Consider the following 57,671-nt stretch of genomic DNA (forward strand, 5'->3'; position numbering starts at 1 on the left):
CACCGCGGTGTTGCCCCCGCCGCCTCCGGTCGCCGGATCCACTACAGCCGTTGCCACGGTCGTCTCCCTCGTTAGGTGTTCCTCGTCGTGTGGTGTGCACGGTGGCGGGTCTTCGCCACCCTCCGAGCCTAGGCGCTGCGCGCCCGCCGCTCGTCGTGCCGCAGGACGACCCGGGTGTCAGCGCGAAGTCGCACGATCCCCTAGGGGGTGCACTCCCGGAGGATGAGACCGCGCTGCGCCCGGGGAAGGCCGGCGGCCCGGCCGTGACCGCACCGCCCATGCCCGCGCGAGAGACTAGGCGGTAATCTGCTGGACGGGCGTGCGGGGAGGCCACCCCGTGTCGCCCCCCTGCAAGACACCCCACCGACCGGGACCGCAGAGTCCCGCTGAAGGGACTCAAGGGATGGGAAGCGCCACGCCTCGCGTCGTCGTGCTCGCTGACTCGGACAGCCGCTGGAAGTGGGCTGCCCTGGTCGCGAGGAAGCTGACCCCCGACCACGCGATCGACGCGCGTTTCCTCTACACGTCCACCACCCCCACCGAGCGGCAGATCGCCGAGGTCGGCGTCGAGCCCGACACCAGCCGCATCGTGACCTACGGCGAGCTGGTCGACGACCCGGCCGTGCACGAGGCCGACGTCGTGATCTTCGGGACGATCGGCGGCACCGTCCTCGCGCTCCTCCACAGCCTGGGGCTGGCCTGGGAAGGCAGCGCGCACCGTCCCGTCACGGTCTCCGGCTACGTCGGCGTCGTCTACGAGAACCTGGTCGACGGCCTGCTGCTGCGCGTCGGCTCCGACATGGTGCTGGCGAACTGCGCGCACGACGCCGAGCAGTTCCGCGAGATCTACGAGAGCGTGGGCGCCGACCCCGAGTGCGTCGTCGAGTCCGGCCTGCCGTTCCTCGGCGGCGAGCCCTACGACCCGACGGCCGCCGGGCGGAAGCGGCCGTTCACCGTCTGCTTCGCGGTGCAGCCCACCGTGCCGAGTTCGCGTGCCGCCCGCATGGGCATGCTGGAGAAGCTCCAGCGCCACGCCCGGCTCCACCCGGACCGCGAAGTGCTGATCAAGCTCCGGAACCAGCCGGGGGAGGCGGTCACGCACCTGGAGCGCCACTCCTACCAGACGCTCTACGACGAGCTGCCCGACCCGCCGCCGAACCTGAAGATCATCTACGGCGACATGGGCGAGGCCCTGGACCGCACCGACCTGCTGGTGACGGTCAGCTCCACGGCGGCGATGGAGGCCATCCACCGGGGTATACCGACGGCCATCCTCACCGACTACGGCGTGCGCGAGGCGCACGGCAACCACTACTTCATCCACTCGGGCTGCCTGGCCTCCTGGTCGCAGCTGGACGAGGGCCTGATCCCGAAGGCCAACCCGGCCTGGGCGGCCAGCCGCGGCATCGGCCAGCGGGACCCGTTCATGACCGCGCGGGCGCGGCTGCGGATGCTGCGCGCCCGCGGCAGCCTGCCGCTGGTGCGCCCGTACTACACCCCGCTCAACGCCTCCGACTACCTGGAGTCCCTGCTGGTCCGGCGCGGGCTGGGGCTGAGCGGCCGGCCGCTGCCGTCGGCCGGCTCGCGGGAGCCGACGGCGGTGCGCCGCCTGATCCGGCGCGGGGCCGGCGGGCTGTACCGCGTGGGGCGCCAGAAGGTGGCGCCGGTCATCCGGCGCCTGGCCAACGGCTGAGGGTCACGCTTAAGATCAGTTCGCTCACCGAGAACTGCGAAGCGGGAGAGGCACCGTGAAGCGCCAGCGCCGTCGCACGATCGTCATGTCCGTCTCGGCCGCCGCCCTGCTCGCGGGCGGGCCGCTGCTGACCGGCTGCTCCACCGGCTCGCACCCGGGCGCCGCCGCGGTGGTCGGCGGGGAGCGCATCACCGTGGCCGAGGTGCAGTCGCACGTCGAGGCCGTGCGCGAGGCACAGCGCGCCCAGCCGAACGCCGACGAGCTGATCGCGGTCACCAGCGGGCTGACGCGCCAGACCGTGAACTTCCTGGTCTACCTGGAGGTCATCGACCGCGCCGCCGCCGACCACGGCATCGAGGTGACGCGGCGCCAGGTGCAGGAGGAGCGCGACCGGGCGGAGGAGTTCGCGGGCGGCCGGGAGCGCCTGGAGATGACGGCGCTCATCCCGCAGCAGCCGGGCGTGGTGCCGCTGACCTCCGACCAGATCGACGAGGTGCTCCGCAGCAACGTCCAGTACCGGCAGCTGGCCGAGCAGGTCGGCGAGCAGCGCGTCGGCGAGGTGCTGGCGGAGACCGCTGAGGAGATCGGCGTGGACGTCAACCCCCGGTACGGGCAGTGGGACCCGCAGGCCGTGGCGCTGACCGACGCGGAGATGCCGTGGCTGCGGGCTCCGGAGGAGGACGCCGGGGCGGGCGCCCGGGCCTGACGGGGGCGGGCCCGCGCGGTACGGGTTCCTCGCCCGCGGGCTCCGGCGGGGCCCGCCGTAGGCTCGAGGCGTGAGCGACGACGATTTCCCCGAGTTTTCCCCCGAGTTTTCCCCCGAGGTGTCCCCCGGCAGCGCACCCGCCGGCCCGCCCGCACCGGCCTCCCGGCTCGTCCTGCTGACCACCTCGCACCGGGTGGCGCCCGGCATGCTGACCTGGCCCGCCTGGCAGGCGCTGCGCGGCGCCGACCGGGTGGTGACGCGGCTGCCGGACCACCCGCAGCTGCCCTACCTCAAGGAGGCGGGGGTGGAGGTCGAGCACGGGCTGCCCCCGGCCGCCGAGCTGGTCGCGGCGTGCGCGGGCGGCCGCACCGTGGTGGTGCTGGCCGCGGATGACGGCGAGCCGGAGCTGACGCGGGAGCTGGCCGCCCTGGCCGCCTCCGGGCGGGCCTGCGGCATGCCGGAGCTGGAGCTGCTGCCCGGCTCCTACGACCTGCCCGGCGCCAGGCTGCTCGACCTGGTGCAGGTCATGGACCGGATCCGGGCCGAGTGCCCGTGGGCGTCGGTCTGCACCAGCGCCGACCTGGCCAAGTACGGGGTGGAGGAGACCTACGAGCTGCTCGAGGCCATCGAGGCCGGGGACCGCGCCGGGCTGCGCGAGGAGTTGGGGGACGTGCTGCTCCAGGTCGTCTTCCACGCGCGGATCGCCGAGGACGACCCGCAGGAGCCGTTCTCCATCGACGACGTGGCGGGCACCCTGATCGAGAAGCTGATCCGGCGCCACCCGCACGTGTTCGGCGACGAGCGGGCCGAGACGCCGGAGGACGTGCGGCGGCTGTGGCTGCGGGTCAAGGCGCAGGAGAAGGAGCGCACGTCGGTGACGGACGGGGTGCCGCTGTCGCAGCCAGGGCTGGCGCTGGCCGCCAAGCTGGCGGGGCGGGCGCGGCGGGCCGGCCTGGACGTGCCGCTGCCGTCGTCCGGCAAGGAGGGCGGCGAGGAGGGCGGCGAGACCGGGTTCGGCGAGCGGCTGCTGGCGCTCGCCGCCGAGGCGGAGGCCGCCGGGGTGGACCCCGAAACGGCCCTGCGCACGGCGGCGCGGGAGTACCGCGACGCCATCCGCGCCGCCGAGGGCTGACCCCGGCCGGACAGCCACCGGCGGGCGGGACGTCACAGGGAGAACGCGCGGGCGACCTCGGCGGCGTTGGCCCGCGTCACGCGCAGCAGCTCCTCCTGCCGCTCGTGCACGTCCGCCACGGCCGCCTCGTGGTCGTCCAGCATCCCGGCCGCCCGCTCCGTGAGCACGGCGCCGAGGTCGGCGTCGTGCACCGACACGCCCCACTCCGGCCGCGCCACGTCGGCCAGGAAGTACGCCAGCTTCGGGTGCGAGATCAGGCTCAGCGCGGGTGTCCCGCACCCGAACGGGATCATCGTGGCGTGGCCCCGCATGCCGATCACGAGCCGCACCCGCCGGTAAACGGCCAGCAGGTCCTCGTTCGACAGGTCGTACAGCGGCTCCACCGGGAGCGTGATCCCGTGCTCACGGCGCAGGTCGTGCACGAACCGCTCGTCCGACGGCGCGTGCGGCGCGTACCGGACCTCGCCGTACCTGCCCAGGCGGCGCACGGCGGCGGCCAGCTCGGCGAGGAAGTGCCCGTAGTCGTGGCCGAACCGCAGCCCGGCCCGGTCGTAGGCGCAGTTGAGCAGGATCACGTCCTCGCGTTCCGCGGGCGCAGGGTCGCGCCAGCCGGGGATCAGGTGGCGCAGCACCGTGGTGGGGCACGGCTGGTAGCGCACCCGGTCGGCCAGGTCCGGCGGCAGCAGCTCGCGGACCCGCTCGACCGAACCGTGGTTGCGCAGACCGAAGAACACGGACTTGGCCACGACGGCGCGCAGGCTCTCGGCGAGGCGGGAGGCGCCGAAGTGCTGCCCGTCGAAGACGTTGAACCCGACGGCGAAGACCGCCAGCGGCGCGGTGAGCCGCTCCAGCATGGGGCCGGGCACGTTCCACTGCCAGCCGCTGTTGCCGTTGGGCCAGGTGTCGGGCAGAAACAGCCCGCCGCCGCCGACGATCACGCCGCGCCGGGCGTTGAGTTCGGCGAGCACGCGCTCGGTGACCAGCCGGTGCACGGGCACCGCGTGCCAGCGCGAGGCGCCGGTGTCCGGGCCGAAGCAGCGGCGGACCGCCTCGGGCAGCACCTTGTCCCCCGCGTTGTCCTTGCCGTCGGCGAACAGCGCGACATGCGCGGTCTGTTCGGCTGCGGGGCCGGGCGTCTCGCCGCGGCCGCCGGCGGGGAGCGTGCCGGGGCTGGTGCGGCGGTGCAGGGTCCGCAGCGCCGCGTCGGTGGGATCGGCGTCCAGCCCGCGCAGCGCGTAGGCGTGGGCCTCCTCGTCCTCGCCCAGCAGCCAGGCCAGCCGGGCCAGCTGCGTGTAGGCGCGGGGCGCGACGGCGGGGTCGGCGGCGGCGAGCAGCAGGTGGGTGCGCGCCTCGTCGTACCGCGACACCGCCATCAGGGCGCTGCCGAGCGCCTCCTGGTTGCGCGCCAGCCCGGGGTCGCCGCCGGTGGGCGCCAGCACCCGGACGGCCTCGTCGTAACGGCCCTGCTGGTACAGGGTGGTGCCGACCCGGCGCACCAGCTCCGGGTCCGGCTGGTCCGCCTCCAGCAGCGGCAGGGCGCAGTGCAGGAACAGCTCGGGCGCCTTGGCGCCGCGCAGTGCGCAGTAGGCGGCGTAGAACTCGTGGTCGCTGGGCTCGCGTGCGTCCGCCGCGCCGCCCACGGGGCCGTCACCGCCGTCGCCGCCGTCGCCGCCGTCGTCATCGGCTGGCTGGAACGGCACCACGCGTTCGCGCCGACGCAGCAGCGGCGCGATGTTCCGCCGGATGACGGTGCCGGGTTCGAGGGCCACGACGGTGTCGTATCCGGGGCCGTCCTCGGGCCCGAGGGCATCAAGGGCGTCGAGGGTTTCGAGGGCGTCGAGGGTGGAGCCGGCGGGCGCCGTCCGGCGGGGCACGATCCGGGGGTGCAGCCGCCGCGCCGCGTCGAACGCCGCGTCCGGCAGGCCCGGGTGCAGCACCAGGAAGTCCTCGCAGACGGCGGGGCTGGACAGCGCCAGGTCGCGCAGCAGCGCCAGGAGAGCGGGCAGCCGCGGCTCGTCGGCGTAGGAGGCGAACGCGATCCGGCGCTTGCCGGTCAGCGTGGATGCGTGCCGCATGGCGACTCCTCTCAGGCCCCCGCCCCGTCACTCCCGCCCACGGTAGCGGGGTCAGGCGGCGCGCAATTGCGCGGGGGCGGCGCCGGTGAGCAGGGTGGCGAGGCCGGAGCGGACGTCGGGGCCGAGGTACCAGTCCCCGGTGTGATCGATGGCATAGACCCTCCCCTCGGCGTCGATGGCGAGCAGCGCGGTGCCGCCGCCCTCCTCCCCCAGCGGGCAGAGCTGGGTACCGAGCGCGTCGGCGAGGTCCGCCAGCGTGCGCGCCCAGTGCAGGCCGCGCAGCGGGTCGATCACCACCGGGCTGGGCGCGAAGGCCAGGCCGGGACCGGTCGGTTCGAGCCACAGCTCGCCGCACTCCGCCCACGCCTCGAAGGCGGCGGGAAAGAGCGTGTGGGGGCGCACGAGCGGCGAGTCGTGCCCGCTGAGTGCGTCGGCCCAGCGCTCGGCCAGGGCGACGTGGCGCCTGCCCGGCTGCCAGCCGGCGCGCGCCAGGGCCTCGTCGACCGTGCCCGTGGTCCACGGCGATCCGGTCGCCGGGCCTTCGGCCAGCGCTGCCGCGGCGCCGGGTGCCGCGGCGGCGCTGGCGCTGCTGACCCCGAGGCGGGCGAGCAGCACGGTGCACGAGCGGCAGTGCGGCGCGTGCTGGCCGTGCTGCGGGTCGCCGTCCTCGCGGACGTGGCGGGTGACGATGCCCGCCCCGGCCAGGGCGCGGCGGGCGTCGTCGAGCGTGACGGCGCCGCTCTCGGTGAGCCAGCGCGACAGCAGCGCCACCTCGGGGCAGCGGCCGATGTGGCGTTCGCGCTGGCCGGTGCCGAGGCCGTCGAGTATGGCGGCGACCACGGGGTGCAGGGAGGGAGCGCCCGCGGAGCGCGGGGTGGCCGTGCCGGTGAGAGGCTGCTCACGGCTGGGCAGCGACAGGGCCGCAGCGGTGGTGGGCAGGATGCCGGGACGGCGGTGTCTGAGCAGGGGAACGGCGGACAGCTCCTGGTCGGGCTGGTTGCCCGGCGGCTGACCGTGGGAATCCGACGTTACGTGCACGATCGCGCTTTCTCCCGGGGAGACCCCTCTTCCGCGCGGTGTCCGCGCATGCCGGTCTCCTCGCGGAGCACAGCTTCCCACATCCGCCCGCCGTTGCCGTGGCGTCGCGGCCCCGTTGCCCGCATGGCTGCCCTGCCGTCTCCCTCCATCCGGTGACAGGACGGGCCGGCCGCCGCCCGGCGGGGACGGTGCCACGGGTCGGCTGACCCCATAGGCTGTGCGGCGACAGGTGAGTACCAGCAGGGGGCGTAACGCCATGACGACAGGGAGGCTCGGGCAGCAGGCCGCGCCGCCGAACAGGGCATACGCAGGGCAGGTGGTGCAGTTCCCTGACCCGGTGCGCGCGGCACGCTTCCCGCAGGGGGTGCGGGTGGACGCGGACGGCTTCCCCGACTTCTCCCCCTACGCCACAGCCGCCGCCGAAATCGCCGAGCCGCCGGACGGCTTCGGCATCGATGAACTGCGGCTGACGGACTACGTATCGGCCAACGCCGCGATGCACGCGGCGGGGCATCACCTCTGGGCGGACCTGCCGCCGGTGGCGACACCGCACGGCTGGTCCTGGCACCACGTCGCGCGCACGCGGCGCCTGGAGCTGATCCCCGCCGAGGTGAAGGCGCTGCTGCGGCACCACGGCGGGCTGGCCACCACCGAGGTCGACCAGACGAAACGGGGCACGCGGCCGCTGAACGAGACCCGGCCCGCGCACTTCTCCGTGCCGCACTCGCTGGCCGTGGAGGAGAGCCGGGTACGCGCGGCCGAGGAGAAGCTGGGCTACCGGCTGCCGGAGGCGTACCGGTCGTTCCTGAAGGCGGCGGGCGGCTGCGCCCCGGAGGGCGTGGCGCTCGACGCGGAGCTGGGGCTGCTGGTCGACCAGCCGTTCTTCACGCTCCGGGAGGAGGCGGCCGTCAACGACCTGGTGTACGTCAACAAGTGTCTGCGGGACCACCTCACCAAGGACTACCTGGGGGTGGCCTTCGTGCAGGGCGGCATCATCGCCGTGAAGGTCAAGGGCGAGAACACCGGCTCGGTGTGGCTGTGCCCCTACGACGACGCCAGGGACCGTGACGGCCTGACCGTGGAGCAGCGGGTGGCGGAGCTGCTGCTGCCCTGCGGGGACGATTTCGACGATTTTCTGCTGCGGCTGGTGGGCAACCCGCCGGAGCTGGAGACCGTGGCCAGTCTGATGGTGGACGGCGGGTTCGCCTACGCCGTCCCGGTGGAGGAGTGAGGCCAGTGGTCACGTTCGCACAGGCACAGGAACGCGCCGAACGGTGGGTGAACGGCCCGGGCGCCGGGGAGCCGCGCCGCGAGGTGCGGGTGCGCGAGTTCGACCTGGGCTTCGTCGCCTGGGCCGAGGAGAGCGGCGGCGGACAGGCACCGGGCGGCAAGCTCGTCATCGCCCGGGACAGCGGGGACACCACGCTGTGGCCCGCGCTGCCGGTCAGCGAGGTGATACGGCGCTACGAGGAGGTCTACGGCACGGCGCCGGCGGCGGTGCCCGCCGCCGTGGACGCCGCCAAGAGCGCGGACCTCAACCAGACGTCGTTCCTGCTGACGCCGCCGCAGTGGCTCCAGGAGGCCGCCGACCGCACCTACGGCGGCGGGATTCCCGCCCAGGCCGCCGCGGGGGAGGCGGGACCGGGCGGCGAGGGCGCGCAGCGGCCCGGCGCGGACTCCGCCCCCGCCGGCCAGCCGGCGTCCTCGGACGACGCTGCTCCGCCCGCCGCGCAGCAGCCCGGTGCGGAGCCCGCCCCCGCCGGCCAGCCGGCGCCCTCCGGTGAGACCCCCAAGCCCGCCGCCCCTCCGGCCGCGCCGCCGTCGGCGCCCTCGCCGGGGCCGGGCGGCACGGTGTGGCCGAGCGCCGGCGGCGGCTCGCCGTGGGACGCGACCGACACCTCCGGCAGCGGTTCCGAGGACGCGTCCGTGGCGCCCCCCGCGACGGTGTTCGCGCCGTCGCTCTCGGAGGACGACGGGGAGAAGCCGCCCGCCGTGTCCTCCGAAGCGAGGACGGCCGTGATGCCGCAGGGCAGCGCGCTGCCGAAGACGGCCGTGCACCCGTCGATGCAGAAGGAGCAGCAGAAGGACCAGGGCAGCCAGGGGGGCCAGGACAAGGCAGCGAGCCCGCCCAGCCCGCCGCCGGCACCGCCCGGCCCGCCCCGCGGCGACGCCGCTGCCATCGACTTCGCCAACGCGGCCACCGAGAAGGCGCCCGGCTCGTCCTCGTCGCGCCCCGCGGTCGGCGGCTCGGTGCCGCCGCCGCCCAGCCCGCCCAGCCCGCCGGGGGCCCGCGGCCCGGCCAAGGACGCCGGGTACGTGCCCACGCGGGCCGTCTCGGCGATGGACTTCAGCAAGCCGTCGCCGCCCGGCACGCCCGCGCCGCCCTCCGGCACCCCCGCGCCGCCTTCCGGCACGCCGGCGCCGCCTTCCGGCCCGCCGGCGCCGCCCTCGGCCACGCCGGCGCCGCCCTCCGGCCCGCCGGGGCCGCCCGGCCGGCCCGGGCCGCAGGGGCCTGCCGACCCGCACGGCGTGGCGACGATGCTCGCGCAGCCCGGCGGCCCCAGCACCCCCGCGCCGCCCGGCCCGGCTCCCGGCACACCGCCCCCGCCGCCCGGCCCGGCTCCCGGCACGCCGCCCCCGCCGCCGGGCACCCCCGCGCCGCCCGGCGCTCCGGCGGGCCAGGCCGGTCCGGCCAGCGGCTACGGCTATCCGGCGCCGGGCCAGCCCACCGTCGGCTCCGGCTACATGGCCGTGCTCCGCTACCGCTCCCACGACGGGTCGGAGCAGCAGATCATCCGCCGTTCGGCGCCCGGCATGCCGCACCCCGAGTGGCAGATCCTGCATGAGCTGCGGTCGATGAACGTCCCGCCGCAGTCCGTGCTCGAACTCCACACGGAGCTCCAGTCCTGCGAGCTGCCCGGCGGCTACTGCGCCCGGATGATCAGGGAGACCTGGCCGCAGGTGCGGATCACGCACACCGCCGCCTACGGGCAGGACCTGGCGACCCGCCAGGCCGGCGTGCGCCACCTGATCGAGCACCAGGACGAGCTGAAGCAGTTCGCCGACGGCCCGCCCCGTTCGGCGCCGGTGCGGGTGCCGCTGCCGCAGAAGGAGCCCGCGCCCGCTATCGGCCTGGACGTGATCGGGCAGGAGCTGGCCCAGGCGTTCGGGCCGCAGGGCGTGTTCCGGTACGAGCCGCAGGCCGCGTCGCGGCAGGGCGTGCCGGACATCGTCGTGCAGACGCTGACCTGGTCCGGTCTGCCGCTGGAGATCAGCCCGTTCTTCTGGGCGCTGGCCCAGCCGGGCCGCCCGGTGCCGACGCTGGCGGAGGTGGCGGCCGAGCGGGGCATCCAGCCGGCGCCGGACGCCGGCTCCTACCTGGTCATCGGCAGCGACTACGGGCGCCAGCTGTGCGTGCAGTACGGCACCGCCTACATCGTGGCCGTGCCGCTGGAGCCCGGCCCCGGCGGGCAGCCAGTGGCGCCGCGGTTCGTCAACGCCTCGCTGCCGCAGTTCGTGCGCTCCATGGCGCTGCTGGGGCGGATGTGGCGGCTGCGGTACGGGCTCAGCCCGGAGCAGGCGGGCCGGTGGACCACCGACTTCCAGGAGGAGCTGGCGTCCCTCGATCCCCAGGCGGTGGCCGACCCGGAGAGCTGGTGGTCGGTGCTGCTGGAGCAGATGTGGGACGGTCTGCTGTAACGATGGTGTCGCCGCCCGTCGCGGCGGCGACACCGCGTACGTAGGAACCTGACGAAGGAACGGACATCCCCGTGAGCACCGCGAACCCCGCCACCCCGGCAGCAGTGATCGTCCTCGCAGCGGGCGAGGGGACCCGCATGCGGTCAGCGGTCCCCAAGGTGCTCCATGAGATCTGCGGCAGAACGCTGCTGGGCCACGTGGTGGCGGCCTGCCAGGAGCTGGTCCCGGGGCACCCGGAGAACGTCGTCGTCGTCACCGGGCACGCCCGGGAACGCGTCACCGCGCACCTGGCCGAGGCGGCCCCCGGCGTGACCACGGCCGTGCAGCACGAGCTGCGCGGCACGGCGGACGCGGTGCGGGTCGCGCTGCGCGCCCTGGCCGAGCGCGACGGCTCCTCGCCCGACGGCACGGTCCTGGTGACCTGCGGCGACACCCCGATGCAGACGGGCGAGACGCTGGCGGCGCTGGCCGCGACGCACGAGGCGGAGGGCAACGCCGTCACCGTGCTGACGATGGAGGTGCCGGACCCGACCGGCTACGGCCGCGTGGTGCGGGCCGCGGACGGCACGGTCACGGAGATCGTCGAGCACCGCGACGCCTCGCCGGAGCAGCGCGAGATCCGCGAGGTCAGCTCGGGCATCCTGGCGTTCGACGGCAAGCTGCTGGCCGAGGCGCTGGGCCGGGTGCGGGCGGACAACAGCCAGAACGAGGAGTACCTGCCGGACGTGGTGCGCATCCTGGGGGCCGACGGCCACCGGGTGGGCGCGCGGCTGGCGGCCGACTACCGGGAGCTGGCCGGCGTCAACGACCGGGTGCAGCTCGCGCGGGCGCGCCGGATGCTGAATGACCGGCTGCTGCAACGGGCGATGCTGCGCGACGGGGTGACGGTCGTCGATCCGGCCACGACGTGGGTGGACGCGGACGTGACGTTCGAGCGCGACGCGGTGATCCACCCCGGGACGCAGCTGCTGGGCGCCACGCACGTCGGTGCGGGCGCCGAGGTCGGCCCGTCGAGCCGGCTGACAGACACGGTGGTGGGCGCGGGCGCCGAGGTGAGCTTCACCGTGGCGGTCGGCGCGCGCGTCGGCGAGGGCGCGCGGGTCGGGCCGTACGCCTACCTGCGTCCCGGCACGGTGCTGGGGGCCTCGGCGAAGGCGGGCACGTTCGTGGAGATGAAGAACGCCGACATCGGCGAGGGCACGAAGGTGCCGCACCTGTCGTACGTGGGCGACGCCACGATCGGCGAGCACACCAACATCGGGGCCGCGACGGTCTTCGTGAACTACGACGGCGAGTCCAAGCACCACACCACGGTGGGCTCGTACTGCAAGACCGGCTCGGACAACATGTTCGTGGCGCCGGTCACCATCGGGGACGGGGCCTACACGGCGGCCGGCTCGGTGATCACCCGGGACGTGCCGCCGGGCGCGCTCGGCGTCGCGCGCGGCCAGCAGCGGAACATCGAGGGCTGGGTCGCGCGGCGGCGGCCGGGGACGGCGGCGGCCCGCGCGGCCGAGGCGGCGCAGGCCGCCCGGGACACGGACCAAGCGAGAGAAGAGTCTCAGCGAGAAATCGAGAACAGCTGAGGTACGGCTCCTGGCGTACCGTTTAAGGTGCCTGAGGCGGGCGGATGGCCCGAAATCGCCCTTAGCGTATTCCAAGGAGACGTACTGTGACCGGGATCAAGACGACCGGCGAGAAGAAACTGATGCTCTTCTCCGGCCGCGCCCACCCCGAGCTCGCCAAGGAGGTAGCCGCCGAACTGGGGGTGGGCCTGGTCCCGACCACGGCCCGTGACTTCGCCAACGGCGAGATCTACGTGCGTTTCGAGGAGTCGGTGCGCGGTGCGGACTGCTTCCTGATGCAGAGCCACACCGCCCCGATCAACACGTGGATCATGGAACAGCTCATCATGATCGACGCGCTGAAGCGGGCCTCCGCGCGCAGCATTTCCGTGATCATCCCGTTCTACGGATATGCCCGGCAGGACAAGAAGCACCGCGGACGCGAGCCGATCTCCGCGCGGCTGATGGCGGACATGCTGAAGGTCGCGGGCGCGGACCGCATCATCACGATGGACCTCCACGCCGACCAGGTGCAGGGGTACTTCGACGGGCCCGTGGACCACCTGTTCGCGCTGCCGGTGCTCAGCGACTACATCGCCGGCCGGACCGACCGGGAGCGGCTGACCGTGGTCTCGCCGGATGCCGGGCGGGTGCGCGTGGCCGACCGCTGGGCGGACCGGCTCGGCGCCCCGCTGGCGATCGTGCACAAGCGGCGCGACCCCAACGTCGCCAACCAGGTCACGGTGCACGAGGTCGTCGGCAACGTGCGCGACCGGGTGTGCGTGCTGGTCGACGACATGATCGACACGGCGGGCACGATCTGCGCGGCGGCGGAGGCGCTGTTCGCCAACGGCGCGGCGGAGGTCATCGCGGCGGCGACGCACGGCGTGCTGTCCGGCCCGGCGCCGGACCGGCTGAAGAACTCCCGGGTGAGCGAGTTCATCTTCACCAACTCCCTGCCGACCCCGAGCGAGATCGCGCTGGACAAGGTGACGGTGCTGTCGATGGCGCCGACCATCGCCCGCGCCGTGCGTGAGGTCTTCGAGGACGGCTCGGTCACCAGCCTGTTCGAAGGCGACGCGTAGCGTGCCGCGGTCCGCCGTGCGCGGACAGGTGCGTGTGGCACGCACCTGTGGCATGGCGCGCCGCGCGCGGCGGATACACTCGTGGCGTTGCTCGGCGAGGGAGGCCCCCGACGGGGCTGTCCGTTATCGACGCGCACGTGCTGCGGCCTGGAAAGCGCCGCCTCTCGTCGGGCACCGCATCCGCGACCGACGTGAGGAGTGGCCACCATGGCTGACGTGAAGATCAAGGCCGAGGTCCGCAAGGAGTTCGGCAAGGGCGCCGCACGGCGCCTGCGGCGCGCGGACAAGGTTCCCGCCGTCATCTACGGGCACGGCACCGAGCCGGTCCACGTGGCGCTGCCCGGCCACGACACCATGCTGGCCCTGAAGACGCCGAATGTCCTGATCACGCTGGACATCGAGGGCCGCGAGGAGCTGGTGATCCCCAAGGCCGTGCAGCGCGAGGCGATCCGCGGCTTCCTGGTCCACCTCGACCTGCTCGTCGTGCGGCGCGGCGAGACCGTCACCGTCGAGGTGCCCATCCACACCGAGGGCGACCTGGCCCCGGGCGGCGGCCTGCTGGAGCACGTGCTGGACGCCCTGCCGGTCGAGGCCGAGGCGACGCACATCCCCGAGTCGGTCACCGTCTCCATCGAAGGGCTGGCCCCGGGCGACTCGGTGCTGGCCAAGGACGTGTCGCTGCCGGAGGGCGTGTCGCTGGCGATCGACGGCGAGGACACCGTGATCCAGGTGCTTCAGCCGCAGGGCGAGGAGCCTTCGGGCGAGCAGGCGGGCGAGGGCGAAGAGGCCGGCGCCTGAGCCCCGCGCCTTCCGTCTTCCGGGCGGCCGCCGCGCTGCGGCGGCCGCCCGTGCGCGTGAGGGACCGGCCGGGCCCGGCCGCGGCCGTCCGGCGGCGGATGGGAGGATGGACCGCATGAGTGAGGAGCCGTGGCTGGTCGTGGGGCTGGGGAACCCCGGCCCGCGCTACGCCGGTAACCGGCACAACGTGGGGTTCATGGTGGCCGACCTGCTCGCCGAGCGGATGGGCGCGCCGTTCCGCTCGCACAAGGCGCGGGCCATGGTCGCCGAGGGGCGCCTCGGCGGGCCCTCCGCGGTGCCGGGCGCGGCGCCGCGCGCGGTCGTGGCCAAGCCGCTGTCCTTCATGAACCTCTCGGGCGGCCCGGCGTCGGGGCTGTCGTCGTTCTACAAGATCCCGCTCGAGCGGATCGTGGTGATCCACGACGAGCTGGACCTCGGCTACGGGGTGCTGCGGCTGAAGCGCGGCGGCGGCGACAACGGGCACAACGGGCTGAAGTCCCTGACGTCCGCCCTGGGCCGCGACTACTACCGGGTGCGGTTCGGCGTCGGCCGCCCGCCCGGCCGGATGGACGTCGCCGACTACGTGCTGCGCGACTTCTCCGCGGCCGAGCGCAAGGAACTGGGCTACTTCGTCGACCGGACCGCCGACGCCGTCGAGACGCTGGTCAGGGAGGGTCTGGAGCGGGCGCAGAGCGCGTACAACGGGTGAGCCGCCCGGCAGCCGGACGGCGGGCACACCGCGTCCAGGCTTGACCCGGCGCATAACCGTGGCCAAGGATCAGCTCCGTGCCGTCCGGGTCCTCTCCCACGTCCGCGCCCACCGCGGCGCCCGAGCCGCCGCCTGCGCCGTCGCAGCCTCCGCCGGCCCCGACCCCGGCGGGCCGGCGCCACGGCCGGGCCCGCCGCGCGGGGCAGCGCGCGTTCGGCGTGCTGCTGCTGGCGCGGTTCGCGCTCACGGCCGTCTTTACCGTGGTGCTCGTCGTTTCCGGCGTCTGGGCCGCCTGGGACGACGCGAGCCGCGCGCTGGCGCCCGGCGACGACGAGCGCGGCACCATCACGCTGCACGCCTGCGACGACGAGGCGTGCACCGGCACGTTCGCGCCACGCGGCGCGCCCCCGGGCGAGGACCGGCGCGAGGTCACGATGCCGCAGCCGCTCGGCCGCGAGCCGGGCGAACGGCTGTCCGTCGCGCTGCGGCCCGGCACCGCGGAGGTGGTGCGCACCGGGGCGGCCGGGGCGCTGTACGCCGCGCTGCCGCTGACCGGCGCGCTGCTGCTGGCGTCCGTCATCGTGGCGGGCGGCCTGCGGCTGTACCGCGTGGCCGCGGTGACGGCGGGGGTCGCCGTCACCGCGCTCCTCGCGACGTTCGTGCTGTGGTGACGCCGCCGGTGACGCCGCAGGCCGGGCGCCGGCGGGGCGTCAGCCGGTGTTGCGCAGGCCCGCGGCCACGCCGTTGACCGTCAGCAGCAGGGCCCGCGACAGCAGCGGGTCGGGCTCCTCGCCCCGCTCGGCGGCCTGCCGCTGCCGGTTGAGCAGCGCGACCTGGAGGTAGGAGATCGGGTCCAGGTAGGCGTCCCGGATCCGCAGCGTGCGCTGGAGGTCCGGGTTGGAGTCCAGCAGCTCGTTCTCGCCGGTGATGCGGAGCACCTCGGCGACGGTCAGCGCGTGCTCCTCCTTGATCACATCGAAGATCCGCCGCAGGTGCTCGGGGACGAGGGTGTCCACGTAGTGCTGGGCGATCCGCAAATCCGTCTTGGCGAGCGTCATCTCGACGTTCGACAGGAAGTTGCGGAAGAAGTGCCACTGGTCGAACGCCTCGGCCAGCACCTCATCGAGCCCCGCCTCGCGGGCGGCCCGCAGCCCGGAGCCGACGCCGAACCAGCCCGGCACGATCTGCCGCGACTGCGTCCAGCCGAACACCCACGGGATGGCCCGCAGCCCGTCGAGCCCGGCGCCGGTGTCGGGGCGGCGCGAGGGACGCGAGCCCAGGTGCAGCTCGGCGAGCTGGTCCACCGGCGTGGAGGCGAAGAAGTACGCGGGCAGGTCCGGGTCCTCCACCAGCCGCCGGTACGCGGCGTGCGCCGCCTCCGAGACGGTGTCCATCGCCGCGTCCCAGCGCGCCAGCGCCTCGACCGACTGCCGGGGCGCGGTGTGCAGGGCGGACGCCTGGAGCGTGGCGGCGACGGTCAGCTCCAGGTTCTCCCGGGCCAGGGAGGGGATCAGGTACTTGTCGGAGATCACCTCGCCCTGCTCGGTGACCTTGATCTCGCCCTCCAGCGTGCCCCATGGCTGGGCGAGGATCGCGTCGTGCGTGGGGCCGCCGCCGCGGCCGACCGTGCCGCCGCGGCCGTGGAACAGCCGCAGCCGCACGCCGTGGCGGTGGGCGACGTCACGCAGCCGGCGCTGCGCGCGGTGGATCTCCCACTGGGAGGTGGTGATGCCGCCGAACTTCGACGAGTCGCTGTACCCGAGCATGACCTCCTGGGTGTCGCCCCGCAGCGCCACCAGGCGCCGGTAGGACGGGTCGGAGAGCATCGCGTCGAGCAGCTCGTCGGCGATCCGCAGCTCGTCGGTGGTCTCCAGCAGCGGCACGATGCCGATCTTGGCCCACCCGGCGTGCAGGTCGATCAGCCCGGCCTCGCGCGCCAGCACGGCGGCGGCGAACACGTCGTCCGGGCCCTGGCACATGGAGATGATGTACGACTCGATGACCTCGGGCCCGAAGGTGTCCAGCGCCTTGCGGATCGTGGTGAACACGCCGAGGGTCTTGGCGCCCGCCTCGTCCAGCGGCGGCGGGGTCGGGGCCAGCGGGCGGCGCGACCGCAGCTCCCGGGCCAGCAGCTTGGTGCGGTAGTCGCGCGGCATGTCCTCGTACCGCCACGACTCCTCGCCGAGGCGGTCGAAAAGCTGGCCGAGCGCGTGGTGGTGGGCGTCGGCGTGCTCGCGGACGTCCATCGTGGCGAGCTGGAGGCCGAACGCCGCCAGGGTGCGGATGACGCGCTCCAGGCGGCCGTCGGCGACGAGCCCGCCGCGGTGCTCGCGCAGCGAGGACTGCACGATCTCCAGGTCGGCGAGCAGCTCGCCGGTGCCCAGGTAGTCGCGGCCGGGGGCGTGCGGCGTGCCCTCGGCGAGGCGGGCGCGGGTGTTGAGCAGCTTCTGCCGGATGCAGGTCACCTTCAGCCGGTACGGCTCCTCGGCGTTGAGCCGCTTGTACCGGGGGGTGATCTCCGGCAGCAGCTCCAGGTCGCGCTGGAGGGAGTCCAGCAGCTCCTGGCTGGCGCCGGAGTTCCGGATGGAGTTGGACAGGGCGTTGCGCAGCTCGTCGATGTGGGCCAGCGCGCTCTGGATGCCGTGCTCGTGCTGGAGCAGCAGCACGTCCCAGGTGACCTGCGGGGTGACGTTCGGGTTGCCGTCGCGGTCGCCGCCGATCCAGGTGCCGAACGTCAGGGGGCGCGAGCCGGGCGGCAGCGGCGCCCCGGCGCGCTCCAGCTCGGCCGCCAGGTCCTCCAGCACGTCGCCGACCGCGCCCGCGTGCAGCTCGTCCAGGTAGTAGACGGCGTTGCGCGCCTCGTCGGCGGGCTCGGGGCGGGTGACGCGCAGCTCGTCGGTCTGCCAGATCAGGTCGATGTTCTCGGCCAGGCGCAGGTCGGTGCGGCGGCGGTCGCCGCCGCCGGTGACGGCCTCGGGGTGGTCGAGCAGCTCGGCGATCTTGCGCAGCTTGGTGAGGACCGAGCGGCGGGCCGCCTCGGTGGGGTGCGCCGTGAAGACGGGGCGTACGCCGAGGTTGGCCACGGTCTGCCGCAGGTGGGCGGGATCGGCGTCCTTGAGCATGTCGGCCGTGCGCGACAGCGCGCCGCCGCCCTCGGCGGCGCGGCGCTTGCGCATCTCGCGGCCGCGGTGCACCTGCTCGGTGACGTTCGCCAGGTGGAAGTAGATGGAGAAGGCCCGGACCAGCTTGGCGGCGGTCGCCAGGTCCGTCTCGCTGAGCAGCGCCGCCGCGGCCTCGCCGTCGCTGCGCGTGAGGTGGCGGACCCGCTCGACGAGTTCGAGGAGTTCGGGCCCGTCCTGCCGCACGAGCGTCTCGCCTAGGAGGTCACCCAGACGACGGATATCGGCGCGCAGCGCGCTGCCGTCGTCGGGGGTCTGCTGCGTCTCCGGAGTGCTGTCGGGACTGCTCACGGGTGCGGGCTCCTCGTGGCTTGCTGCGGGTCAGACGGGTCATTCGTGCGGGCTGTTGGGGTTTGTGAGACGGGTCACGGACCGCGCTGTCCGGCCTTCCCATCGTAATCGTGAACGGTGTACCCGAGCCGAGGGCCTTGTGAGCAGCCAGCGAACTGGGATACTTACGACTCCGTAGGTTACGGTCCCGTAGGTGGGCTGTGCCGTCCGCTCGATGCCTTGCGTGAGGAAGCCTCATGACGACAAGCCCAGATATCAGCCGGGACCAGAACGTCCCGCCAGGAGAGAACGAACGGGCCGCCGCGGCGCGGCCCGACGTGCCGAGCGCCACCCTGGGAGGGGAGCAGCGGCGGTCCGTGGAACAGATCACGCTGCTGCTGTTCATCGTGGTGCCCTTCATCGCACTGATCGCGGCGGTGCCGCTGGCGTGGGGCTGGGGGGTGAGCTGGCTCGACCTGGCGCTGCTGGCGGTCTTCTACTTCGTCGGCTGCCACGGCATCACCGTCGGCTTCCACCGGCACTTCACGCACGGCTCGTTCAAGGCCAAGCGGCCGCTGCGGATCGCGCTGGCCATCGCCGGGTCGCTGGCGGTCGAGGGCCCGATCGTGCGCTGGGTGGCCGACCACCGCAAGCACCACAAGCACTCCGACGCGGAGGGCGACCCGCACTCGCCGTGGCGCTACGGCGAGACGGTGCCCGCGCTGATCAAGGGCCTGTTCTGGGCGCACATGGGCTGGATGTTCGACCGCGAGCAGACGCCGCAGCACAAGTACGCGCCCGATCTGATCAAGGACCCGGACATCCGGCGGATCTCGCGGCAGTTCGTGCTGTGGACGATCGTCTCGCTGGCCGCGCCGGCCGTGATCGGCGGCCTGGTGACCATGTCCTGGCAGGGCGCGGCCAGCGCGTTCTTCTGGGGCTCCCTGGTGCGCGTCGCGCTGCTGCACCACGTGACCTGGTCGATCAACTCCATCTGCCACGCCACGGGCAAGCAGCCATTCAAGTCGCGTGACCGCTCGGGCAACGTCTGGTGGCTCGCGGTGCTGTCCTGCGGCGAGTCGTGGCACAACCTCCACCACGCCGACCCGACCTGCGCCCGCCACGGCGTGGACCGCTGGCAGCTCGACTCCAGCGCCCGGCTGATCAGCTGGTTCGAGAAGGCCGGCTGGGCCTACGACGTGCGCTGGCCGAAGCAGTCGCGGCTCGACTCCAAGCGGGTCGGCGACGGCGAGCGCAGGCGCCGGAGGCGGAAGCCGGAGGAAGCGGCGGCGGCCCGCACGGCATGATGGGCGGGTGGCCACCGACAGCAGCAGCAGCAGCGAGCCCGCCTTCGAGCGGGGCAGGGGCAGGAGCCGGGGCGGCGGCGGCCGCGACGAGTCGTCCGACAAGCCGGCGCGGGCCCGCTCCGCGAAATCCCCGAAGCCTCCCAAGGGTGTGAAGGCGGCGCGCCAGCCGCGCACCACCCGGCGGGCCCGGCGCCGGATGACAGGGACGGAGCGCCGCGAGCAGCTCCTCGACATCGGCCGGACCCTGTTCGCCGAGCGCGGGTTCGACGGCACGTCGGTGGAGGAGATCGCGGCCAAGGCCGGGGTCTCCAAGCCGGTGGTGTACGAGCACTTCGGCGGCAAGGAGGGCCTGTACGCCGTCGTCGTGGACCGCGAGATGGCGCGCCTGATGGACATGGTCACGGGCGCGCTGACGGCCGGGCACCCCCGGGAGCGGCTGGAGCAGGCCGCGATGGCGCTGCTGGACTACGTGGAGCAGCACGCCAGCGGCTTCCACATCCTGGTGCGGGACTCGCCGGTGGCGCAGTCCACCGGGACGTTCGCCTCGCTCATCGGGGACATCGCCACACAGGTCGAGGACATCCTGGGCCTGGAGTTCAAGGCCCGGGGCTACGACCCGAAGCTGGCGCCGATGTACGCGCAGGCGCTGGTGGGGATGGTGGCGCTGACCGGCCAGTGGTGGCTGAACGTACGCAAGCCGAAGAAGTCGGAGGTGGCCGCGCACCTGGTGAACCTGGCGTGGCACGGCCTCCAGGGCCTGGAGCAGCAGCCCCGGCTGATGAGCCGCAACCGGGCCTAGGCCCAGCGGCTGCCGGGCATCCCGGCACGTGAGGAGACCCCCTCTTCCCCGCCACGGCGGCGGGAAGAGGGGGTCTTTGATCGCGGAGCACCGGTCAGAAGGCCGAAGAACCCGGAGTCCGCTGGCCTCAAGGAGCCAGGCGAGAGAGCGCGGCGTCAGTGCCTGGACACGCCGTTCTCGGACAGGATCGGGATGTCCGAGAGGATGTGCGACAGCGGGTCGTCGCCGTCGGTCTGCGTGGAGTTCTCGGCGCAGATCTGCTGCGGCTCGCTGTTGAGGATGTCCGACAGGCCCACGTTGACGAGGCCGACGACGTTCTGGACGCTCTCGGCGACGTCCGGCAGCGCGATGCAGGGCTTGTTGAGCGAGCCGTTGATCAGCGAGATGTTCGGGCTCATGTAGCCACCGGTGGTGGTGTTGCCGTAGACCTGCTTGGCGCCGTTGCCGTTGATGGTCTCGCTGCCGATGTCGTCACCGCCGACGGCCAGCGCCGGGCTGGCCATGCCCGCGACGCCCGTGACCGAGGCCGCGATCGCGACCGTGGCAAGGGTCTTCTTGATCACTAGCTTGTCCTTCCGAGTTCTGTCAGTGCCCTGTTCAGTGGAGCGACCTGCACAACGCGCCTCGGAGGATTCGGTTGCCGCCCTTCACCCGTTTTGCGTAGCTGTTGTCGCCGCACTGGCGGCGGGCGGCCCGGCCGTGTGACGGGCGGGGACGCCCGGTGACGCCCGGGCCCGGTCCGCCCCCCGCCGCCGGTCAGCGCTGGCGGGCCACGACGAAGATCCGGCGGAACGGGAACACCGTGCCGCTGGGCCCCGGCGGGTAGGCCGCGCGCAGCGCCTCGCCGTACTCCGCGAGGAACGCCTCGCGCGCCGCCGGGTCGTCCTCGAGCGCGGCGAGCACCGGACGCAGGCCGGTCCCCTTGACCCACTCGAGCACGGGATCGGCCCCGGGCAGCAGGTGCAGGTAGGTGGTCTCCCAGACGTCGAGGTCGCAGCCGAGCGGGGCGAGCGCCGCCACGTACCCGGCCGGTTCCAGGACGGCCCGCTCGTGGCGGAGCACGCCGCCGAGCCGGTCACGCCAGCGCGGGGACGCGCACAGCTCGCGCAGCAGCCGGTGGCTCGGGGCGCCGAAGTTGCCCGGCACCTGGAACGCCAGGACGCCACCCGAGGTGAGGCCGGACAGCCAGGCGGGGAAGCGGCTGGTGTGGCCGGGCACCCACTGGAGCGCGGCGTTGGCGAGGATCAGGTCGAACGGCGGGTCGTCGGGGTCGGGTTCCCAGGCGCCGATGTCGGCGCGGGCGAAGCTGACCGAGCCGCCGCCGGGTGTCGGGCCCGCGAAGGCGGCGGCCTCGGCGAGCATCTCCGGGGAGTTGTCAAGGCCGGTGATCAGCGCGTCGGGCCAGCGCTCGGCGAGCAGCGCGGTCGGCCGGCCGGGACCGCAGCCGAGGTCGGCGATGCGCGGCGCCGGGCCGGGCAGGGGCGGGATCCGGGCGAGCAGGTCGTGCAGCGGACGGGTGCGCGGGCCGCGGTACCGCTCGTACTGCCCGGGGTCCCAGGGGGAGGGTGACGTCATGCCCGAGATCTTGCAGGGCATCTATCTCGACGTCAAGAGACTTCATATCGACACAACTACTACACTGGTCTCTATGGAGGACGAGGTCGATCGACTGGTGGCAGCCTGGCGGCGGGAGCGGCCCGACCTCGACGTCGAGCCGCTGGAGGTCCTCAGCCGCGTGAGCAGGCTGGCCCGGCACCTGGACCGGGCCCGTCGCCTCGTCTTCGCCGAGCACCGCCTGGAGCCCTGGGAGTTCGACGTGCTGACGGCGCTGCGCCGCGCCGGGAGCCCGTACCAGCTCTCCCCCGGCCAGCTCCTCACCCAGACCCTCGTCACCTCGGGGACGATGACCAACCGGATCGACCGGCTGGCCAAACGCGGCCTGGTCGAGCGGCTGCCCGATCCCTCCGACCGGCGCGGCGTCCTGGTCCGGCTCACCGGCTCCGGCAAGGAGCACGCCGACGCCGCGCTCGCCGGACTGCTGGCGCGGGAGCGGGAGCTGCTGAGCGATCTGACGGTCAGCCAGCGCCGTGACCTCGCCTCCCTGCTGCGCGTGCTGACCGCGCCGTTCGACAACACTCCGTCCTGACGCCAGCACCAGGCCGCCCTCCCGCTTGACGCACCCCCGCCGCGGCCACGGCGCCGCCGGTCCGCCGGCCGCGTGCGTGCCGGGCGTCAGCCGGCCGCTGGCGCGGGCGCGGCAGGACCTCGCCCGCGCCAGGCGGCACGCCAGGCTGCCCCCGGCGGCGCGGACGCCTCCGTGAGGCCCACGGCGATGCCGCCGCAGGCCGGACGGCCGCAGCCGGAGCAGCGGCGCCGGCGCGGCCGGTCAGGCGGCCGGTGCGGCGCCCTCCCAGCCGGGGTCCACCACCGCCCAGAAGGCCTCCTTCGCCCGCAGCTGGTCGTCGAAGAGCAGCGGCGCGTCGTCACGGCCGCTGTCGTCGAGCCAGGTGTGGCCGTCCGAGAGCCCCCACAGCGTCACGGAGGTCACGTGCTCCTGGTACCGGTCGAACAGCTCGAACAGGGCGCGGTACTGCTGCGCCTGCGCGAGCAGCCGCTCGGCGGGCGGCTCGGGGAACGACTCGTCGGAGCTGGTGTAGACCGACACGTCCAGCTCGGTGATCTGCTGCTCGACGCCGAGCGGCACGAACGTCTCCAGCATCGCCTCCGCCTCGTCGGCCGACGGCCACTCGACGTTGACGTGCGTCTGGTGGCCGACGCCGTGCACCGGCACGCCCTCGGCCCGCAGCTGGCGCACCAGCTCGTACAGGGCGTCACGCTTGGCGGGGACGTTGGTGTTGTAGTCGTTGATGAACAGCCGGGCGTCCGGGGCAGCCTCGTGGGCCACCCGGAAGGCGGTGCGGATGTAGTCGAGCCCGGCGATCTCGTACCACGGGCTGCGGCGCATCCCGTCGGGCTCGTTCTCGTCAATGACCTCGTTGACCACGTCCCACACCTCGATCCGGTCGCCGTACCGGCCGACGACGGCGCGGATGTGGGCCTCAAGCCGGTCCAGAAGCAGCTCCTTGTTCTCCTCGGTCGGCGTCATGGGCTGGCCGCTGGCGTCCTGGAACACCCAGTCGGGAGTCTGCTGGTGCCAGACCAGGGTGTGGCCGCGCACCGCCATGCCGTTCTCCTCGGCGAACTCCACGATGCGGTCGGCGTCGGCGAACCGGAAGTCGCCTTCGGCCGGTTCGGTGGCGTCCCACTTCAGGGCATTGCCGGGCGTCACCGAGCTGAAGTGCTTGGCCGCCAGCCGGGCGGGCTCCCCGTACAGGTCGGCCGGGCTGAGCGCGACGCCCACCGGGAACTGGTCGTACACGTCCTGCAGCGACGGGATGTCCGTCTCGATGGGCGGGTACGGCACGTAGGTGACGGAGACGTCATCGAGGTAGAAGCCGTCGGTGGCGGAGGCGGTCTCCAGGTACAGCGCGAGGTACTCGGCCTCGGCGGACAGCGTGAACGTGCCGGTGAGCCGCGTCCACTCGCCGTCGCTGACCTCCGCGCTGCCCGCCGTGTGGTAGGAGGGCGTGCCGTCGAGGTGCTGCTCGACGCTCACCCGGGCCGTGTCCGTGCCCGCGCCGCCGCTGGCCAGGCGCACCCAGGCGGTGATCGTGTACCGGTCGCCGGGGGTGAACGCGTCCGTCACCTCCAGGGCCGGGCCCTCCCAGGTCTGGGTCCTGCCGGTGACGGCGAGGCTGCCGGTGCCGCTGTGCGCGGTCTCGGTGGTGGGCGCCACGGTCTCGCCGCCGCGCGCGGCCCAGCCCTGGGCGGTGCCGTCCTCGAAGGCGGAGGAGACGATCTCAACGGGTTCCGGTTCCTGCGCGGCGCCGGTCCCCGCGGGCAGCACGGCGGCAAGCGCGGCGAGGGCCGCGGTGGCCGCCGCGAGCAGGGCGGAGCGCCGTCTGCGGGACGGCCGGGACAATGCGTGCATGCGCGATCCTTTCCGTGATTGGGAGCGCTCCCACATTGCCATGTCCGCGACACAGTCAGCCAGAGCCGCGGAGCGTCTGAGACCATCGGCCGCATGACCGCCGAGGACGCACCGCTCCCCCACGTGCTGCTGTCCTGCGCCATGTCGCTGGACGGCCGCATCGACGACACCTCGCCGCACCGGCTGGTGCTGTCGAACGAGGCGGACCTGGACCGGGTGGACGGGGTGCGGGCCGGGTGTGACGCGATCCTCGTCGGCGCGGGCACGGTGCGCCGCGACGACCCCCGGCTGGCGGTCCGGTCACCGGAACGGCGCGCGGCACGGGTGGCGAAGGGCCTGCCGCCGAGCCCGCTGCGGGTGGTGCTGTCCGCCCGGGGCGAGCTGGACGCCAGGGCACGGGTGTTCACCGACCCGCGCGGCGGCGCCACGGTGGTGTACTGCGCCGCGTCACGGGCCGCGGCGGCGCGGGAGCGGCTGGGGCACGCCGCCGAGGTGGTGGCCGCGGGCGAGCCGCCCGGGCTGCGGGCGGTGCTGGCCGACCTGGCGCGGCGCGGGGTGGCGCGGCTGATGGTCGAGGGCGGCAGCAGCGTCCACACCCGGTTCCTCGCGGCCGGCCTGGTGGACGAGCTCCACCTGGTCATCGCGCCGTTCCTGGTCGGCGACGCGGCGGCGCCGCGCTTCACCGGCCCGGCGGCGTTCCCGCAGGGGCCGCGGCGGCCCTTCCGGCTGGCCGGGGTGGAACAACTGGGGGACGTGGTGCTGCTGAGGTATCTGCGGCCGGGCGGCCCGCCCGGTAACGCCGCGGCGCCGCCCGCGGCGTGACGTCCCGTACCCGATCGACAGGAGCATCGATGGCCAGAACTGCCAGGGACCCGGCGCCTGCGGCGGGAGCCGCCCGGTGAGCGCGGCCGGCGACGCGCGCTGGCTGCGGGAGGCGATCGCGCTGTCGCGGTCGTGCCCGCCGTCGCGGACGGCGTTCTCCGTGGGCGCGGTGGTCGTCGGGGCCGGCGGCACGGTGCTGGCGACGGGATACTCGCGGGAGACGAGCCCGCACGACCACGCCGAGGAGGCCGCGCTCGGCAAGCTGGCGCCCGGCGATCCCCGGCTGCGCACGGCGACGCTCTACAGCTCGCTGGAGCCGTGCACCCGCCGCGCCTCCCGGCCGGTCTCCTGCACGCAGCTGATCCTGGCGGCGGGCATCCCCGAGGTCGTCTTCGCCTGGCGGGAGCCGCTGCTGTTCGCCGACTGCGACGGCGCCGAGCGGCTGCGCGCGGCGGGCGTGGCGGTGCGGGAGGTCCCCGGGCTGTCCGGCGGGGTGCGCGAGGTCAACGCGCACCTGCTGCGGTAGCGGGGCCGGTCAGCGGCGGGGGGCTCTCCAGCCGCCGGTCTTGATGGCGGTCAGGAACGCCCCCAGGCGCGGCGCGGTGGTGGTGAGGACGGTGGCGGGGTCGCCGCTCTCGCGCAGGGCGAGCCAGGTGCCGCGGCGGGCCAGTTCGACGCCGGGGCCTGGCTCGCCGCCGTCGGGGCCGCGGGCCCGCTGCCAGGGGGTGACGCGTGTCGCTGCCATCGTGCTGTCCCTTCAGCCGCCGGCTCGGCGCGGGGCGCAGGCCCTCCCCCGCGGTCCCGCGAGTGTAGTGACGCGGCCGGGCGCCGTGGTGCGGCGGTCACCGCTCGCGGGCGCGGTCGTCGTAGACCAGCAGCCCGTCGTCGCGCAGGCGCGCGCCGGGGGTGGGCCGGTGCGGGGCGAGGCGGCCGTCGTGCGTCAGGTGGTGCACCGGGACGCCCCGGGCCAGCACCGCGGCATCGGCGATCAGCCGCCGGTGGCAGCGCCACCAGACGGTCTCGGCGCACATCACGGCCGTGGTGGTGCCGCGCGCCTGCTCCAGCAGCCGGTCCAGGGCGGCGCGGAACTCCGGGGTGCGCATGTGGGCGGCGTAGCCGCGGAAGGAGTCGTTGCGCCAGACGGTGTCGGGCGAGCCGGGCGGCGGCCGGCGGAAGCCGCCGAGCGCGGGCTCCCAGCGGTAGCCGATGCCGGCGGCGGGCAGCCAGTGCGCGAGCGCCTCGCGCCGGGCGTCCGGGTTGCGGCGGCTGCTGGGGACCGTGCGCACGTCGACCACGGCCCCGGCGCCGGCCTGGCGCAGCAGCCGGGTCAGCTCGGCGCGGGGCGCGGTGCCGTGCCCGAACGTGAGCAGGGGGCGCGGTGGCTCCGGCACGGTGTTCACCTCCCGGCCCGCTCGTCCGTCCTCGCCGGGCGGGCGGGTACCCGCCGGCCCGGCGAGTCAGTCAGCCGGGGGCACGCCCGCGCGGCGCGCGACGGCCACGGCGGCGAGGGTGGAGTGGACGCCGAGCTTGCCGAGGACGTTCTGCATGTGGGTGCGGACGGTGTGCGGCGACAGCTGGAGCCGCTCGGCGACGGCCTTGCGCCCCAGGCCCGCAAGCATGCAGCGCAGCACCTCGAGTTCGCGCGGGGTGAGGGCGGACACCAGGCGCTGCTGCTCGTCGCGGTGGCGACGCTCGCGGACCAGCTCGGCGAGCACGCCGGTGAGCAGCGCGGGCGGCACGTGGGTCTCGTCGCGGAGCACGCCGCGCACGACGTGCAGCAGCCGGATCAGGGAGCTGTCCTTGGCCACCCAGCCCCGGGCGCCGGCCGCGAGCAGGCGTGCGGCCTCGGCGGGGTCGTCGCGTGCGGCCAGCACGACGGGGCGCAGCGCGGGGAAACGTTCCCGCACCAGCGGCAGCAGCGGCGGGTCGGCGGCGCTGAGCCCCGCGTCCAGCAGCAGCACGTCGAAGGGGGAGCGTTCGAGGAGCTGGACGGCGGCCGGCACGGTGCCCGCGGCGCTGGCCTCCACGTCCTGTTCGGCCGCGAGCGCGGTCGCGAGCGACTCGGCGAAGATGCGGTGCTCGTCGGCCACGAGCACCCGGATGCGTTCCACAGCGGCCCCTTCGGACACTTGGAATCGAACCTGGCGGCAGTGCTGAGGCGCAGTGTCGGGGCGCGGGTGCGCGGCGGCGGCCGGTGGAGCGTGCTGACCGCCGCGTGGTCGCGGGCTCGGTGGGCGCGGCGCCGTCCGGACCGGACTCCGGCGGAGGCCCGCACGGCCGCCGCCGCACGGCGCCGGTGCCGTGCCGGGCGTCGCACGCACCCACCTGTCTCGCCCCCTGATCAGCACCGGCCCCCACCGGTGCTGGGCAGTCCTCAGCCTACGTCCGGGGCACGGCCGGGGAAGGGTTTTCCAGAAAGTAGGCGTATCGATAAAGTCACAGTGCTAATTGGTCACACCGCGACTTGGCGGGCCCCTGCCGCGGGTACCGCCTCAAAGAGCCGCGGGGCCGTCAGGTCCCTGGCCGCGAAGGCGTCGCGCACGGCCTGGGAGACGTGCCCGACCGCCGGCTCCTCGACCAGCACGATCGCCGAGCCGCCGAAGCCGCCGCCGGTCATGCGGGCGCCGAGCGCGCCCGCCTCGACGGACGCGGCGACGGCCAGGTCGAGTTCGGGGCAGGAGACCTCGAAGTCGTCGCGGAGCGAGGCGTGGGCCTCGGAGAGCACCGGCCCGATGTCGCGCGGGCGCCCGGCGTCGAGCAGCTCGATGACGCGCTCGACGCGGCGGTTCTCGGTGACGACGTGCCGGACGCGGCGGCGGATCTCCGCGTCGTCGATCCGGGCCAGCGCGTCGTCGAGGCCGTCGGCGGGCACGTCGCGGAGCGCGGGCACGCCCAGGGCGGCGGCGCCCGCTTCGCAGGCGGCGCGGCGCTTGGCGTAGGCGCCGTCGGCGTGGACGTGCTTCACCTGGGGGTCGACCACCAGCAGCCGCAGCCCCTCGGCGGCCATGTCGAACGGCACCTGCCGGGCGGTCAGATCCCGGGTGTCGAGGTACATCACGTGCCCGGCGGTGCAGCAGGCGGAGGCCATCTGGTCGAGGATGCCGCAGGGCATGCCGACGAAGTCGTTCTCCGCCCGCTGGCCGATGCGGGCCAGCTCGGCGGGCGAGCGGCCCAGGCCGAACAGGTCGTTGAGGGCGAGGGCGGTGACGACCTCCAGCGCGGCGGAGGAGGACAGGCCCGCGCCGGAGGGGACCGCGGAGTCCAGCAGCAGGTCGGCGCCGCCGAGCGCGGCACCCTCGGCCTGGAGCGCCCAGAACACGCCCGCCGGGTAGGCGGCCCAGCCGGTCACCGCGCCGGGCGCCAGGCCGTCGAGGGAGAACTCGGCGGTGGGGCCGCTGACGTTCTCGGAGTGCACGCGCACGGTCCGGTCGGAGCGGCGCGAGACGGTGAGCGTGGCGGTCTGGGGCAGGGCGAGCGGCATGACGAAGCCGTCGTTGTAGTCGGTGTGCTCGCCGATGAGGTTGACCCGGCCGGGCGCGGCCCACTGGCCCTCGGGGGCGGCGCCGAACAGGTCCTCGTGCCGCTGGCTGATGGTGGTCACTTGGTGCCGTCCTTGGTCTCGTGGGCGCGCTGGGCGAACTCCCAGGCGTCGGCGATGATGCCGGTCAGGTCCGCGCGGCTGGGGCGCCAGCCGAGGCGTTCGCGGGCGCGGTCGGAGGAGGCGACGAGCACGGCGGGGTCACCGGGCCGCCGGTCCGCGGCGGTCTCGGGGATGGGGTGGCCGGTGACCTGGCGGGCGGCGTCGATGACCTCGCGGACGGAGAAGCCGTTGCCGTTGCCGAGGTTGCAGACCAGGTGCTCGCCGGGGGCGGCGGCCGCCAGCGCCAGCAGGTGGGCCTCGGCGAGGTCGTCCACGTGGATGTAGTCGCGCACGCAGGTGCCGTCGGGGGTGGGGTAGTCGGTGCCGAAGACGCTGATGGTCTCGCGGCGGCCCTGGGCGACCTGGAGCACGAGCGGGATCAGGTGGCTCTCCGGGTCGTGGCGCTCGCCGAGCGCGCCGCGCCGCCCGCCGGTGTGGGCGCCCGCCACGTTGAAGTAGCGCAGGGACACGGCGGCGAGGCCGTGGGCGGCGCACTCGCTGGCGATCATGTGGTCGACGGCGAGCTTGGAGGCGCCGTAGGGATTGGTGGGCGCGGTAGGGGCGTCCTCGGTCAGCGGTGTGGTTACGGGCTCGCCGTAGACGGCGGCGGTGGACGAGAAGACGAGGGTGCGCACGCCCGCCTCGCGCATGGCCGCGAGCAGCTCCATGGTGCCGCCGACGTTGTTGCGCCAGTACTTCTCCGGCCTGGTGACCGACTCGCCGACCTGGGAGGAGGCGGCGAAGTGCAGGACGGCGTCGTAGGAGCCGTCCAGCCAGCGGGCGGCGTCCTGCACGCGGCCCTCGATGAAGGCGGCGCCCTCGGGGACGCCCTCGGCGAAGCCGGTGGACAGGTCGTCCAGGACGGTCACCTGGTGCCCGGCGTCGAGCAGGTGCGCCGCGACGGTGCCGCCGACGTACCCGGCGCCGCCGGTGACGAGGTACTTCCCGCCGCCGGGCCGTCCGGAACGCTGCGTGATCGGTGTGGTCATGCGCCGCTCGCCACCTCTCGTAGCCGGCCGGCCGCGGCCTCCGGCAGGACGTCACTGACAAAGGCACCCATCCCCGACTCCGACCCGGCCAGGTACTTGAGCTTGCCGGGGCTGCGGCGGATGGTGAACAGCTCCAGGTGGAGCGCGAAGTCCTCGCGCGTCTCCTCGGCGAGGGAGAACGGCGCCTGGTGCCAGCCCGAAATATACGGTGTGCGCGGCTGGTCAGGCCCGAATATCCGGTCAAAGCGCCGCAGCAGCTCAAGGTAGACGGCGGGGAACGCGGCGCGCTCGGCGTCGCTGAGCGCGCGCAGGTCGGGCAGGCGGCGCTTGGGGTACAGGTGCACCTCGTAGGGCCAGCGGGCGGCGTACGGGACGAACGCCGTCCAGTGGTCGGTGTCGAGCACGATGCGGCGGCCGTCGGCGCGTTCGCGCTCCAGCAGCTCGTCGAAGAGGTTGCGGCCCGTGCGCGCCCGGTGCGCGGCCACGGCGTCGAGCATGCGCTGGGTGTGGGGCGTGATGTACGGGTAGCCGTAGATCTGCCCGTGGGGGTGGGCCAGCGTCACGCCGATCTCCACGCCGCGGTTCTCGAAGCAGTAGACCTGCTGGACGCCGGGGTGACCGGCCAGCTCGGCGGTGCGGTCGGTCCAGGCGCCGAGGACGAGGGCGGCCTGGTCCTCGGTGAGGTCGGCGAACGAGGCGTCGTGGTCGGGGGTGAAGCAGACCACCTCGCAGCGCCCGGCGTCGCCGCTGAAGGAGGGGAAGCGGTTCTCGAAGACCACGACCTCGTAGGAGTCAGCGGGGATCTCGCTGGGCCTGCCCTCGCGCGACGGGCACAGCGGGCACTGGTCGGCGGGCGGGTGGTAGGTGCGGCCCTGGCGGTGGGCGGCGTAGCCGACGCGCTCGCCGAGCAGGGGGTTGTAGCGGATCTGGGAGGAGTGCGTGGCCGCGGGCAGCGGCCGGGTGTCGGCCTGGTCGCGCGCGGCGCCGTCCTGGGAGTCGTAGTAGATGAGCTCGCGCCCGTCCGCCAGGCGGATCATCGTCTTCTTCATGCGGCCCTCGTCATTCCCAGCCTCACCAGTTCCGCTACAGTCAAACATATTCAAACATAATGAAGCATACAGGCACGCGGTTCGTCAATGGGCCTGCACCGGGCCGGGTTTGGGGCCGGTTCAGCCGGCGGAACCCGCGGCCGGGCCGCCGGGCAGGTGATCGAGCACGCCGGTGCGCACGGCCAGGGCCGCGGCCTCCAGCCGGGTGGCGGCGCCGAGCTTCGTCAGCAGCCGCTGCACGTGGGTCCGCGCGGTGCTGGTCGCGACGCCGAGCCCGGCGGCGATCCGGCGGGTGTCCTCCCCGTCCACGATCCGCGCCAGCACCTCGGCCTCCCGCTCGGTCAGCAGCGCGGCGATCCGGGCGCCCTCGGCGTGCTGCCCGGACCGGGGGCGGAGCAGGGCGCCGAACGCCTCGCACAGCAGCTGCGGCGAGACCGCCGCCTCACCCGCGCGCGCCTTGACCATGGCGCGCTCCACGACATCGATCCGGTCGTCGTGGCGCACGTAGCCGCGGGCGCCCGCGGCGAAGGCGGCGGCCACGCCGCGCGGGCGGGGCACGGGCCCGAGCACGATGACGCCCGCGCGCGGGCAGTCGCGCCGCACGCGGGCGAGGGCGTTCAGGGCGGCCGGTTCCTCGGGGGCCCCGGTGCCCAGCAGGCAGACGTCGGGCTGGCGGCCGGCCGCCAGCGCGGCGGCACCGGCCAGCGGTGCCGCCGCGCCGAGCACGCGGTGGCCGCGCACACGCAGGGCTGAGGCCAGCGCCTCGGCCACCAGCCGCCGCTCGTCGGCGACCACCACGCGGATGCCGCTCATCGCGTCCCTCCCCACCCGCCGCCGCGGTCCCTCACCGGTAGACGAGCATGGCGGGGGTCTCCTCCGCGCTGTCCCAGTAGAACGACTCGTTGAGGAACACCAGGGTGTTGTTGTGCCACGCCAGCCGCTGCTGGTGCCACTCCGTCCCGCTGGAGGCCATGGCGGACTCGGTCTCGACCTCCTGCGGGTCCAGCGTCATCACGGGCGTGGCCTCCTCGGTCGCCGGATCGAGCGCCAGCACCTGTCCCGGCTCGCGGTAGCCGGATTCCTCCAGCGGCGGGCCCTCATAGATGAGGATCTTGCCGTCGGCGACGCCGAACGGTCTGGCCGGCCCGCCGCTGGCGGACTCCAGCTCGTAGATCGCGGTGCCGGTCTCCAGATCGAACGCCACGATGCCGGTGGGCTCGCCGTACTGCGGGTAGGTCGACAGGTACAGGTGCCCGTCGTGGACGATGCCGTAGTCGCAGGCGGTGAAGGCGTTGATCTCGCACGGGCTCTGGAAGTGCCGGCTGTCGTACTCCAGCACGTGCCTGATCTCCTGGTAGTCCTCGTCGATGACGAGGATCCGCTCCTCCTCGCCCACCGACGCGGTCACCACGAGCGGCTCGACGGACACCACCGAGTTGACCGCGAACTCCTCATCGTCGTAGGTGGCCTCGTACGACCACTCCCACAGCTCCTCCCCCGCCTCGGTGGTGGCGCGGATGCTGCCGCCCTCATCACCGTTGAAGCCGCAGCTCGTCTGCGAGACGAACATGTCGTCGAACGTGGCGTACGCCGACTCGGCGCACCGCGCGTTGTACCCGGACTCCCAGACCTGCTCCTGGCGGCTGATGCTGTAGCCCGCGCCGTAGACGCCGAGGTCGACGGCGACGGTGTCGCCGAGGATCGCGGGGTAGTCCCACCTGCCGGGCAGCAGGCTCGAGTCGAGGTCGATGGTCGCGATCTCCTCCCCCGCGGCGATGTCGAAGACGCTCAGGACCTCGCAGTCCCTGCCCTGGAGCACGGCGATGCGGTTGTCGTCGACGTTGCGGGAGGCGTTGCAGTTGCCGTTGGAGAGCTCCAGCGGGATGGACCACGCCTCCTCGCCGCTGGCGAGGTCGTAGGCGGTCAGGCTGTCGTCGATGGTGCGCACCACCGTGTCGCCGCTGAACCACACGCCCCGGGCGTACACGAGCGACTCGTCCTCGGTGATGTCCGGGGCCGGCTGCTGCCAGGCGAGGCTGGCGTCGACGGGCTGCTCGGGCAGCCTCTGCCCGCCGTCGCCGCCGGCGCCCTGGCCTTCGCCGTCGCCCTCCCCCTGGTTCTCGCCCTGGGCGCTGGCGGCGCCGTCGTCGCCGTTCAGCAGGTAGACGGCGCTGCCCGCGAGCGCGAGCGCCAGCACCGCGGAGACGGCGACGATCAGGGCCGGCGCGCTCCACCGCCGCCGTCGCCCGGAGGGCGGGGGGCCGAACGTGCCGGGCGGCATGGTGTCGGGCCCGTACGGTCCCGGCGGGGTGGGGGCGCCGAACCCGCCCGTCGACGAGGGCGGGGCGGCCGGCGGTGCGCCCGGGGGGGCCGCCGGCGGCGGGGCGGGAGAGGCGGCGGGAGACGGGGCGGGCGTCTGGGGATAGCCGTATCCCGGCTCTCCCGGCTTGCCGCCCGGAACGGCGGGCGGTGCCGAGGGGGGCGTGCCGGGCGCCGGGGGCGGCGCGCCGTAGGCGCCGGAGGACGGCGGGCCGAAGCCACCGCCGGCCGGCGGGCCGAAGGTGCCGCTCGGCGGCGGCCCGAAGCCTTCCTCCGGGGCGGGAGGCTGGTTCTGCGGTGGCGGTGGCGGCTGAGACATGGCTTCCCCATCCCCCCTTGGGAGCCGCGGTCCCGGCGGCCGGGTGGGCCCGGGCGCCGCGGCACGGCGTTCGGTCAGATCATGCGATCGGCTGAACAATAAGCATGCTCTTTGTACCACCGACTCCCGCCATGCCCCCTCTGGTTCCCTCCGGTACCCCCTACCGGTACACCAGCAGCGACGGCTCACCGTTCTTCTCGTCGTCCACGGAGAACGACAGGCACGCCAGCAGCAGCGTCCCCTCCCGCCATACCGGCAGCCAGTCCCACGGCAGGTTGGAGCTGGTCAGGGTGCGTTCCTTCACGCTGCCCGCCGGGTCCAGCTCCATCAGCGGCGCCGCCTCCTGCCGCTCCGGGTCGATCGTGACGACCGCCCCGGGGAACTCATCGGTGAACTCCTCCCGCTGATAGGCCAGCACCTGCCCGTCCCGCACGCCGAACGGCCGGATGCTGCGGACGATGTCCCCCGCCTCCCGCGCGGCGCGCTCGCTGCTGTCGTAGTACGGGGCGACCTCGAACAGCGCGCTGCCCGTGGCCATGTCGAAGGCCACCACCGTGTTCTCCCGGCCGGTGAAACTGGCGAGGTAGAGGTAGCCGTCGAGCGTCACAGCGAGACCGCAGTCGGAGAGGGTCGCGCTGCCGCACGGCGAGACGTACCGCTCGGGATCGTAGTCGAAGGCGAACGCGAAGCCGTCCATGTCCTCCTCGTCCGCGCGCAGCAGCGTCTCCTGCTCGTAGTCGTCGTTGGCGTCCGCGGTGACGACCAGCGGATCGAGCGAGACGACCGACCTGACGTACATCTGGTCGCCCTCGAACTGCCCGTCGAACTCCCAGGTCCACTGCTCCTCGCCCGCCTCGTCCATGGCGCGCACGTACCCGCCCCGGTCGCCGAACTCGCACTCGGCGCGGGCGACGAACATGTCGTCCATGACCGTGTAGTCGACCTCGGTGCAGCCGCCGGTCAGCTCGCTGCCCCACTGCACGTCGCCCGTGGTCACGTCGTAGACGGCGCTGCCGCTGCCCCAGGACACCGCGACGCTGTCGCCGAGGATCGACGGCACGCCCGCATCGCCCACACCCGCGCCGTCCGGGCCCGCGGGGAAGGACGTCACCTCCTCGCCCGCCTCGATGTCGATGACCGTCAGGATCTCGCAGTCCCGCCCCTGGAGCACGGCCACCCGCCCCTGAGAGGCGGTCTCCGAGGCCCGGCACTGGCCCGCGCTCAGCTCCAGCGGCAGGCTCCAGACCTCCTCTCCGGTGGCCAGGTCCCGCGCGGTGATCGCGTCGTCGATGGCGCGCACCACCGTGTCGCCGCTGAACCACAGCTGGCGCGACTCCTCGATGATCTCTTCTTCCTCGTCGACGGCGGGTGGGGGCGCCTCCCAGGCGAGTGAGGCCTCCAGCGGCAGGTCTCCCTCCTCGGCCTGAGGCGGGCTGGTGGGCCCGGGCTCCGGCTCGGGGTCCGCGCCATCGCCACCGGTGAAGAGGAAGAAGGAGCCGGCCACGAGCGCCGCGGCCAGGACGGCGGCGGCGGCGATGAGCAGGCGGGCCCGGCGGGGGCGCCACCCGGCGGCGGGCTGGTGGCCGGGAGGCGGGGTGGGCGGGGCGGGCGGCCCGAAGCCGCCCAGCTGCGCGGGAGGCGGAACGGGCGGGCCGAATCCGGCGGCCTGGGTGCTGCGCAGGTGCAGCGGCGGCGCCTCCCACGGCGGGCTGGTCGGCATCCGGTCCCCGGCCAGCGTGCTCCCCGGGCCTTCCTGCTCCGCCCCGCCCGGCGGAGCGGACGCCACCGGCGGCTCGCTCGGCGGCGGATACGGCGGCTGCGGCGGCAGCGGAACCGGCGGCTGGCCCGGCTGGCCCGGCTGCCCCGGCTGGCCGGGCTCGGTGGGCCGCTCCGACAGGCCGGCCGGGGCGATGAGGCCCAGCCCCATCGTGTCGTCGGGCCCGGGCGTCTCAGCGGACCGCGCCGGGAGCGGCCCTGGCTCCTGCGGTGCTGGCTGCGGAGATGGCTCCTGCGGCGGCGCCGGACGCGGCTGGTGAGGTAACGCGTCCTCCTCGCGGGCCTGCTCCTCGCCGGTCTGGTCCTCGCCGGTCTGGTCCTCGCCGGTCTGGTCCTCGCGCGGCTGCTCCGGCGAGCGGCCCGCGTCTAACGATTCGTTGGGCATGCGGACAGTCCCCCCTGGACGACATCGGGCGACCGGGACATCGCGTCACCGGTTCGATACTTCCAGTCATATCAGAGGGGACCGACAGCCCGGCAAGGGCCCTGCGGGCACGGAACGGCCCCACGGCACCACGCGGGGAGACGCCCCGCCCCCCGCGCCGGCCGGCTACACCTCGTCGGCCAGTTCCAGCCAGCGGGTCTCCAGCTCGTCGCGCCGCTCCGCCAGCTGCTTCAGCTCGCGGTCCAGGCCGGCCACCCGCTCGAAGTCCGTGGCGTGCTCCGCCAGCTCCGCGTGCAGCGCGGCCTCCTGCTTCGCCAGCTTGTCGAGCTGCCGCTCGATCCGCTGGATCTCCTTGCGCGCCTCCCGCGCCGCCTGAGCGGGCTTCTGCCGGGGCGCCGCCTGCCCCGGCCGCGCCGGCGCCCCGGCCGCCGCGCCCGGCGCGGGCCGCCGGGCGAGCGCGGCCCGGCGCTCCAGGTACTCGTCCACGCCGCGCGGCAGCATCCGCAGCCGCCCGTCGCCGAGCAGCGCCAGCAGCCGGTCGGTCGTGCGCTCCAGGAAGTACCGGTCGTGGCTGATGACGACGAGCGAGCCCGGCCAGCCGTCGAGCAGGTCCTCCAGCTGGGTGAGCGTCTCGACGTCGAGGTCGTTGGTCGGCTCGTCCAGGAACAGCACGTTCGGCTCGTCCATCAGCAGCCGCAGCAGCTGGAGCCGCCGGCGCTCCCCGCCGGAGAGGTCGGTCACCGGCGTCCACTGGCGTTCCCTGCCGAAGCCGAACCGCTCGCACAGCTGCGAGGCGGTCATCTCCCGCCCCTTGCCGAGATCCACGCGCGCTCTGACCCGCTCCACCGCCTGGAGCACGCGCCACGACGGATCGAGGTCGTCCGCGGTCAGCTCCTGCGACAGGTACGCCAGCCGCACGGTCTTGCCGGTCCGCACCCGGCCGGAGACGGACAGCCCGGGTGTCGCCGTGCCGCGCGCCGCCCCGGCGAGCGCCCGCAGCAGGGACGTCTTGCCCGCGCCGTTGACGCCGACCAGGCCGACGCGGTCACCCGGCCCCAGCTGCCACGTCAGGCGCGTCAGCAGCTCCTTGCCCCCGGCGCGCAGCGTGACGTCCTCCAGGTCGAAGACGGTCTTGCCGAGCCGGGCGCTGGCGAAGCGCATCAGCTCCGCGCTGTCCCTGGGCGGCGGCACGTCGGCGATCAGGGCGTTGGCCGCCTGGATCCTGAAGCGGGGCTTGCTGGTGCGGGCGGGGGCGCCGCGCCGCAGCCAGGCCAGCTCCTTGCGCAGCAGGTTCTGCCGCTTGGCCTCCTCGCTGGCGGCCAGGCGCTCCCGCTCGGCCCGCGCGAAGACGTAGTCGCTGTAGCCGCCCTCGTAGCCGTGGACCTGGCCGCGCTGCACATCCCACACCCGGGTGCAGACCTGGTCGAGGAACCACCGGTCGTGCGTCACGACGACGAGCGCCGAGCGGCGCCCCCGCAGGTGGCGGGCCAGCCAGTCCACCGCCTCGATGTCGAGGTGGTTGGTCGGCTCGTCCAGCACGATCAGGTCCTGCTCGGCGATCAGCAGCGCGGCCAGGGCCACCCGCCTGCGCTCGCCGCCGGAGAGCGGGCCGATCACGGTGTCGAGCCCGGCGGGAAAGCCGGGCAGGTCCAGCCCGCCGAACAGCCCGGTGAGCACGTCGCGCACCCGGGCGTCGCCCGCCCACTCGTGGTCGGCCAGGTCGCCGACCACGGCCTGCCGGATGGTGGCGGCCGGATCGAGGGAGTCGTGCTGCGTCAGCACGCCCAGACGCAGGCCGTTCGCGTGGGTGACACGCCCCTCGTCGGGCTCCTCCAGGCGGGCGAGGATCCGGATCAGCGTGGTCTTGCCGTCCCCGTTGCGGCCGACGACGCCGACGCGGTCGCCCTCGCCGACGCCCAGCGAGACGCCGTCCAGCACGGCGCGCGTCCCGTAGACCTTGGAGACGGACTCCAGGCTGGCCAGATTCGCTTCAGGCATGGGACTCAAGGGTAGTCGCGCCGGGTGCCGGGCCCGTCGCCGTACGGGCCTCACGGCAGGTGCCGGAGCCGGTCAGCGCGCGGGCGATCCGCCGCGCTTCCTCCTCGCCGCCGGCCAGGAACGCGCAGGTCGGCCCCGACCCGGAGACCAGGCCCGCCAGCGCCCCGGCGGCCAGCCCGGCGTCCAGCGTGGCGGCGAGGGCGGGGCGCAGCGACAGGGCGGCCGGCTGCAGGTCGTTGGCCGACGGCAGCACGGCGGCCAGGGCGGCGGCGTCACCGTCGCGCAGCGCGGCCAGCACCGCCTCGCTGGCCTCGGGCGCCGGCACGGCGGCACCGGCGGCGTCCCGCAGCCGGTCGCACTCGCGGTAGACGGCGGGCGTGGACAGGCCGCCGTCGGCGAGCGCGAACACCCAGTGGAACGCGCCGCCCACCGGCAGCGGCGTCAGCCGCTCGCCGCGCCCGGTGCCGAGCGCGGCGCCGCCGGTCAGGCTGAACGGCACGTCGGAGCCGAGCCGCGCGCACAGCCGCAGCAGCACCTCGCGCGGCGTGCGCGTGCCCCACAGCGCGTCGCAGGCGACCAGGGCGCCGGCGGCGTCCGCGCTGCCGCCGGCCATGCCGCCCGCGACGGGGATGTCCTTGGCGATGTGGAGCGCCACGGCGGGCTCGCGGCCGTGGTGCTCGGCGAGCAGCGCGGCGGCGCGGGCGGCGAGGTTGTCCGGGCCCAGCGGCACCTCCCCGCTGCCCGGCCCCTCGCACGTCACCCGCAGCCGGCCGGCGGGGGCGGCGGTGACGTGGTCGTACAGGGAGACGGCGAGGAAGACGTTGGCCAGGTCGTGGAAGCCGTCGGCGCGGGGCGGGCCCACGGCGAGCTGGACGTTGACCTTGGCGGGCACGCGGACGGTGACGGGCGCGGCGGGCATCGGATCGTTCTTTCCAGGGTTCTCGCGGGCGTCAGGGGGCGGACGGGTTCAGCGCGCGGGCCGGTGCTCGGCGAGGCGGGCGAAGTCCTCGATGGTCAGCGCCTCGCCCCGGGCGCGCGGCGGCACGCCCGCCGCCGCGCAGGCCGCCTCGGCCGCGTCGGCGGAGCCCGCCCAGCCGGCCAGCGCGGCGCGCAGCGTCTTGCGGCGCTGGGCGAACGCGGCGTCGACCACGGCGAAGACGCCGGCCCGGTCGGCGGTGGTGCGCGGCGGCTCGCGGCGGGTGAAGGCGACGAGCGCGGAGTCGACGTTGGGCACGGGCCAGAAGACGGTGCGGCCGACCGACCCGGCGCGGCGCGTGGCCGCGTACCAGGCGGTCTTGACGGTGGGCACGCCGTACGCCTTGCCGCCGGGCGGGGCCACCAGCCGGTCGGCGACCTCCGACTGCACCATGACCAGACCGCGGCGGATGCCGGGGAAAGTCTCCAGCACGTGCAGCAGCACGGGAACGGCCACGTTGTACGGCAGGTTGGCCACCAGCGTCCCCGGCTCGGGCCCGGCGCCGGCCAGGTCGCCGGGCGCCAGGCGCAGCGCGTCGGCGTGGATGAGGGAGAAGCGGTCCGCCCGCTCCCCCAGCCGGGCGGCCACGGTCGCGGGGAGCGCGTCGGCGAGCACGTCGTCGATCTCGACGGCGGTGACGTGCGCGGCCCGGGACAGCAGCGCCAGCGTCAGGGAGCCAAGGCCGGGGCCGATCTCCAGCACGGCGTCGTCCTCGCCGATCCGGGCGGCACGGACGATGCGGCGGACGGTGTTGGCGTCGGTGACGAAGTTCTGGCCGCGCTGCTTGGTGGGGCGCAGGCGCAGCGCGTTGGCCAGCTGCCGCACGTCGCCGGGGCCCAGCAGGCGGTCGTCGGCGGTCCGTTCGGTCACGCGACGGCCCCGGCGGGCTGGCCGAAGGCGCGCGCGGTGTTGTCCGCGATGTGGCGGGCCAGTTCGTCTTCGGGCAGGCCCTTGACCTCGGCCATGGCGCGCAGGGTGTGCGGGATCAGGTACGGGGCGTTGGGCCGTCCCCGGTGCGGCACGGGCGTGAGGAACGGCGCATCGGTCTCGACCAGCAGCAGCTCGGGCGGGGCGGCGGCCAGGGCCTCGCGGAGCGGAGCGGCGGAGGCGAACGTGACGTTGCCGGCGAAGGACATGAAGTAGCCCGCCTCGGCGCAGGTCCTGGCCATGGCGGCGTCCCCGGAGTAGCAGTGGAAGACGGTGCGCGGCGGGGCGCCCTCCTCCGCGAGGATGCGCAGGACGTCCGCGTGCGCCTCGCGGTCGTGGATCACCAGGGTGCGGTCCAGCTCCTTGGCCAGCGCGATGTGGCGGCGGAACGAGTACTGCTGTGCCTCGACGCCCTCGGGGCCGGTGCGGTAGTAGTCCAGGCCGGTCTCGCCGAGCGCGACGACCTGGGGCAGCGCCGCCAGCTCCGCGATCTCGTCGAGGGCGGCCTCGAGGGCCTGCGGGCTGCCGAAGCGGGGGGCCTCGTTGGGGTGGAGGGCCACGGCCGCCCAGATCTCGTCGTGGCGGGCGGCGGCCGCCACGGCCCACCGGGCGCGCGGCAGGTCACAGCCGATCTGCACGACGCGGGTGACCCCGGCGTCCGCGGCCTTGGCCAGCGCCTCCTCGACCGGGGTGCCGTGCATCTCCCGCTGCATGTCGAGGTGGGTGTGCGAATCGGCCACCGGCACCGCGAGGGGCACCGGCGGCGGGGGCGGGACGTTCTCCAGCGCCTTGGCCTTGGCGGACTTGGGCATGCCCCCGATCCTAAACGGGCGCCGGCGTGCCGTTTCCGGGCCGGCCGGACCGGCCCGGGGCGGGGGTGCGGGGGCTAGGGGATGTACCCGACCACGTCGCGGGCGTGGCGGGCGCGGTCCACGAGCCCGGAGCGCATCACGCGCACGCGGTGGCTGCCGCAGGTGTGGCAGTCCGGGCTCGTCAGCGGCGAGGGCACTTCCCGGCCCCCGGCGTGGTACCGCACGAACTCCTTGCCGTCACGGTCCGTGTCGTGCTCGATCGTGTAGGTCTGCTCCCAGGTGTGGCCGCAGGCCAGGCAGGCGAAGGAGTAGGCCTCCTGCTTGGTCGTGCCGGTGCTGTCCTTCATGACGCACTCGCCTTGAACTAGCCGGAAAATCAGTCGGAATGTCCGTGATGTTCCATTTTATCGCGGTGGTGCGCGTCGCTTCATCCCCGGAACCCGCCGGCCTCCCCCGCCTCGTCTCCGGCAGTTTCTCCGGCAGTTTCTCCGGCAGCGTCCCCCGCGGCCTCACGGGCGGCCGCTTTGGCAGCGACGACCGCGTCGAAGACCCGCCGCTTGGGCACCCCCGCCTCCCGGGCCACGGCCGCGATGGCGTCCTTGCGCCGCTCCCCCGCCGCCTCCCGCGCGGCCACCCGCCGCGCCAGCTCCGCGGGCGCCGCCGCCTCGCCGCCACCGCCGCGCGGCGCGCCCTCGACGACGACGGTGATCTCGCCGCGCACCCCCTCGCCGGCCCAGGCGGCCAGCTCCCGCAGCGGCCCGCGCCGCACCTCCTCGTACGTCTTGGTCAGCTCCCGGCACACCGCCGCGCGCCGGTCTTCGCCGAACGCCTCCGCCATCGCCGCCAGCGTCGCCGCCAGCCGGTGCGGCGCCTCGAAGTAGACCAGCGTCCGCCGCTCGTCCGCCGCCTCCGCCAGCCGTGCCGCCCGCTCCCCCGCCCGGCGCGGCAGGAACCCCTCGAAGCAGAACCGGTCCACCGGCAGCCCCGAGACCGCCAGCGCCGTCAGCACGGCCGAGGGCCCCGGCACGGCCGTGACCCGCACGCCCCGCTCGACCGCCGCCGCCACCAGCCGGTACCCGGGGTCGGAGACCGACGGCATCCCGGCGTCGGTCAGCAGCAGCACGCGGGCACCGCCGGCCAGGGCGTCGGCCAGCTCCGGGGTGCGGGAACGCTCGTTGCCCTCGAAATACGACACGATGCGCCCGCCCGGCTCGGCGCCGAGCTCCCGGGCCAGCCGCCGCAGCCGCCGGGTGTCCTCGGCCGCGATCACGTCCGCCGCCGCGAGCTCCTCGGCCAGCCGCGGCGAGGCGTCCGCCACGTCGCCGATCGGGGTACCGGCCAGCACCAGCACGCCGTGATGGGGGTTCATCCGCCGCCGCCCTTCTCAGTACTCCTGCACAGAACTCCTGCACAGAGGTTGCCTGGGTCTCCGGAGCGCTCACGGTCCTCACCGTGCCCTCTCCGGCTCCGCCGTCCGCGTCCATCCTCACAGGGGCGTCACCGGCGGATGCCAAGATGGCCCGCGTGAGGAGCAGCGAGACCGCCACCGGGACACGGCCAGCACCAGGCACCGAGCGGGTGCCGGGCTGGGAGCGGCGGCTGCGCCTCTTCGGCTACACGCCGCGCCGGAAGGCCGGCGTCGGGCACCGGCTGGTCCCGCCGTTCCCCGAGCCGGGGACGGCCACGTGGCGGTTCCTCGGCTTCTCCGGCGAGGCGTCGCTCCGCCTGGCGCGGCTGTCCGCCTGGGGCGGGCCGCTGCTGGTCGCGCTCGTCGCCGGCGTGCTGCGCTTCGCCCGGCTCGGCAGCCCGGACGCGGTGATCTTCGACGAGACGTACTACGCCAAGGACGCCTGGTCGCTGCTCCAGAAGGGCTACGAGACCGAGTGGCCCGACGACGCCGACGAGCGGATCATCGCCGGGGCCACACCGTTCGACGACACCGCCGCCTACGTCGTCCACCCGCCCGGCGGGAAGTGGGTCATCGCCCTCGGCGAGTGGTTCTTCGGGCTCACCCCCTTCGGGTGGCGCTTCATGGTGGCGCTGCTGGGCACGCTGTCGGTGCTGATGCTGTGCCGCATCGGCCGCCGCCTGTTCCGCTCCACGGCCCTGGGCTGCCTCGCGGGCGGGCTGCTGGCCGTGGACGGGCTGCACTTCGTGATGAGCCGCACGGCCCTGCTGGACCTGGTGCTGACGTTCTGGCTGCTGGCGGCGTTCGGCTGCCTGCTCCTCGACCGCGACGCCGCGCGGGCCCGGCTCGCCGCCGCCCTGCCCACGGGCAGCGACGGCGTCACCCGGCCGCAGGCGGACACCGGCGCGCGGCTGCGCCTGGGCTGGCGGCCGTGGCGGATCGCCGCCGGGGTCTGCCTGGGCCTGGCCTGCGCCACGAAGTGGAACGGCGCCTACGTGCTCGCCGCCTTCGGGATCCTCACGGTGCTGTGGGACGCGGCGGCGCGCCGTACGGCCGGCGCGTACCGCCCGTACCGCGCGATGCTGCGGCGCGACGCGCTCCCGGCGTTCTGCGCGCTGGTGCCGGTGGCGCTGCTGACGTATCTGGCGTCCTGGACCGGGTGGTTCGCCACCTCCGGCGGCTACCACCGCGACTGGGCCGAGACGGCCGGGCAGGGCGGGTCGTTCACCTGGGTGCCGGGCCCGCTGCGCAGCCTGTGGCACTACACGTTCCAGGTCTACAACTTCCACGTCTCGCTGGAGTCGCCGCACGACTACGAGTCCAACCCCTGGTCCTGGCTGGTCGCGGCGCGGCCCGTCAACTACTACTACGTCTCGGCGGAAGAGGGCCAGAACGGCTGCGGCTTCGCCGGGGGCTGCGTCCGCCAGGTGCTCGCGCTGGGCACCCCGCTGCTGTGGTGGACCGCCTGCTTCGCGCTCGCCTACGCCTGCTACCGCTGGCTGTTCCGCCGGGACTGGCGGGCGGGCGCCATCCTCTGCGCGGTGGCCGCCGGCTACCTGCCGTGGATGCTGTACCAGGAGCGCACGATCTTCTACTTCTACGCGGTCGTGCTCACGCCGTTCCTCTGCCTGGCCGTCGCCCTGCTGATCGGCGCGATGGCCGGCCCGCCGGGGTGCAGCGAGCGCCGCCGCGTCAGCGGCATCGTGGCCTCCGGCGTGCTGGTGCTGCTGATTATCTGGAACTTCATTTATTTCTACCCGATTTACTCCGGTCTGGAGATTCCCCAGGACGGCTGGCACGACCGCATGTGGCTCGATACCTGGGTGTGACCGGTCCGTGCCGTCGCGCGGCGCGTGACCGGGTAGGCTGCGCTCCCCCGAGGGCGTTCGCTGTGCCGGCGCGTCGTCAGCGCGCGGCCGCGCCCCGGGAGCGGGGGAGCATCTTTCTTCTTTCCACGTGAGCACCTCTCACCGTGGGAACGCAGCGACTTCACGGGCGATTTCGGGAACAGGGCGGTCATGCGGGACGGTCAGAGACTGGCGGTTATCGGCGGGGCGGTGGTGGCCGCCGCCACCGTCGTCGGCTTCGCGGCGTACGGCGTGATGCACTTTGGCGGCGGTGATGGCGACGGCACCGGGACGGTGGCGGCGGCGTCCGGCACTGGGCAGGACGACTCCGCGCAGCAGGACGGGCCGCCGGCCGAGGCGGAGGTGCGGGAGACGGCGGCCGGGTTCCTCACGGCCTGGGAGGAGGGCGACGCGCGGGCCGCCGCCGCGCTCACCGACGATCCCGGTGCGGCGCGCGCCGCGCTGGAGGCGCTGGCCGAGGAGGCGGGCGTTACGGACCTGACGGTGGCCGCGGGCGAACCGGAGGAAGGGACCGTGCCGTTCACCGTGGACGCGCGGATCGCGTACCGGGCCCAGGGCGAGCGGCACGAAGCCCCGTTCGGCTACGAATCGGAGCTGACCGTGGTGCGGTCGGCCGGCTCCGGCGAGCCCGTCGTGCACTGGGAGCCGTCGGTGCTGTATCCGGGGCTGCGGGAGGGCCAGTCACTGGCGACCGGACCGCTCCAGCGGCGCGCCGACGTCGAGGTGCTGGACGCGAACGGCGACGTGCTGAGCGCCGAGGAGTTCCCCTCGCTGGCGCCCGTGCTCGCCGACGTGGCCGAGCGGTACGAGGAGGAGTCCGGCGCCTTCCGCGGCAGGTCGCTGAACATCGTGGACGCCGGCGGCGAGGTGGTCGAGCGGCTCCAGCGCCTGGCCGAGCCGGAGACCGGACAGGTGCCGACGACGATCGACCCGGCGGTCCAGCGCGCCGCCGAGGACGCGGTGGCGGCCGAGGACGGCGCGTCCGCCGTGGCGATCGAGCCGAGCACCGGCGCGATCAGAGCGATCGCCAACGAAAACCCCGACGGGTTCAACACCGCGCTCCAGGGCTCGTACGCGCCGGGCTCCACATTCAAGATCGTGTCGGCCTCGCTGCTGATCCAGGAAGGGCTGGCCTCGGCCGGCGAGCCGCACCCGTGCCCGAAGTTCTTCGAGTACGGCGGCTGGCGGTTCCAGAACCTCGACCGGTTCGAGATCCGCGGCGGCACGTTCGCCGACAGCTTCTCGGCCTCCTGCAACACGGCGTTCATCAGCCAGGCGCCCGAGCTGGACGACGACGCGCTGGGCAACCACGCCCGGGACGTCTTCGGCCTCGGCCTGACCTGGGAGGTCGGCACCGCGACGATGGACGGCCAGGTCCCCACGCAGTCGGGCGCACAGATGGCGGCGTCGCTGATCGGGCAGGGCGGGGTGCGGATGAACCCGCTGACGATGGCCTCGGTCTCGGCGACGGTGCAAAACGGCGGGTTCCGCCAGCCCTATCTGGTGCCGGCCGAGTTCGACGGCAGGCAGCTGGCCCAGGCTCCCGGGGAGCTGTCGCCCGCCGCCGCGGAGGAGCTGCGGGGACTGATGAACACCACGGCCCGGTACGGCACCGCGGCCGAGGCGATGGCGGGCCTCGACGGCGACATCGGCGCCAAGACGGGCTCGGCCGAGGTCGACGGGCAGGAGCGGCCCAACGCCTGGTTCACCGGCTACCGCAACGACCTGGCGGTCGCCGCGGTCGTCCCCGACTCCGGCCACGGCGGCGAGTTCGCCGGGCCGATCGTCGCGGACGTGCTGCGCTTGGCCGGCTGAGCGCGGACCAGAGCGCCACGAGCCCGGTGCGGCGGGACCCGCACCGGGCTCGTGGTGTGTTCAGGCGGCGGCGCGCCGGACGGGCGGCGTCAGCCGACCGGCTCCGGCTGCCGCTGCTGCGCGTCCTGGGCGGGACGGCCCTTGCCCTGCGCGTCGAGGTACCGCCCCAGCGACTCGCCCTCGACGTCGACGTTGGGCAGGATCCGGTCCAGCCACTTCGGCAGCCACCAGGCGCGCTCGCCGACCAGGCCCATGATCGCCGGGACGATCGTCATGCGGACCACGAAGGCGTCGAGCAGGACGGCCGCGGCGAGGCCGAAGCCCATCATCTTCACCATCGCCTCGGCGGAGGTGACGGCGAAGCCCGCGAAGACGCTGATCATGATGACCGCGGCGGCCGTGACCACCCGGGCGTTGAGGTTGAAGCCGGTGACGACGGACTGCTTGGGGTCCTCGCCGTGGACGTGGGCCTCGCGCATCCGGGTCACGAGGAAGACCTCGTAGTCCATGGCCAGGCCGAACACCACGCCGACCATGAAGATCGGCATCATGCTCATGATCGGCCCGGTCTCCTCGACGCCGATCAGCTCGGCGCCCCAGCCCCACTGGAAGACCGCCACGACGGCGCCCAGGGCGGCGAGCACGGAGAACAGGAAGCCGAGCGCGGCCTTCAGCGGCACCAGGATGGACCGGAAGACGACCATCAGCAGCACGAACGCCAGGCCGACGACCAGCGCCAGGTAGGGCACCAGCGCCCGGTTCATCACCTCGGAGAAGTCGATGTTCGCCGCGGTGGCGCCGGAGACGAAGATGTTCGTGCCGGTCTCCTCGCCCAGGCCGTCCGAGACGTCGGCGCGGATGCGCTCGACCAGTTCCGTCGTCTCGTGGTCGGCCGGGCCGGTCGCCGGGAACGCCAGCATCGTGGCGACTGTGCCGTCCTGGTTGAACGCCGCGGGCGCGACCTGGACGACGCCGTCGAGGCCGCTGATCTCGTCGCTGATGGTGGTGGTCGCGGCCTCCATGTCCGTGCCGTCCTGGCCTTCGATGACGAGCATCAGCGGACCGTTGAAGCCGGGGCCGAAGCCCTCGCTGAGGAGGTCGTAGGACCGGCGGAGCGTGGTGTCCTCGGGCTGGGTGCCGTTGTCCGGCAGGCCCATCTCCATGCTGGCGAGGGGGGCCGCGAGGGCGCCCAGGGCGGCGACCGCGGCGATCAGGACCAGGCCGGGGCGGCGCAGGATCGCGCGCGACCAGCGGGTGCCGCCGTTGTCCTTGCCGGAGTTGCTGAGCGAGGACGGCACGCCGGTCTCGGGGTTCTGCCGGCGCATCCGCCGCCCGAAGATGAACTTGCCGACGATGCCGAAGGCCGCGGGCACCAGCGTCAGGGCCACGATGACGGCGATGGCGACGGTCGCGGCGGCGGCGAGGCCCATCTTGGTGAGCAGCGGCACGTTGACCACAGCCAGGCCGGCCAGGGCGATGATGACCGTCAGGCCCGCGAAGATCACGGCGGAGCCGGCGGTGCCGACGGCGCGGCCGGCGGCCTCCTCGCGGGAGTGGCCTGCGACCAGCTCCGCGCGGTAGCGGGAGGCGATGAACAGCGCGTAGTCGATGCCGACGGCGAGGCCGATCATCGACGCCAGGATGCCGGTCATCGCGGACAGGCCCAGGGTGGCGGACAGGGCCGTGATGCCGGTCACGCCGGCCATGAGGCCGATCAGGGCGGTCAGCAGCGGCAGCCCGGCGGCGACCATCGAGCCGAAGGTGATGACCAGCACGATCGCGGCGACGATGATGCCGATCACCTCGCCGCCGCCCAGTTCGACCTCTTCCATGGCGACCTCGCCGCTGGCCTCAACGGTCAGCCCCGCCTCGCGGCCGGTCTCCATGGCGTTGACGAGCTGCTCACGCATCTCCGGCGTGATGTCGCTGAAGGTGACGCCGTAGTCCACCGTGGTGTAGGCGTGCGTCTTGTCCGGGTTGACCGTGCCCGTCTCGAACGGGTCGGTGACGGACAGCACCTCGTCGCCGTTCCGCAGCTGGGCCAGCACGTCCTGGATCGCGGCCCGGTTCTCCTCCGAGGCCAGCGTCTCACCCTCGGGAGCCGCGAAGACGACGGTGGACTCCATCGCGTCGGCGTTCGCCTCGGCGAAGGACTCCTCCAGCACGTCGAAGGCTTCCTGGGACTCCGTGCCGGGAAGCGAATAGTCGTCGTCGGGCGGGTCACCGGCGTTGGCGGCGGCGGCACTTATGCCGACCAGCAGGGCAAGCCAGGCAGCGGCCACCCACCAGCGGCGCCGGAAGCACAGGCGGCCGAGTTTGTACAGAAACGTAGCCACGGGGCAGGTTCTCCTGTCCGGGGTGTCGTGAAATGGAACGGTGGGGAGAGGGGCTGAGGCGGCAGGGCGGACGGGGTAAGGGCGGGCAGAGATGTGTCAGTTCATGCCACGAGACGCGCAACCGCCTGCCTCGGGTGAGCCAATGACACATATTGTGATTCAGATCACAACATGTTCCTTTCGTGACTTGCCGCCATCGTCCCAGCACCGAAGCATGGAACCGTGAGCGACGAACTCAACACATCCGCCGAGTCCCTCAGCCAACCCGAGGAGTGTGACGGCTACCTTCGTTTCCCGCATCTTCACGGTGAACTGCTCTGCTTCACCGCCGAGGACGATCTGTGGATCGCCCCGCTCCCGGAACCCGGCCAGCGGCCGGGCCGGGCCTGGCGGCTGACCGCCGACCGCACGCGCATCGCCACTCCCCGATTCTCGCCGGATGGCCGCCACATCGCGTTCATCAGCTGGCGGACGCTGGATCCGGAAATACACCTCGCGGCCGTCGACGGTGGCGGCCCCGCGCGGCAGCTGAGCTTCTGGGGTGCCTCCGACACGCGCGTCTGCGGCTGGACACCGCCCGACGCCTCCGGCCCCAGCCGGATCCTTGCGGTCAGCTCGCACGAACAGCCGTTCTCGCATCTTACCTGGGCGTATCAGCTCTCCCCCGAGGGCGGACCGGGCGAGAAGCTGCCCTGGGGCCCCGTCGCCGACATCGCGGTCACGGGCAGCGGGGCCGAGCGCCGCACCCTCCTGCTCACCGGCAAGGCGCCGCACGAACCGGCCGCCTGGAAGCGGTACCGGGGCGGCGCCATGGGCCGGCTGTGGTTCCACGGCCAGCGGCTGCTGCCCGGTCTGGGCGGCCACATCGACTGCCCGATGATCGTCGGCGACCGGATCGCGTTCCTCTCCGACCACGAAGGGATCGGCAACCTCTACTCCTGCCGCTTCGACGGCACCGACCTGCGGCGGCACACCGACCACGACGACTTCTACGCCCGCCACGCCTCGACCGACGGCCGGCGCGTGGTCTACCAGTGCGGCGGCCAGCTCTGGCTCGCCGAGAACCTCGATGACCCCGAAGGTGTGCCCCGGCGCCTGCCCGTGCGCCTGGCCGGCCCGCGCACCGGGCGCCGCCCGTACCAGATCCCGGCCGCCCGCCACGTCGACTCGCTGGCCGTGGACACCACCGGCCGCGCCAGCGCGGTCTGCGTGCGCGGCAGCCTGTACTGGCTGACCCACCGCGACGGCCCGGCGCGCGCGCTCGCGGCCACGCCGGGCGTGCGGGTACGCGAGCCGGTCATGCTCGGGGACACCGGGCGGATCGCCTACGTCACGGACGCCGAGGGCGAGGACGCCATCGAGATCGCCTACCTGCCGCGCGCCAGCGGCGGGCGGGAGCCGGTCCGGATCGCCGCCGGGCAGCTGGGGCACGTGCGGGAGATGGCGGCCTCCCCGGACGGCACGACGCTCGCGGTCGCCTCCCACGACGGGCGGCTGCTGGTCATCACGGTGCCGCAGCCGGAGGCCAGCGACGCCGGCGGGCCCGGCACGGGCGGCGGCAGCGGCGGTGACGGCGGTGACGGCACAGACACGGACGCCGGCGGAGGGGCCGGAACCGACAAGGACGCTGGCAAGGACGCCGGCAAGGACGCCGGCAAGGACGCCGGCAAGGACGCTGACAAAGACAGCGGTAAGGACAGCGGCAAGGACAGGACGGGGGCGGCGGACTCCGGCGAGGCCGGGACCGCCCGGCCGGAGGTGACCGAGCTGGTGCGCTCGGTCAACGGCCCGGTGCGCGACCTGGCGTTCTCCCCCGACTCCGCCTGGCTGGCCTGGGCGCACCCCGGCATCGGCCACTCGCTGAGCAAGATCAAGATCGCGCGGCTGGCGGAGGCCGAGGGCGAGGAGCGGGTCCTGGACGTCACCGACGGCCGCTTCGAGGACGAGGAGCCGGTCTTCACCAGCGACGGCAGGTACCTGGCGTTCCTGTCGTGGCGCGGCTTCGACCCGGTGTACGACGTGCACACCGGCGACCTGTCGTTCCCGCTGGGCTGCCGCCCGTACCTGGTGCCGCTGTCGTCGGCGACGCGCTCGCCGTTCGCGATCACGCCGGAGGGCCGCCCGGCCATGGGCGGCCTGGACCCGGTCGACACCCGCGGCGAGGGCGGCGAGGACGGCGGCTCGGGCGAGGGCACGGTGCTGGTCGAGGCGGAGGGCCTGGCCAGCCGGGTGACGCCGTTCCCGGTGGCCGCCTCCAAGTACTCCTCGCTGTACCCGGTCAGCGGCGGCGGCCTGGTGTGGCTGCGGTGGCCGATCTCGGGCGCGCTGGGCGAGACGTTCGTCAACCCCGACGACACCTCGGGCAAGCCGACGCTGGAGCACTTCGACCTGGCCAAGGCCAAGCGGACCGAGCTGACCAAGCACATCGACTGGTTCAGCGTCAGCGGCGACGGCCAGCGCCTGGTGGTCTGCGAGGACGACGAGCTGCGCGCCGTGCCCGCGACCGAGACCGCCGACAGCGACTCCACGGTCGAGCTGGACATGCGGCGGATCACGCACGTCGTGGACCCGTGCGCGGAGTGGCGGCAGTCCTTCGAGGAGGCCGGGCGCGTGCTGCGGGACTACTTCTGGGACCCGAAGATGGGCGGCATCGACTGGCCCGGCGTGCTGGCGCAGTACCGGCCGCTGGTCGAGCGGGTCGCGACGCCGGACGAGTTCGCCGACCTGCTGCGGGAGACCGCGGGCGAGCTGGGCACCTCCCACGCGTACGTCTCGGCGGCGCGGCGCAACGAGGGGCCGCGCCACTACCAGCGGCCGATCGGCCTGCTGGGGGCCAACTTCACGCGCACGAAGGACGGCCGCTGGAAGCTGGCGCGCATCCTGCCGGGCGAGTCGTCCGACCCGAAGGCCCGCTCGCCGCTGGCCGGCACGGGCGTGCGGGAGGGCGCGGTCCTCACGCACGTCGGCGGGCGGCCGGTCGATCCGGTGCTCGGGCCGTGGCCGCTGCTCGACGCGACGGGCGGCACCAGCGTGGAGCTGACGTTCGAGGAGCCGGAGGGCGGCCAGCGCAGGATCGCCGTGATCCCGCTGGTCAGCGACCGCCCGCTGCGGTACCAGGACTGGGTGGCGCGGCGGCGCGAGGTCGTGCGCGAGCTGAGCGACGGCAAGTGCGGCTACGTGCACATCCCGGACATGGGCGGCTCGGGCTGGGCACAGTTCAACCGGGACCTGCGGCGGGAGTTCTCGATGCCCGCGCTGATCGTGGACGTGCGGGGCAACGCGGGCGGCCACATCAGCGAGCTGGTCATCGAGAAGCTGTCGCGCACGATCCTCGGCTGGGACGTCACGCGCAACGCGCAGCCCGTCTCCTACGCCTCGGACGCGCCCCGTGGCCCGGTGGTGGCCGTCGCGGACGAGGCGACGTCCTCGGACGGCGACATGATCACGGCCGCGTTCCGGCTGCTGAAGCTGGGCCCGGTCGTCGGCACCCGGACCTGGGGCGGCGTCATCGGCATCAGCGGCAGCCACCGCCTCGGCGACGGCACGCACATCACGGTGCCGATGAACGCCGCGTGGTTCGACGGCTACGGCTGGGGCGTGGAGAACTACGGCGTCGAGCCCGACATCGAGGCGGAGCGCTCCCCGGTGGACTGGGCCGAGGGCCGCACGGTCGTGCTGGAGACGGCGGTGCGGCTGGCGCTGGACATGCTCGCCGAGCGCCCGGCTGCCGAGCCGCCGGGCTACCGCGACATGCCGGACCGGCGCCGGCCGAAGCTGCCGCCGCGGCCGGGCCGGGCGCGCGGGTAGCGGCAGCCGGACGGGCGCACCAACGGAGATGCCCCGTTTTCACGCCAATGGCCCCGACATGCGCGGAGTGTCCTGTCATGCCACGCTGGCATCACAGCCCCTTCCTTCCCGCGAGGAGACAGACACATGGGCATCTCGGACCAGTTCAAGGACAAGGCGGAGCAGCTCCAGCGGCGCGCCAAGGAGATGAGCGAGAAGAACCAGTCCGGCAAGAAGAAGAAACCGGACGAGCACGGCAGTGACGTGACGGACCGCGCGAAGAAGGCGATGCGCGACCGCCAGCAGCGGGACCGCTGACACCTTCCGTGACGTGCCGCGCGGCCCCTGCGGCTCCGTGCGGTCCCGTGTGACGGGTACCCCCGGGTCCGGCTCCTCGCGGGCCGGACCCGTTCCCTGTCCAGCGGGCCGTGCCCAGGCGGCCGCGCGGCCGGCCCGCGCCGGTCAGGCCGGATCCCGCTCCTCGGTCGTGCCGCCGGCCGGCGAGCGCCCCGGCCCGCGCCGCCCGGCGGCCGCCTGGGCACGGATGGCGGCGGCGACCGCCCCGGGATTCTCCAGCGGCGTCATGTGCCCGGCTCCCGGCACGAGCACGGTCTGGGTCACCTCGGGCAGGCGGCTGGCCAGCCGCTCGAGGTGGACCGGCGGGGTCAGCCGGTCGGCCTCGCCGTGGACCAGGGTCACCGGCAGGGTGAGGCGGCCGAGCCGGTCGGCCAGGTCCAGCCGGGCCAGCACCGCCCCCCACTCGGCGCGCGCCCGGCGCGGGGCGGACTGCACGATCCGCGCGGTGCGGGCGCGCAGCCGCGGCGGGGCGCCGGGGCCGAGGGCGATGGCGGCGACGAGCCGCTGGGACAGCGGCGTGACCGGCCCGTACGGCAGCCGGGTGCGCAGCAGGCGGCGCTGGAGCGCCGAGCGCAGGGCGCCGGCCCGCAGCGGGATCACGGTGGAGTCCGGGACAAGCCGGTCGGCGCCGGTCGAGCAGAACACGGCGGCGCGGGCCCGCGCGTACAGCCCGGGGCGGTCGGCGGCGGCCATGACCGCCATGCCGCCCATGGAGTGGCCGCAGACGACGGCGCGTTCGCCGGCGGGCACGGTCGCGTCCAGCACGGCGCACAGGTCGTCGGCCAGCGCCTTGGTGCCGCAGGCGCCGGGCGTGGGAGGCGTGCGCCCGTGGCCGCGCAGGTCGTAGACGACGACCCGGTGGTCGGCGGCGAGCTCGTCGAGCACGGGATGCCAGAACGCGATGCGGCAGGTCCAGCCGTGCACGAGGACGACGGTGGGCGCACCGTCCGGACCGTGGATCTCGGTATGCAGGCGCGCGCCGCCCGTGGAGACCACGGTCATGGTGCGGAAGCCGCTGCGGGGGCTGTTACCAGGTGTCACGCGCTGACTCCTTCCCGTGCCAGGACGCGCGGCACCTCGCATGCGCCCGGATCCACCTCGCGGGTGACGTGCGCGCCGGCCGCGCCGTCCCTGCTGCCTGGGACGGGAGCGTAGAACAGAAACTTACTCACGGGTAGGGTCCGCGGCGGACGGACCGGACGCTACACCACGGCACCGCCCGTTCCGCCCGCCGGCGCGGGCACCGGGCCGATCGGGAGGATCGCGGACAGGCCGTTCCGGATGGTCTCCATGGCGAAGGGCATGCCCAGGGCCCGCTGCACCATGAAGCCCTGGCAGCAGGCGATCAGGGTGCGGGCGAGGTCCTCGGCCGGCAGGTCCGTGCGGACCTCGCCGCGGCGCTGGTACGCCTCGATGATGCCGGTCCAGATCCGGACCATGTCGGCCAGGAAGCCGTGGAGCAGGCGCCCGAGGTCCTCGTTGCGCACCGTCTCGGCCCAGACCTGGATGACCAGCGGCGGCGGATACTCCAGCAGCCGGGCGGCGTGGACCAGCGCCCCGGCCACGACCTCGCCCGGCGGGGCGGGGTCGGTGGCGCGCGAGGCGTCTTCGAAGGCGCGGCGGATGGTGCCGATCACCTCCCGCGCCAGGTCGGCGATGATCGCGTCCTTGCCGGGGAAGTAGCGGTAGACCGCCCCGGCCGACAGCCCCGTCTCCCGCAGGATGTCCTGCATGGTCGTGCTGTGGAAGCCGTCGCGGGCGAAGCAGCGCGCGGCGCCCTCGAGGATCTGGCGGCGGCGGGCATCGAGGTGTTCCTGGGAGACGCGGGCCATGGGCGCACTCTAAAAAAGAACGTTCGTTCTTGACAAGGGGCCGGGCAGGCACTCATCGTGGAGCCGCTCAAGAACGAACGATCATTCTTTTTACTCGCCGCACTCACGGGAGGACGTCGTGTCCGTTTCCGCACCGGCTCCCGCGACGCCCGGACCGTCCGGACCCTCCGGACCGTCCGGCACCGAGCCGCCCGCCCGCCCCGCCCGGGGACCCCGCGCCGCGATCGGCGTGGTCCTGCTGATATCCGCGCTCGTCGCCCTTGCGCTGTGGGCGTTCGCCTGGCCCGCCGCGCGGACCGGCCCCAACGGCCTGCCGGTCGGCGTCGCCGGGCCGCCCGCCGCGGCCGGCCCTCTCGCCGAGCAGCTGGCCGGCCGCGGCGGGGCGTTCGACGTCCACCGTTACGACGACGAGGCGAGCGCGCGCGCCGCCATCGCGGACCGCGAGGTGTACGGCGCCTTCGTCACCGGCCCCGGCGGTACCGCACTGCTGACGGCGTCCGCCGCCGGACCTGTCGTGGCGCAGACGCTCACCCAGGCCGCGGGCCAGCTGGCGGGCGGGAACGCCAAGGTGACCGTCACCGATGTCGTGCCCGCGCCGGACGGTGACCCGCGCGGGGCCGTCTTCGGCGCCAGCGTGATGCCGCTGGCGATGGCCGGCATCGCCACCGGCGCGCTGCTGACCGTCCTGGGACTGCGGGGCGGCCGGGGCGTCGTCACGCTGCTGGGCGTCGCCGCCGCGGCCGGCCTGGCGGGCACGGCGGTAGCGCACGGCTGGCTGGGCGCGCTGGGCGGCGACTGGTGGCTGGTGGCGGCCGCGCTCGGTCTCGTCACGCTGGCGGGCGCGGCCACCGTCGCGGGGCTGGCCACGCTGCTCGGCCCGCCCGGGATCGGGCTGGGCGCGGCGCTGCTGATGTTCCTGGGCAATCCCTGGTCGGGCGCCACGTCCGCGCCGGAGATGCTGCCCGACCCGGTCGGCACGCTGGGGCAGTTCCTGCCGCTGGGCGCGGGGGTGACGCTGATCCGCTCGGTCGCATTCTTCGACGGCGCGGCGGCGGCGTTCCCGGTGGCCGTGCTGGCGGTCTGGGCCGCGCTGGGGACGGCCGCGGTCGGGCTCGGACGCGGCCTGCCGCGGCGGCGGGCGGCCCGGACCGCACCGCGCGACGGAGCCGCGGCGGCTCAGCCGGCGAGCGGCTTGACGTAGCCCAGGCTGACATCGTCGTGGCGGTAGATGCCGAACATCTCCTCACGCGGCACGCGCCGGTACCCGCTGCTCTCGTACAGGGCCACGGCCTCGGGCTGGCGGGTACCGGTCTCCAGCACCATCCGGCGCCGCCCCGCCCGGCGGGCGTCCTCCTCCAGCAGGGCCAGGATCCGGCGCGCCAGGCCCTGCCCGCGCGCCTCGGGCACCACGTACATCCGCTTGATCTCGGCGTCGCCGTCCCGGTACCCCTCGTCGTTGGCTTCCTGCCGGCGCCAGCCGCCGCTGGCCACGGGGCGGCCCTGCGGGTCGTAGGCCAGCAGGTACAGGCCGTTCGGCGGGTCGAACATGGTCGCGTCGAGGGGGGTGGCGTCGCCGTCGGGGTCCCGGTAGCGCTCGCGGTACTCCGCTTGCACCAGGTCATTGAGCTTGCGCGCGTCGGGGTGGTCGAAGCGAACCGCGACAATGTTCATGGCGTGCATCGTACGAAGACTGGGCCCGCTCCCGCGCTGCGTTTTCCGTGACGTGTGCCCGGTCTGCGGCATTGACCCGCCCCGGACGAGTTGAAACCATTCATCGCGCCCGCCCGTCTCCCAGGTTCCCGCAGGAGCCGCCATGCGCCACGAGCCCAGCCGCAGGACCGTCGTCAAGGGCGCCGCCGGCGCCACCGCCGCCGGAAGCCTCCTCCCGGGCACCGCGAAGGCCCGGGGCACCGCCGCCCCCGCCGTCACGCCGCTGGGCACCTCGCTGCTCGACGCGCGCGCCCTGTACTTCGTCTCCTACGACGGCCTGGTCAACAACAACGCCTTCCAGCAGCACGGCCTGCTGACCGTGGGCGGCTACCAGTACGCCGTCTGGTACGCCGCCGACCGGCAGGCCACCGTCGCCCGCCGCGCCACCGGCTCAAGCGACTGGAGCGCCGTGCCGCTCGGCCACTACCTGAGCGCCGACGACTCGCACAACGTCATCTGCGCCGGGCACTCCCCCGAGGACGGCCGCCTCCACCTGGTGATGGACTCCCACAGCAGCGGCTACACCTACCTCTCCTCCGTCGCGGGCCTGCTCAGCTCGCCCGGATCGCACGCCTGGACCCGCGACAAGTTCGGCGCGCCCCGCGACAGCCTCGACGGCGCGGTGCTCACCCGCCAGTTCACCTACCCGCGGTTCCTCACCGCGCCCTCCGGCACGCTCCAGCTGAGCTACCGCGACGGCGTCTCCGGCGACGGCCAGGCCGCGCTCGCCGAGTACGCGGACGGCCGGTGGACCGCCCTGGGCGCCTGGTCCAGCGCCACCGGCACCTACCCCACGGACCACGGCACCAGCACGCGCCGCAGCCTCTACCTCCACGGCCTCACCTACGGTCCCGACGGCACCCTGCACGTCTTCGGCACCTGGCGCGAGCAGAACCAGGCCGTGACCTGCGGCGCCAACCTGACCAACCACGACACGGTCTACGTCCGCAGCACCGACGAGGGCCGCACCTGGACCAACGCCGACGGCACTCGCGTCGCCACGACCGGCTCCGGCACCGACCTGGTCGCCATCGGCTCCCCCGGCCTGGTCGCCGACCCGCTCGGCCCCGACCACGCCCTGATGAACCAGGAGTCCCAGGCCGTCGACTCCCAGGGCCTGCCGCACGCCCTGATCTCCTACGTGCCCGGCCGCTTCGGGCAGTGCGTCACCGACTACGTCGCGGGCCGCACCGCCCACGGCTACCCGTTCCACCTGCGCCGCGACGCCGCCGGGGCCTGGCACAAGACCGAGATCCCGGTGCCGCTGCGCTCCAGCCAGCGCGGCCAGCTCGTGCTCGACGCCCACGACAACGCCTACGCGGTGCTCCCCTACGGCCGGATCGCCGCCGCCTCCGCCGCCAGCGGCTGGTCGGACTGGACCCTGCTATACGACGGCACCGACGAGCTGAACGCCTTCGGCGAGGTGGTCGTCGACGCCCCGCGCGTGCGCGCCGAGGGCGTGCTGTCCGTGATGTACCAGGAGCGCTCCACCGGCACCACGCCCTCTCCGCTGCGCGTGGCCGACTTCGCGCTGCCCGCCTGAGCCGGGAGCCCCCGGCCGTCCGGGCCGCCCGGCGCGTGAGGTAGGTTCCGCGCGGAGCGTCAGCACGTCAGGAGGGCTCCGTGATCACCGTCACCACCGTCAACGTCAACGGGCTGCGGGCCGCCGCGAAGAAGGGCTACGCGGAGTGGCTGGCCGCCGGCCCGGCGGACATCGTCTGCCTGCAGGAGGTGCGGGCCGAGGAGGACCAGCTGCCTGAGGCCGTGCGCGCCCCCGAGGGCTGGCACGCCGTGTACGCCCCCTCCCGCACCGCGCGCGGGCGCGCGGGGGTGGCGCTGCTCACGCGGCGGGAGCCGGAGGAGGTGCGGGTCGGGTTCGGCGAGCCGGAGTTCGCTGACGCGGGGCGCTACCTGGAGGCCGACCTGCCGGGCCTGACCGTGGCCAGCCTGTACCTGCCCTCTGGTGAGACCGGCACGCCCCGGCAGGACGAGAAGGAACGCTTCATGGCGGCGTTCCTGCCCTACCTCACGGCGCTGCGGCAGCGCGCGGCGGCGGCCGGGCGCGAGGTGCTGGTGTGCGGCGACTGGAACATCGCCCACACCGAGGCGGACCTGAAAAACTGGCGCACCAACCGGCGCAACGCCGGCTTCCTGCCCGAGGAGCGCGCCTGGCTCTCGCGCGTCTTCGGCGACGAGGGCGGCTACGTCGACGTCATGCGCGCCCTGCACCCCGGCCAGGACGGCCCCTACTCCTGGTGGACCTACCGCGGCCGGGCCTTCGACACCGACGCCGGCTGGCGCATCGACTACCACGCCGCCACCCCGGGCCTGGCGCGGCGCGCGGTCAAGGGGTACGTGGAGCGCGCCGCCAGCTACGACCAGCGCTGGAGCGACCACGCCCCGGTGACGGTCGTCTACGACCACTGACCGCCACGGGCCGGTCCCGCCTGGGGTGCGCGCGCACCCGCCCGGCCCGGGAACGGGAGGAGCGGACGCCATGA

At 74.4% G+C, this 57,671-nt stretch carries 48 protein-coding genes (1 of these 48 running past the window's edge); 23 read left to right on the forward strand and 25 right to left on the reverse strand.

Translation table 11 applies throughout. The features are described 5' to 3' along the window. Window positions 1-403: 403 nt before the first annotated feature. From JK356_RS18555 to JK356_RS18565, 3 genes are all read left to right on the forward strand, one after another. Window positions 404-1,693, forward strand: coding sequence for a DUF6716 putative glycosyltransferase (locus tag JK356_RS18555; RefSeq protein WP_201869762.1), 1,290 nt, complete (start codon window positions 404-406; stop codon window positions 1,691-1,693). A 55-nt stretch (window positions 1,694-1,748) separates the two neighbouring features. Next, on the forward strand, window positions 1,749-2,399 hold the full coding sequence (locus JK356_RS18560) for a SurA N-terminal domain-containing protein (protein WP_307815719.1): 651 nt from the start codon (window positions 1,749-1,751) through the stop codon (window positions 2,397-2,399). A 118-nt stretch (window positions 2,400-2,517) separates the two neighbouring features. Further along, window positions 2,518-3,531, forward strand: a complete 1,014-nt coding sequence (locus JK356_RS18565; protein WP_201869861.1) for a nucleoside triphosphate pyrophosphohydrolase — start codon at window positions 2,518-2,520, stop codon at window positions 3,529-3,531. A 32-nt stretch (window positions 3,532-3,563) separates the two neighbouring features. Here JK356_RS18565 and JK356_RS18570 read toward each other — a convergent pair whose 3' ends face one another. Next, entirely contained in the window at window positions 3,564-5,606 is a 2,043-nt protein-coding gene (locus tag JK356_RS18570; RefSeq protein ID WP_201869769.1) for a polysaccharide pyruvyl transferase family protein, read from the reverse strand. 51 nt (window positions 5,607-5,657) lie between these two features. Then, the gene (locus tag JK356_RS22575; protein WP_201869771.1) at window positions 5,658-6,644 is read right to left on the reverse strand and encodes an SUKH-3 domain-containing protein; all 987 of its coding nucleotides are present in this window, start codon (window positions 6,642-6,644) and stop codon (window positions 5,658-5,660) included. A 256-nt stretch (window positions 6,645-6,900) separates the two neighbouring features. On the opposite strand from JK356_RS22575, the gene JK356_RS18580 reads away from it, so the two are divergent. The 7 genes from JK356_RS18580 to JK356_RS18610 all read left to right on the forward strand — a co-directional run bounded on the left by JK356_RS18580 (window position 6,901) and on the right by JK356_RS18610 (window position 15,171). Further along, window positions 6,901-7,875: an SMI1/KNR4 family protein gene (locus JK356_RS18580; protein WP_201869777.1), complete on the forward strand. Its 975-nt coding sequence runs from the start codon at window positions 6,901-6,903 to the stop codon at window positions 7,873-7,875. Window positions 7,876-7,880: 5 nt separating this feature from the next. Beyond that, window positions 7,881-10,343 (forward strand): SUKH-4 family immunity protein, encoded by a 2,463-nt coding sequence (locus JK356_RS18585; protein WP_201869783.1) that lies wholly within the window; start codon window positions 7,881-7,883, stop codon window positions 10,341-10,343. A 71-nt stretch (window positions 10,344-10,414) separates the two neighbouring features. After that, the gene (glmU, locus tag JK356_RS18590; protein WP_307815721.1) at window positions 10,415-11,929 is read left to right on the forward strand and encodes a bifunctional UDP-N-acetylglucosamine diphosphorylase/glucosamine-1-phosphate N-acetyltransferase GlmU; all 1,515 of its coding nucleotides are present in this window, start codon (window positions 10,415-10,417) and stop codon (window positions 11,927-11,929) included. An 86-nt stretch (window positions 11,930-12,015) separates the two neighbouring features. Beyond that, window positions 12,016-12,993 carry a ribose-phosphate diphosphokinase gene (locus tag JK356_RS18595; protein ID WP_201869785.1) on the forward strand — a complete coding sequence of 326 codons (978 nt, stop codon included), beginning with the start codon at window positions 12,016-12,018 and terminating at the stop codon, window positions 12,991-12,993. Window positions 12,994-13,200: 207 nt separating this feature from the next. Continuing rightward, the gene (locus JK356_RS18600) at window positions 13,201-13,791 is read left to right on the forward strand and encodes a 50S ribosomal protein L25/general stress protein Ctc (RefSeq protein ID WP_201869787.1); all 591 of its coding nucleotides are present in this window, start codon (window positions 13,201-13,203) and stop codon (window positions 13,789-13,791) included. A gap of 115 nt (window positions 13,792-13,906) precedes the next feature. Beyond that, entirely contained in the window at window positions 13,907-14,500 is a 594-nt protein-coding gene (gene pth, locus JK356_RS18605) for an aminoacyl-tRNA hydrolase (RefSeq protein ID WP_374100679.1), read from the forward strand. A gap of 77 nt (window positions 14,501-14,577) precedes the next feature. Beyond that, window positions 14,578-15,171: a hypothetical protein gene (locus JK356_RS18610; RefSeq protein ID WP_307815722.1), complete on the forward strand. Its 594-nt coding sequence runs from the start codon at window positions 14,578-14,580 to the stop codon at window positions 15,169-15,171. A 39-nt stretch (window positions 15,172-15,210) separates the two neighbouring features. On the opposite strand, the gene ppc is transcribed toward JK356_RS18610, so the two are convergent. Then, window positions 15,211-17,970 carry a phosphoenolpyruvate carboxylase gene (gene ppc / locus JK356_RS18615; protein ID WP_201869791.1) on the reverse strand — a complete coding sequence of 920 codons (2,760 nt, stop codon included), beginning with the start codon at window positions 17,968-17,970 and terminating at the stop codon, window positions 15,211-15,213. A gap of 236 nt (window positions 17,971-18,206) precedes the next feature. Between ppc and JK356_RS18620 the strand changes: the two genes are divergently transcribed. Both JK356_RS18620 and JK356_RS18625 read left to right on the forward strand, forming a co-directional pair. After that, window positions 18,207-19,256 (forward strand): fatty acid desaturase, encoded by a 1,050-nt coding sequence (locus JK356_RS18620; protein ID WP_201869798.1) that lies wholly within the window; start codon window positions 18,207-18,209, stop codon window positions 19,254-19,256. Between the two features lie 148 nt (window positions 19,257-19,404). Beyond that, on the forward strand, window positions 19,405-20,055 hold the full coding sequence (locus JK356_RS18625; RefSeq protein ID WP_201869864.1) for a TetR/AcrR family transcriptional regulator: 651 nt from the start codon (window positions 19,405-19,407) through the stop codon (window positions 20,053-20,055). 155 nt (window positions 20,056-20,210) lie between these two features. Here the strand turns inward: JK356_RS18625 and JK356_RS18630 are convergent, their stop codons facing one another. Continuing rightward, on the reverse strand, window positions 20,211-20,618 hold the full coding sequence (locus JK356_RS18630) for a rodlin (protein ID WP_201869800.1): 408 nt from the start codon (window positions 20,616-20,618) through the stop codon (window positions 20,211-20,213). 193 nt (window positions 20,619-20,811) lie between these two features. Beyond that, window positions 20,812-21,630 (reverse strand): trans-aconitate 2-methyltransferase, encoded by an 819-nt coding sequence (locus JK356_RS18635; protein WP_201869802.1) that lies wholly within the window; start codon window positions 21,628-21,630, stop codon window positions 20,812-20,814. A 73-nt stretch (window positions 21,631-21,703) separates the two neighbouring features. Between JK356_RS18635 and JK356_RS18640 the strand changes: the two genes are divergently transcribed. Next, a complete protein-coding gene (locus tag JK356_RS18640) occupies window positions 21,704-22,201 on the forward strand; it encodes a MarR family winged helix-turn-helix transcriptional regulator (protein ID WP_201869865.1) in 498 nt (165 codons plus the stop codon). Between the two features lie 240 nt (window positions 22,202-22,441). Here the strand turns inward: JK356_RS18640 and JK356_RS18645 are convergent, their stop codons facing one another. After that, a complete protein-coding gene (locus tag JK356_RS18645) occupies window positions 22,442-24,046 on the reverse strand; it encodes an endo-1,4-beta-xylanase (protein ID WP_201869803.1) in 1,605 nt (534 codons plus the stop codon). A 93-nt stretch (window positions 24,047-24,139) separates the two neighbouring features. On the opposite strand from JK356_RS18645, the gene JK356_RS22425 reads away from it, so the two are divergent. Together JK356_RS22425 and JK356_RS22430 are read left to right on the forward strand one after the other, a co-directional pair. After that, entirely contained in the window at window positions 24,140-24,868 is a 729-nt protein-coding gene (locus JK356_RS22425; RefSeq protein ID WP_201869804.1) for a RibD family protein, read from the forward strand. Window positions 24,869-24,944: 76 nt separating this feature from the next. Then, the gene (locus JK356_RS22430; protein ID WP_307815723.1) at window positions 24,945-25,394 is read left to right on the forward strand and encodes a deaminase; all 450 of its coding nucleotides are present in this window, start codon (window positions 24,945-24,947) and stop codon (window positions 25,392-25,394) included. A 9-nt stretch (window positions 25,395-25,403) separates the two neighbouring features. On the opposite strand, the gene JK356_RS18660 is transcribed toward JK356_RS22430, so the two are convergent. The 15 genes from JK356_RS18660 to rsmI form a co-directional block, all read right to left on the reverse strand. After that, on the reverse strand, window positions 25,404-25,613 hold the full coding sequence (locus JK356_RS18660; RefSeq protein ID WP_201869805.1) for a DUF397 domain-containing protein: 210 nt from the start codon (window positions 25,611-25,613) through the stop codon (window positions 25,404-25,406). A 97-nt stretch (window positions 25,614-25,710) separates the two neighbouring features. Further along, entirely contained in the window at window positions 25,711-26,259 is a 549-nt protein-coding gene (locus JK356_RS18665; protein WP_307815724.1) for a DUF488 domain-containing protein, read from the reverse strand. Between the two features lie 66 nt (window positions 26,260-26,325). Beyond that, window positions 26,326-26,979, reverse strand: coding sequence for a response regulator transcription factor (locus tag JK356_RS18670; RefSeq protein WP_201869807.1), 654 nt, complete (start codon window positions 26,977-26,979; stop codon window positions 26,326-26,328). Between the two features lie 341 nt (window positions 26,980-27,320). Beyond that, the gene (galK, locus tag JK356_RS18675) at window positions 27,321-28,469 is read right to left on the reverse strand and encodes a galactokinase (RefSeq protein WP_201869808.1); all 1,149 of its coding nucleotides are present in this window, start codon (window positions 28,467-28,469) and stop codon (window positions 27,321-27,323) included. Continuing rightward, entirely contained in the window at window positions 28,466-29,497 is a 1,032-nt protein-coding gene (gene galE / locus JK356_RS18680; protein ID WP_201869809.1) for a UDP-glucose 4-epimerase GalE, read from the reverse strand. The genes galK and galE overlap by 4 nt, the downstream gene beginning before the upstream one ends. After that, complete coding sequence (gene galT, locus JK356_RS18685) at window positions 29,494-30,546, reverse strand: galactose-1-phosphate uridylyltransferase (protein WP_201869810.1); 1,053 nt, start codon at window positions 30,544-30,546, stop codon at window positions 29,494-29,496. The genes galE and galT overlap by 4 nt, the downstream gene beginning before the upstream one ends. Before the next feature lie 120 nt (window positions 30,547-30,666). Continuing rightward, entirely contained in the window at window positions 30,667-31,359 is a 693-nt protein-coding gene (locus tag JK356_RS18690; RefSeq protein WP_201869811.1) for a LuxR C-terminal-related transcriptional regulator, read from the reverse strand. A 31-nt stretch (window positions 31,360-31,390) separates the two neighbouring features. Then, complete coding sequence (locus JK356_RS18695; RefSeq protein ID WP_201869812.1) at window positions 31,391-33,184, reverse strand: PQQ-binding-like beta-propeller repeat protein; 1,794 nt, start codon at window positions 33,182-33,184, stop codon at window positions 31,391-31,393. A gap of 160 nt (window positions 33,185-33,344) precedes the next feature. Continuing rightward, the gene (locus tag JK356_RS18700; protein ID WP_201869813.1) at window positions 33,345-35,345 is read right to left on the reverse strand and encodes a PQQ-binding-like beta-propeller repeat protein; all 2,001 of its coding nucleotides are present in this window, start codon (window positions 35,343-35,345) and stop codon (window positions 33,345-33,347) included. A gap of 165 nt (window positions 35,346-35,510) precedes the next feature. Beyond that, a complete protein-coding gene (locus JK356_RS18705) occupies window positions 35,511-37,343 on the reverse strand; it encodes an ABC-F family ATP-binding cassette domain-containing protein (protein WP_201869814.1) in 1,833 nt (610 codons plus the stop codon). Beyond that, window positions 37,336-38,262, reverse strand: coding sequence for a 4-(cytidine 5'-diphospho)-2-C-methyl-D-erythritol kinase (locus tag JK356_RS18710; protein ID WP_201869815.1), 927 nt, complete (start codon window positions 38,260-38,262; stop codon window positions 37,336-37,338). The genes JK356_RS18705 and JK356_RS18710 overlap by 8 nt, the downstream gene beginning before the upstream one ends. A gap of 48 nt (window positions 38,263-38,310) precedes the next feature. Then, window positions 38,311-39,189 carry a 16S rRNA (adenine(1518)-N(6)/adenine(1519)-N(6))-dimethyltransferase RsmA gene (gene rsmA, locus JK356_RS18715; RefSeq protein WP_201869816.1) on the reverse strand — a complete coding sequence of 293 codons (879 nt, stop codon included), beginning with the start codon at window positions 39,187-39,189 and terminating at the stop codon, window positions 38,311-38,313. Next, window positions 39,186-40,058, reverse strand: a complete 873-nt coding sequence (locus tag JK356_RS18720; RefSeq protein WP_201869817.1) for a TatD family hydrolase — start codon at window positions 40,056-40,058, stop codon at window positions 39,186-39,188. Before JK356_RS18720 ends, rsmA begins: the two co-directional genes overlap by 4 nt. A 74-nt stretch (window positions 40,059-40,132) precedes the next feature. After that, the gene (locus JK356_RS18725) at window positions 40,133-40,405 is read right to left on the reverse strand and encodes a hypothetical protein (protein WP_201869818.1); all 273 of its coding nucleotides are present in this window, start codon (window positions 40,403-40,405) and stop codon (window positions 40,133-40,135) included. 80 nt (window positions 40,406-40,485) lie between these two features. Continuing rightward, complete coding sequence (gene rsmI, locus JK356_RS18730; RefSeq protein WP_201869819.1) at window positions 40,486-41,427, reverse strand: 16S rRNA (cytidine(1402)-2'-O)-methyltransferase; 942 nt, start codon at window positions 41,425-41,427, stop codon at window positions 40,486-40,488. Window positions 41,428-41,573: 146 nt separating this feature from the next. Between rsmI and JK356_RS18735 the strand changes: the two genes are divergently transcribed. Both JK356_RS18735 and JK356_RS18740 read left to right on the forward strand, forming a co-directional pair. Next, on the forward strand, window positions 41,574-43,295 hold the full coding sequence (locus tag JK356_RS18735; protein WP_201869820.1) for a dolichyl-phosphate-mannose--protein mannosyltransferase: 1,722 nt from the start codon (window positions 41,574-41,576) through the stop codon (window positions 43,293-43,295). Between the two features lie 189 nt (window positions 43,296-43,484). Further along, window positions 43,485-45,149: a penicillin-binding transpeptidase domain-containing protein gene (locus tag JK356_RS18740; RefSeq protein ID WP_201869821.1), complete on the forward strand. Its 1,665-nt coding sequence runs from the start codon at window positions 43,485-43,487 to the stop codon at window positions 45,147-45,149. A gap of 89 nt (window positions 45,150-45,238) precedes the next feature. Here JK356_RS18740 and JK356_RS18745 read toward each other — a convergent pair whose 3' ends face one another. Beyond that, on the reverse strand, window positions 45,239-47,485 hold the full coding sequence (locus JK356_RS18745; protein ID WP_201869822.1) for an MMPL family transporter: 2,247 nt from the start codon (window positions 47,483-47,485) through the stop codon (window positions 45,239-45,241). Window positions 47,486-47,707: 222 nt separating this feature from the next. Here JK356_RS18745 and JK356_RS18750 point away from each other — a divergent pair, with 222 nt between their 5' ends. Beyond that, window positions 47,708-51,292 carry a S41 family peptidase gene (locus JK356_RS18750; protein WP_201869823.1) on the forward strand — a complete coding sequence of 1,195 codons (3,585 nt, stop codon included), beginning with the start codon at window positions 47,708-47,710 and terminating at the stop codon, window positions 51,290-51,292. Between the two features lie 126 nt (window positions 51,293-51,418). Then, window positions 51,419-51,589: a hypothetical protein gene (locus JK356_RS18755; protein WP_201869824.1), complete on the forward strand. Its 171-nt coding sequence runs from the start codon at window positions 51,419-51,421 to the stop codon at window positions 51,587-51,589. A gap of 144 nt (window positions 51,590-51,733) precedes the next feature. Here the strand turns inward: JK356_RS18755 and JK356_RS18760 are convergent, their stop codons facing one another. Together JK356_RS18760 and JK356_RS18765 are read right to left on the reverse strand one after the other, a co-directional pair. Next, the gene (locus JK356_RS18760) at window positions 51,734-52,669 is read right to left on the reverse strand and encodes an alpha/beta hydrolase (protein WP_307815727.1); all 936 of its coding nucleotides are present in this window, start codon (window positions 52,667-52,669) and stop codon (window positions 51,734-51,736) included. A 161-nt stretch (window positions 52,670-52,830) separates the two neighbouring features. After that, a complete protein-coding gene (locus tag JK356_RS18765; protein WP_201869826.1) occupies window positions 52,831-53,460 on the reverse strand; it encodes a TetR/AcrR family transcriptional regulator in 630 nt (209 codons plus the stop codon). A 223-nt stretch (window positions 53,461-53,683) separates the two neighbouring features. On the opposite strand from JK356_RS18765, the gene JK356_RS18770 reads away from it, so the two are divergent. Continuing rightward, window positions 53,684-54,661, forward strand: a complete 978-nt coding sequence (locus JK356_RS18770) for an ABC transporter permease (RefSeq protein WP_201869867.1) — start codon at window positions 53,684-53,686, stop codon at window positions 54,659-54,661. On the opposite strand, the gene JK356_RS18775 is transcribed toward JK356_RS18770, so the two are convergent. After that, window positions 54,637-55,131, reverse strand: coding sequence for a GNAT family N-acetyltransferase (locus tag JK356_RS18775; RefSeq protein WP_201869827.1), 495 nt, complete (start codon window positions 55,129-55,131; stop codon window positions 54,637-54,639). The genes JK356_RS18770 and JK356_RS18775 overlap by 25 nt on opposite strands. Window positions 55,132-55,273: 142 nt before the next feature. On the opposite strand from JK356_RS18775, the gene JK356_RS18780 reads away from it, so the two are divergent. From JK356_RS18780 to JK356_RS18790, 3 genes are all read left to right on the forward strand, one after another. Beyond that, complete coding sequence (locus JK356_RS18780) at window positions 55,274-56,713, forward strand: BNR repeat-containing protein (protein WP_201869828.1); 1,440 nt, start codon at window positions 55,274-55,276, stop codon at window positions 56,711-56,713. An 80-nt stretch (window positions 56,714-56,793) separates the two neighbouring features. Further along, window positions 56,794-57,597, forward strand: a complete 804-nt coding sequence (locus tag JK356_RS18785) for an exodeoxyribonuclease III (protein WP_201869829.1) — start codon at window positions 56,794-56,796, stop codon at window positions 57,595-57,597. Window positions 57,598-57,667: 70 nt separating this feature from the next. Continuing rightward, window positions 57,668-57,671: the beginning of a hypothetical protein gene (locus tag JK356_RS18790; RefSeq protein ID WP_201869830.1), read on the forward strand. Its footprint extends 1,025 nt past the window's final position; only the first 4 of its 1,029 coding nucleotides appear in the window; its start codon is at window positions 57,668-57,670; its stop codon lies off the right edge, out of view.

It is taken from the genome of Streptomyces sp. 7-21 (genome assembly GCF_016741785.1).
Classification (GTDB): Bacteria; Actinomycetota; Actinomycetes; order Streptomycetales; family Streptomycetaceae; genus Streptomyces.

Bases quoted from the DNA above. Each gene is read 5' to 3' on its own strand.
- pth (WP_374100679.1), top strand. From the start codon at position 13,907: ATGAGTGAGGAGCCGTGGCTGGTCGTGGGGCTGGGGAACCCCGGCCCG.
- JK356_RS18755 (WP_201869824.1), top strand. From the start codon at position 51,419: ATGGGCATCTCGGACCAGTTCAAGGACAAGGCGGAGCAGCTCCAGCGG.
- galE (WP_201869809.1), bottom strand. From the start codon at position 29,497: ATGACCACACCGATCACGCAGCGTTCCGGACGGCCCGGCGGCGGGAAG.
- galT (WP_201869810.1), bottom strand. From the start codon at position 30,546: ATGAAGAAGACGATGATCCGCCTGGCGGACGGGCGCGAGCTCATCTAC.
- JK356_RS18705 (WP_201869814.1), bottom strand. From the start codon at position 37,343: ATGCCTGAAGCGAATCTGGCCAGCCTGGAGTCCGTCTCCAAGGTCTAC.
- JK356_RS18600 (WP_201869787.1), top strand. From the start codon at position 13,201: ATGGCTGACGTGAAGATCAAGGCCGAGGTCCGCAAGGAGTTCGGCAAG.
- JK356_RS22425 (WP_201869804.1), top strand. From the start codon at position 24,140: ATGACCGCCGAGGACGCACCGCTCCCCCACGTGCTGCTGTCCTGCGCC.
- JK356_RS18710 (WP_201869815.1), bottom strand. From the start codon at position 38,262: ATGCCCGCCGCGCCCGTCACCGTCCGCGTGCCCGCCAAGGTCAACGTC.
- JK356_RS18780 (WP_201869828.1), top strand. From the start codon at position 55,274: ATGCGCCACGAGCCCAGCCGCAGGACCGTCGTCAAGGGCGCCGCCGGC.
- JK356_RS18720 (WP_201869817.1), bottom strand. From the start codon at position 40,058: ATGCCCAAGTCCGCCAAGGCCAAGGCGCTGGAGAACGTCCCGCCCCCG.
- JK356_RS18695 (WP_201869812.1), bottom strand. From the start codon at position 33,184: ATGTCTCAGCCGCCACCGCCACCGCAGAACCAGCCTCCCGCCCCGGAG.
- JK356_RS18740 (WP_201869821.1), top strand. From the start codon at position 43,485: ATGCGGGACGGTCAGAGACTGGCGGTTATCGGCGGGGCGGTGGTGGCC.
- rsmI (WP_201869819.1), bottom strand. From the start codon at position 41,427: ATGAACCCCCATCACGGCGTGCTGGTGCTGGCCGGTACCCCGATCGGC.
- JK356_RS18645 (WP_201869803.1), bottom strand. From the start codon at position 24,046: ATGCACGCATTGTCCCGGCCGTCCCGCAGACGGCGCTCCGCCCTGCTC.
- JK356_RS18725 (WP_201869818.1), bottom strand. From the start codon at position 40,405: ATGAAGGACAGCACCGGCACGACCAAGCAGGAGGCCTACTCCTTCGCC.
- JK356_RS18735 (WP_201869820.1), top strand. From the start codon at position 41,574: ATGGCCCGCGTGAGGAGCAGCGAGACCGCCACCGGGACACGGCCAGCA.
- JK356_RS18690 (WP_201869811.1), bottom strand. From the start codon at position 31,359: ATGAGCGGCATCCGCGTGGTGGTCGCCGACGAGCGGCGGCTGGTGGCC.
- JK356_RS18700 (WP_201869813.1), bottom strand. From the start codon at position 35,345: ATGCCCAACGAATCGTTAGACGCGGGCCGCTCGCCGGAGCAGCCGCGC.
- JK356_RS18620 (WP_201869798.1), top strand. From the start codon at position 18,207: ATGACGACAAGCCCAGATATCAGCCGGGACCAGAACGTCCCGCCAGGA.
- JK356_RS18660 (WP_201869805.1), bottom strand. From the start codon at position 25,613: ATGGCAGCGACACGCGTCACCCCCTGGCAGCGGGCCCGCGGCCCCGAC.
- JK356_RS18775 (WP_201869827.1), bottom strand. From the start codon at position 55,131: ATGAACATTGTCGCGGTTCGCTTCGACCACCCCGACGCGCGCAAGCTC.
- JK356_RS18555 (WP_201869762.1), top strand. From the start codon at position 404: ATGGGAAGCGCCACGCCTCGCGTCGTCGTGCTCGCTGACTCGGACAGC.
- JK356_RS18570 (WP_201869769.1), bottom strand. From the start codon at position 5,606: ATGCGGCACGCATCCACGCTGACCGGCAAGCGCCGGATCGCGTTCGCC.
- JK356_RS18640 (WP_201869865.1), top strand. From the start codon at position 21,704: ATGGAGGACGAGGTCGATCGACTGGTGGCAGCCTGGCGGCGGGAGCGG.
- JK356_RS18635 (WP_201869802.1), bottom strand. From the start codon at position 21,630: ATGACGTCACCCTCCCCCTGGGACCCCGGGCAGTACGAGCGGTACCGC.
- JK356_RS18765 (WP_201869826.1), bottom strand. From the start codon at position 53,460: ATGGCCCGCGTCTCCCAGGAACACCTCGATGCCCGCCGCCGCCAGATC.
- JK356_RS18580 (WP_201869777.1), top strand. From the start codon at position 6,901: ATGACGACAGGGAGGCTCGGGCAGCAGGCCGCGCCGCCGAACAGGGCA.